The 56,818-nt window shown below is 62.4% G+C and carries 52 protein-coding genes and 1 tRNA gene (2 of these 53 running past the window's edge); 43 read left to right on the top strand and 10 right to left on the bottom strand.

Annotation, left to right across the window (positions count from 1 at the left end; genetic code table 11):
• Positions 1–1,368: the 5' end (the start) of a LapA family giant adhesin gene (locus ACM6JM_RS02805; RefSeq protein ID WP_414881301.1), read on the bottom strand. 13,965 nt of this gene lie to the left of the window's left edge; the window shows 1,368 of its 15,333 coding nt (coding positions 1–1,368); its start codon is at positions 1,366–1,368; the stop codon falls past the left edge of the window.
• Positions 1,369–1,727: 359 nt separating this feature from the next.
• Between ACM6JM_RS02805 and ACM6JM_RS02800 the strand changes: the two genes are divergently transcribed.
• The 12 genes from ACM6JM_RS02800 to ACM6JM_RS02745 all read left to right on the top strand — a co-directional run bounded on the left by ACM6JM_RS02800 (position 1,728) and on the right by ACM6JM_RS02745 (position 17,544).
• Positions 1,728–3,080, top strand: a complete 1,353-nt coding sequence (locus ACM6JM_RS02800) for a TolC family outer membrane protein (RefSeq protein WP_085667779.1) — start codon at positions 1,728–1,730, stop codon at positions 3,078–3,080.
• Positions 3,081–3,114: 34 nt separating this feature from the next.
• Complete coding sequence (locus ACM6JM_RS02795; protein WP_039773034.1) at positions 3,115–5,271, top strand: type I secretion system permease/ATPase; 2,157 nt, start codon at positions 3,115–3,117, stop codon at positions 5,269–5,271.
• Positions 5,261–6,628, top strand: coding sequence for an HlyD family type I secretion periplasmic adaptor subunit (locus ACM6JM_RS02790; RefSeq protein WP_011331851.1), 1,368 nt, complete (start codon positions 5,261–5,263; stop codon positions 6,626–6,628). Before ACM6JM_RS02795 ends, ACM6JM_RS02790 begins: the two co-directional genes overlap by 11 nt.
• A 375-nt stretch (positions 6,629–7,003) precedes the next feature.
• Positions 7,004–7,900 carry a TauD/TfdA dioxygenase family protein gene (locus tag ACM6JM_RS02785; RefSeq protein ID WP_039773033.1) on the top strand — a complete coding sequence of 299 codons (897 nt, stop codon included), beginning with the start codon at positions 7,004–7,006 and terminating at the stop codon, positions 7,898–7,900.
• A gap of 18 nt (positions 7,901–7,918) precedes the next feature.
• The gene (locus ACM6JM_RS02780) at positions 7,919–8,944 is read left to right on the top strand and encodes an ABC transporter substrate-binding protein (protein ID WP_007957722.1); all 1,026 of its coding nucleotides are present in this window, start codon (positions 7,919–7,921) and stop codon (positions 8,942–8,944) included.
• A 5-nt stretch (positions 8,945–8,949) separates the two neighbouring features.
• Positions 8,950–9,810 (top strand): ABC transporter ATP-binding protein, encoded by an 861-nt coding sequence (locus ACM6JM_RS02775; RefSeq protein ID WP_007957720.1) that lies wholly within the window; start codon positions 8,950–8,952, stop codon positions 9,808–9,810.
• Positions 9,811–9,830: 20 nt separating this feature from the next.
• Entirely contained in the window at positions 9,831–10,697 is an 867-nt protein-coding gene (locus ACM6JM_RS02770; protein WP_011331855.1) for an ABC transporter permease, read from the top strand.
• A 58-nt stretch (positions 10,698–10,755) separates the two neighbouring features.
• Positions 10,756–11,673, top strand: a complete 918-nt coding sequence (locus tag ACM6JM_RS02765) for a LysR family transcriptional regulator (protein ID WP_011331856.1) — start codon at positions 10,756–10,758, stop codon at positions 11,671–11,673.
• 102 nt (positions 11,674–11,775) lie between these two features.
• Entirely contained in the window at positions 11,776–13,311 is a 1,536-nt protein-coding gene (locus ACM6JM_RS02760; protein ID WP_085667622.1) for an MFS transporter, read from the top strand.
• Positions 13,312–13,329: 18 nt separating this feature from the next.
• Positions 13,330–14,400 (top strand): HlyD family secretion protein, encoded by a 1,071-nt coding sequence (locus ACM6JM_RS02755; protein ID WP_074689345.1) that lies wholly within the window; start codon positions 13,330–13,332, stop codon positions 14,398–14,400.
• A complete protein-coding gene (locus ACM6JM_RS02750) occupies positions 14,397–15,908 on the top strand; it encodes an efflux transporter outer membrane subunit (protein WP_256578183.1) in 1,512 nt (503 codons plus the stop codon). The genes ACM6JM_RS02755 and ACM6JM_RS02750 overlap by 4 nt, the downstream gene beginning before the upstream one ends.
• A 55-nt stretch (positions 15,909–15,963) precedes the next feature.
• Positions 15,964–17,544: a glycosyltransferase family 39 protein gene (locus ACM6JM_RS02745; protein ID WP_414881298.1), complete on the top strand. Its 1,581-nt coding sequence runs from the start codon at positions 15,964–15,966 to the stop codon at positions 17,542–17,544.
• Between the two features lie 43 nt (positions 17,545–17,587).
• Here the strand turns inward: ACM6JM_RS02745 and ACM6JM_RS02740 are convergent, their stop codons facing one another.
• The gene (locus ACM6JM_RS02740) at positions 17,588–18,346 is read right to left on the bottom strand and encodes a slipin family protein (protein ID WP_039773021.1); all 759 of its coding nucleotides are present in this window, start codon (positions 18,344–18,346) and stop codon (positions 17,588–17,590) included.
• A 2-nt stretch (positions 18,347–18,348) separates the two neighbouring features.
• Positions 18,349–18,876 carry an NfeD family protein gene (locus ACM6JM_RS02735; protein ID WP_085667624.1) on the bottom strand — a complete coding sequence of 176 codons (528 nt, stop codon included), beginning with the start codon at positions 18,874–18,876 and terminating at the stop codon, positions 18,349–18,351.
• Positions 18,877–19,073: 197 nt separating this feature from the next.
• On the opposite strand from ACM6JM_RS02735, the gene ACM6JM_RS02730 reads away from it, so the two are divergent.
• The 14 genes from ACM6JM_RS02730 to pgaD all read left to right on the top strand — a co-directional run bounded on the left by ACM6JM_RS02730 (position 19,074) and on the right by pgaD (position 34,449).
• Positions 19,074–19,535 carry an aminoacyl-tRNA deacylase gene (locus tag ACM6JM_RS02730; protein ID WP_007957669.1) on the top strand — a complete coding sequence of 154 codons (462 nt, stop codon included), beginning with the start codon at positions 19,074–19,076 and terminating at the stop codon, positions 19,533–19,535.
• 127 nt (positions 19,536–19,662) lie between these two features.
• On the top strand, positions 19,663–19,908 hold the full coding sequence (locus ACM6JM_RS02725; RefSeq protein WP_085613325.1) for a DUF2789 domain-containing protein: 246 nt from the start codon (positions 19,663–19,665) through the stop codon (positions 19,906–19,908).
• An 88-nt stretch (positions 19,909–19,996) separates the two neighbouring features.
• On the top strand, positions 19,997–20,242 hold the full coding sequence (locus tag ACM6JM_RS02720; protein WP_081353107.1) for a type II toxin-antitoxin system Phd/YefM family antitoxin: 246 nt from the start codon (positions 19,997–19,999) through the stop codon (positions 20,240–20,242).
• A gap of 121 nt (positions 20,243–20,363) precedes the next feature.
• Entirely contained in the window at positions 20,364–20,792 is a 429-nt protein-coding gene (locus ACM6JM_RS02715) for a MarR family winged helix-turn-helix transcriptional regulator (protein WP_039773010.1), read from the top strand.
• Positions 20,789–22,852 (top strand): FUSC family protein, encoded by a 2,064-nt coding sequence (locus ACM6JM_RS02710; RefSeq protein ID WP_414881295.1) that lies wholly within the window; start codon positions 20,789–20,791, stop codon positions 22,850–22,852. The genes ACM6JM_RS02715 and ACM6JM_RS02710 overlap by 4 nt, the downstream gene beginning before the upstream one ends.
• The gene (locus ACM6JM_RS02705; RefSeq protein WP_007957657.1) at positions 22,849–23,058 is read left to right on the top strand and encodes a DUF1656 domain-containing protein; all 210 of its coding nucleotides are present in this window, start codon (positions 22,849–22,851) and stop codon (positions 23,056–23,058) included. The genes ACM6JM_RS02710 and ACM6JM_RS02705 overlap by 4 nt, the downstream gene beginning before the upstream one ends.
• Positions 23,055–23,942 (top strand): HlyD family secretion protein, encoded by an 888-nt coding sequence (locus ACM6JM_RS02700; RefSeq protein WP_085667626.1) that lies wholly within the window; start codon positions 23,055–23,057, stop codon positions 23,940–23,942. Before ACM6JM_RS02705 ends, ACM6JM_RS02700 begins: the two co-directional genes overlap by 4 nt.
• Positions 23,939–25,381 (top strand): efflux transporter outer membrane subunit, encoded by a 1,443-nt coding sequence (locus ACM6JM_RS02695; RefSeq protein ID WP_085613322.1) that lies wholly within the window; start codon positions 23,939–23,941, stop codon positions 25,379–25,381. The genes ACM6JM_RS02700 and ACM6JM_RS02695 overlap by 4 nt, the downstream gene beginning before the upstream one ends.
• 93 nt (positions 25,382–25,474) lie before the next feature.
• Positions 25,475–26,110: a hypothetical protein gene (locus tag ACM6JM_RS02690; RefSeq protein ID WP_011331886.1), complete on the top strand. Its 636-nt coding sequence runs from the start codon at positions 25,475–25,477 to the stop codon at positions 26,108–26,110.
• A gap of 199 nt (positions 26,111–26,309) precedes the next feature.
• Entirely contained in the window at positions 26,310–27,815 is a 1,506-nt protein-coding gene (locus ACM6JM_RS02685; RefSeq protein ID WP_414881292.1) for a YdgA family protein, read from the top strand.
• Between the two features lie 256 nt (positions 27,816–28,071).
• A complete protein-coding gene (pgaA, locus tag ACM6JM_RS02680; protein ID WP_414881290.1) occupies positions 28,072–30,552 on the top strand; it encodes a poly-beta-1,6 N-acetyl-D-glucosamine export porin PgaA in 2,481 nt (826 codons plus the stop codon).
• A gap of 12 nt (positions 30,553–30,564) precedes the next feature.
• Positions 30,565–32,562 carry a poly-beta-1,6-N-acetyl-D-glucosamine N-deacetylase PgaB gene (pgaB, locus tag ACM6JM_RS02675; RefSeq protein ID WP_414881288.1) on the top strand — a complete coding sequence of 666 codons (1,998 nt, stop codon included), beginning with the start codon at positions 30,565–30,567 and terminating at the stop codon, positions 32,560–32,562.
• A gap of 1 nt (position 32,563) precedes the next feature.
• A complete protein-coding gene (gene pgaC / locus ACM6JM_RS02670; protein ID WP_039772995.1) occupies positions 32,564–33,919 on the top strand; it encodes a poly-beta-1,6-N-acetyl-D-glucosamine synthase in 1,356 nt (451 codons plus the stop codon).
• Positions 33,916–34,449 (top strand): poly-beta-1,6-N-acetyl-D-glucosamine biosynthesis protein PgaD, encoded by a 534-nt coding sequence (pgaD, locus tag ACM6JM_RS02665; RefSeq protein WP_074689361.1) that lies wholly within the window; start codon positions 33,916–33,918, stop codon positions 34,447–34,449. Before pgaC ends, pgaD begins: the two co-directional genes overlap by 4 nt.
• Here the strand turns inward: pgaD and ACM6JM_RS02660 are convergent.
• A complete protein-coding gene (locus ACM6JM_RS02660) occupies positions 34,442–35,971 on the bottom strand; it encodes an FAD-dependent oxidoreductase (RefSeq protein ID WP_414881286.1) in 1,530 nt (509 codons plus the stop codon). The two genes, pgaD and ACM6JM_RS02660, sit on opposite strands and share 8 nt — an antisense overlap.
• Before the next feature lie 139 nt (positions 35,972–36,110).
• Here ACM6JM_RS02660 and ACM6JM_RS02655 point away from each other — a divergent pair, with 139 nt between their 5' ends.
• The 5 genes from ACM6JM_RS02655 to ACM6JM_RS02635 all read left to right on the top strand — a co-directional run bounded on the left by ACM6JM_RS02655 (position 36,111) and on the right by ACM6JM_RS02635 (position 39,960).
• Positions 36,111–36,671: a YbhB/YbcL family Raf kinase inhibitor-like protein gene (locus tag ACM6JM_RS02655; protein WP_414881285.1), complete on the top strand. Its 561-nt coding sequence runs from the start codon at positions 36,111–36,113 to the stop codon at positions 36,669–36,671.
• 88 nt (positions 36,672–36,759) lie between these two features.
• Positions 36,760–38,448 (top strand): vWA domain-containing protein, encoded by a 1,689-nt coding sequence (locus tag ACM6JM_RS02650; RefSeq protein WP_414881284.1) that lies wholly within the window; start codon positions 36,760–36,762, stop codon positions 38,446–38,448.
• A 29-nt stretch (positions 38,449–38,477) separates the two neighbouring features.
• On the top strand, positions 38,478–39,059 hold the full coding sequence (locus ACM6JM_RS02645; RefSeq protein ID WP_219736875.1) for an RNA polymerase sigma factor: 582 nt from the start codon (positions 38,478–38,480) through the stop codon (positions 39,057–39,059).
• Complete coding sequence (locus ACM6JM_RS02640; protein WP_085746292.1) at positions 39,056–39,670, top strand: hypothetical protein; 615 nt, start codon at positions 39,056–39,058, stop codon at positions 39,668–39,670. Before ACM6JM_RS02645 ends, ACM6JM_RS02640 begins: the two co-directional genes overlap by 4 nt.
• Positions 39,671–39,690: 20 nt before the next feature.
• The gene (locus tag ACM6JM_RS02635) at positions 39,691–39,960 is read left to right on the top strand and encodes a hypothetical protein (RefSeq protein ID WP_219736870.1); all 270 of its coding nucleotides are present in this window, start codon (positions 39,691–39,693) and stop codon (positions 39,958–39,960) included.
• 65 nt (positions 39,961–40,025) lie between these two features.
• On the opposite strand, the gene ACM6JM_RS02630 is transcribed toward ACM6JM_RS02635, so the two are convergent.
• Positions 40,026–40,102, bottom strand: a tRNA-Arg gene (locus ACM6JM_RS02630).
• A 443-nt stretch (positions 40,103–40,545) separates the two neighbouring features.
• Between ACM6JM_RS02630 and gabD the strand changes: the two genes are divergently transcribed.
• From gabD to ACM6JM_RS02615, 3 genes are all read left to right on the top strand, one after another.
• Positions 40,546–41,988, top strand: coding sequence for an NADP-dependent succinate-semialdehyde dehydrogenase (gene gabD / locus ACM6JM_RS02625; RefSeq protein WP_011331898.1), 1,443 nt, complete (start codon positions 40,546–40,548; stop codon positions 41,986–41,988).
• Positions 41,989–42,174: 186 nt separating this feature from the next.
• On the top strand, positions 42,175–43,452 hold the full coding sequence (gene gabT, locus ACM6JM_RS02620; RefSeq protein WP_007957613.1) for a 4-aminobutyrate--2-oxoglutarate transaminase: 1,278 nt from the start codon (positions 42,175–42,177) through the stop codon (positions 43,450–43,452).
• A 141-nt stretch (positions 43,453–43,593) separates the two neighbouring features.
• The gene (locus ACM6JM_RS02615; protein ID WP_414881283.1) at positions 43,594–44,805 is read left to right on the top strand and encodes an HDOD domain-containing protein; all 1,212 of its coding nucleotides are present in this window, start codon (positions 43,594–43,596) and stop codon (positions 44,803–44,805) included.
• Positions 44,806–44,832: 27 nt separating this feature from the next.
• Here ACM6JM_RS02615 and ACM6JM_RS02610 read toward each other — a convergent pair whose 3' ends face one another.
• Both ACM6JM_RS02610 and desA read right to left on the bottom strand, forming a co-directional pair.
• Complete coding sequence (locus ACM6JM_RS02610; RefSeq protein WP_064592624.1) at positions 44,833–45,822, bottom strand: GGDEF domain-containing protein; 990 nt, start codon at positions 45,820–45,822, stop codon at positions 44,833–44,835.
• A gap of 146 nt (positions 45,823–45,968) precedes the next feature.
• A complete protein-coding gene (gene desA, locus ACM6JM_RS02605) occupies positions 45,969–47,153 on the bottom strand; it encodes a delta-9 fatty acid desaturase DesA (RefSeq protein ID WP_039772978.1) in 1,185 nt (394 codons plus the stop codon).
• Positions 47,154–47,300: 147 nt separating this feature from the next.
• On the opposite strand from desA, the gene dibA reads away from it, so the two are divergent.
• The 6 genes from dibA to ACM6JM_RS02575 all read left to right on the top strand — a co-directional run bounded on the left by dibA (position 47,301) and on the right by ACM6JM_RS02575 (position 53,515).
• Positions 47,301–49,220 carry a phosphodiesterase DibA gene (gene dibA, locus ACM6JM_RS02600; RefSeq protein ID WP_039772976.1) on the top strand — a complete coding sequence of 640 codons (1,920 nt, stop codon included), beginning with the start codon at positions 47,301–47,303 and terminating at the stop codon, positions 49,218–49,220.
• 190 nt (positions 49,221–49,410) lie between these two features.
• The gene (oscA, locus tag ACM6JM_RS02595) at positions 49,411–49,593 is read left to right on the top strand and encodes a sulfur starvation response protein OscA (protein ID WP_039772974.1); all 183 of its coding nucleotides are present in this window, start codon (positions 49,411–49,413) and stop codon (positions 49,591–49,593) included.
• 139 nt (positions 49,594–49,732) lie between these two features.
• Complete coding sequence (locus ACM6JM_RS02590; RefSeq protein WP_011331904.1) at positions 49,733–50,746, top strand: sulfate ABC transporter substrate-binding protein; 1,014 nt, start codon at positions 49,733–49,735, stop codon at positions 50,744–50,746.
• 71 nt (positions 50,747–50,817) lie between these two features.
• Positions 50,818–51,636, top strand: a complete 819-nt coding sequence (gene cysT, locus ACM6JM_RS02585; protein ID WP_007952818.1) for a sulfate ABC transporter permease subunit CysT — start codon at positions 50,818–50,820, stop codon at positions 51,634–51,636.
• 13 nt (positions 51,637–51,649) lie between these two features.
• Complete coding sequence (gene cysW, locus ACM6JM_RS02580) at positions 51,650–52,522, top strand: sulfate ABC transporter permease subunit CysW (RefSeq protein ID WP_011331905.1); 873 nt, start codon at positions 51,650–51,652, stop codon at positions 52,520–52,522.
• A gap of 3 nt (positions 52,523–52,525) precedes the next feature.
• Positions 52,526–53,515 carry a sulfate/molybdate ABC transporter ATP-binding protein gene (locus ACM6JM_RS02575; RefSeq protein WP_074689378.1) on the top strand — a complete coding sequence of 330 codons (990 nt, stop codon included), beginning with the start codon at positions 52,526–52,528 and terminating at the stop codon, positions 53,513–53,515.
• Between the two features lie 123 nt (positions 53,516–53,638).
• On the opposite strand, the gene ACM6JM_RS02570 is transcribed toward ACM6JM_RS02575, so the two are convergent.
• The gene (locus ACM6JM_RS02570; RefSeq protein ID WP_085667635.1) at positions 53,639–54,163 is read right to left on the bottom strand and encodes a DUF962 domain-containing protein; all 525 of its coding nucleotides are present in this window, start codon (positions 54,161–54,163) and stop codon (positions 53,639–53,641) included.
• A gap of 85 nt (positions 54,164–54,248) precedes the next feature.
• On the opposite strand from ACM6JM_RS02570, the gene ACM6JM_RS02565 reads away from it, so the two are divergent.
• Complete coding sequence (locus ACM6JM_RS02565) at positions 54,249–54,932, top strand: Crp/Fnr family transcriptional regulator (RefSeq protein WP_414881281.1); 684 nt, start codon at positions 54,249–54,251, stop codon at positions 54,930–54,932.
• A gap of 61 nt (positions 54,933–54,993) precedes the next feature.
• Here ACM6JM_RS02565 and uraH read toward each other — a convergent pair whose 3' ends face one another.
• Positions 54,994–55,404, bottom strand: a complete 411-nt coding sequence (gene uraH / locus ACM6JM_RS02560; RefSeq protein WP_007952813.1) for a hydroxyisourate hydrolase — start codon at positions 55,402–55,404, stop codon at positions 54,994–54,996.
• Between the two features lie 16 nt (positions 55,405–55,420).
• Positions 55,421–55,903, bottom strand: a complete 483-nt coding sequence (locus ACM6JM_RS02555; protein WP_414881279.1) for a GlcG/HbpS family heme-binding protein — start codon at positions 55,901–55,903, stop codon at positions 55,421–55,423.
• A gap of 136 nt (positions 55,904–56,039) precedes the next feature.
• On the opposite strand from ACM6JM_RS02555, the gene ACM6JM_RS02550 reads away from it, so the two are divergent.
• Together ACM6JM_RS02550 and ACM6JM_RS02545 are read left to right on the top strand one after the other, a co-directional pair.
• Positions 56,040–56,720: a heavy metal response regulator transcription factor gene (locus tag ACM6JM_RS02550; protein ID WP_039772967.1), complete on the top strand. Its 681-nt coding sequence runs from the start codon at positions 56,040–56,042 to the stop codon at positions 56,718–56,720.
• A protein-coding gene (locus ACM6JM_RS02545) for a heavy metal sensor histidine kinase (RefSeq protein WP_414881277.1) crosses the window boundary here: on the top strand, positions 56,710–56,818 show its start. It continues 1,304 nt past the right edge of the window; 109 of the gene's 1,413 nt are visible here — the first part of the coding sequence; its start codon is at positions 56,710–56,712; the stop codon falls past the right edge of the window. The genes ACM6JM_RS02550 and ACM6JM_RS02545 overlap by 11 nt, the downstream gene beginning before the upstream one ends.

Below are 56,818 nucleotides of genomic sequence, written 5' to 3'. Positions count from 1 at the left end.
ATTCTCGAAATTGCCGCCGGTAGCGCCGGTAATCGTGGTGCTGACGGTGCCGCCGTTGTTGTAGACGTCATTCGGTGCGGTCGGCACGTTGACGCTGCCGGTGGTCTGGCCGGCGCCGATGGTGATGGTCGAACCGTTCGACAGGGTGACGGTCACCGGCGTCTGCGCCGGGTTGGTCAGGGTCGCGGTGTAGGTGATCTGGCCACCTTCGACCACAGTGCCGGTAGCGGTCAGGGTCAGGCCGGTATTGTCGATCGAGTCGGTGATGGTGGTCACCACCGGTGTCGGGTTCGGCACCAGGTTTTCGAAGTTGCCGCCCGTGGCACCGGTGATGGTGGTGGTGACGGTGCTGCCGTTGTTATAGACGTCATTCGGTGCGGTCGGCACGTTGACGGTGCCGGTGGTCTGGCCGGCGCCGATGGTGATGGTCGAGCCGTTGGACAACGTGACGGTCACCGGCGTCTGCGCCGGGTTGGTCAGGGTCGCGGTGTAGGTGATCTGACCGCCTTCGGTCACGCTTGGGCCGGCCGTCAGGGTGACGGTGGTGGTGTCGATGGTGTCGGTGACCTGGGTCGTGGCCGGGGTGGTCGGCGGGGTCACGGTGATGCCGTTGCCGCCGGTGGTACCGGTGACGGTCACGTCGATCTGGGTCGGGTCGTTATAAACAGTGTCGTTCGGCGCCAGGGGCACGTTGACGGTGCCGGTGGTGGAACCGGCCGGAATCACGATCACCGCACCGTTGGACAGGGTGATGGTCAGGTCGGTCAGCGGCGCCTGGGTCAGCGTTGCGGTGTACACCAGCACGCCGCCGGCTTCGGTGATGCTCGGCGTGGCGCTGAGGTTCAGGGTCGATTCGCGCAGGGCATTGGCGTTGGTGTCGGTGGTCTGGCCGCCGGGGATGTTCTGCGCGGCCTGGCCTGCAGCGTTGATGCCCGCAGTCGGGAAACCGATGGTTGGGTCGACGCGGCCGGCGGTCGCATCGAGCATCACGAAGCTGTGACCACCGCCGGCGGCACCGCCAGTCCCCGCGGCACTCGGGCCGGCAGCGGTGGCATCAAGAGCGGTGGTCGGGTCGACACCGGCGGCGATGGCTTGTTGCAGCTCTTCTACCGACGGCGCGGCTTGCGCGGTGGCTTCGGCCAGGTCGGTGCTGGAATCCGGGGTATCGGCGCTCCACTGAGTGTCACGGCCCAGATCGATCGTGCGGCCATCGGCCAGTTCCAGGGACACGGCGCCGGAAACGCCGGTGTCGACCTGATCGCCGGCAAACAGCCGGTCGCCTTCAACGAGTACGCGACGGACGCCCTCTGGGGACACCACGAAAACCTGACCGACAATGCTTTTGACGATGGCAACAACACTGCTCATTGAAGACTCTCCGGGTGTCACGTTCAGTTGACTTCCATAGACCTGATGGCTGTCTGCGCCGATTCAGTCTGGACGTACTTTTAAAAAAAGAGGAAACAAAGTTGACGCTGCTGTTCGTCAATATTTTGGCTAGATTCTTTCGCTATTAACTTTATGCCAAACTATTGACCTTCTGGGTGCCATCCTAAACAATCGTCCCAGTAATGTCACATTGATATTTATGCGGCGACCTGCCCTTCAGCGTGTGATCCAGTTCCGGTTTTAAACTTTCCGACATACGGTCATTCCGGTTGCCATCTTCCGACGCAGCTCACCAATTTGCTGTGATTCAAGACAAGAAGTTCTGGGAAATCTTTACCATGCGTTCGCACCTGCTCAAGGCTCTACCCTTCGCTCTCGCCGCCTCTTTCGTACAAGCACAATCCTTACCAGAAGCCATGCAGCAGGCGCTGGATGTCCATCCGGAAATCCAGGCAGGGGTCAACAGTCGGCTGGCCGCGGATTATCAATTAAAGGCTGCAAAAGGTGGATACCTGCCCAAGGTCGATCTGCTGGGCGGTTATGGTCGTGAAGGCACCGACAGCGTGACCACCCGCGCCAATGGTGGCGGCAATCACTGGGAAACCCTGAACCGCAGCGAGTCAAGTTTACGTCTGTCGCAAATGGTTTTTGACGGTTTTGCGACGTCCAGCGAAGTCGGGCGTCAACAAGCCACCGTCAACTCCCGCGCGTATTCCCTGCTCGGCACTTCCGAGCGCACCGCGCTGACCGTGGCCCAGGTTTATCTGGATGTGCTGACCCGTCGCGAATTCGTGCGTCTGGCCGAAGAAAACCTCAAAAGCCACCAACGTATCTACGACCAGATCCAGCTGCGCACCCAGCGCGGCGTCGGCAGCGGTGCCGACCTCGATCAGGCCGAAGCGCGGATGGCCCAGGCCCGCAACAACCTGATCACCGAGCAGACCAACCTCGCCGACTCGGAAACCAATTTCCTCAGCGCCGTCGGCCAGATGCCCGATCAGTTGGAGCGTCCGGCGCCGTTCATGGCGATGATGCCGGCCAACCTGAATGAAGCGCGCCAGCAGATGCTGGAAAACAGCCCGATCCTGCGTTCGGCCGAGTCCGATATCGCCGCGGCCGAGAAGCAATACGAGACTGCCAAGTCGACCTTCTACCCGCGCTTCGACGCCGAGCTGGGCCGCACTGCCGACAACGACCTCGACGGCCAGAACGGTCACAACAACGAATGGCAGGCCATGTTGCGCATGCGCTTCAACCTGTATTCGGGCGGCAGCAACAAGGCGGATCTGGAATCCAAGTCCTACCTGTCGAACCAGGCGCTGGACATCCGCAACAACGCCTTGCGCCAATTGAATGAAGAGCTGGGCCTGGCCTGGAACGCCCTGAACAACGCCAACGCCCAGGTGCCGATCGCTCAGCAGTACGTTGATCACAGCACCTCGGTGCGCACTGCTTACCAGCGCCAGTTCAGCCTCGGCGAACGGACCCTGCTGGATTTGCTCGACAGCGAAAACGAGCTGTTCACCGCTTCGCGGCGTCTGGCTGAAATCAAAAACATTCAGTTATTTACTCAGTATCGAATCAAGGCGACCATGGGCGAATTGCTCAAGAGCCAGGGAGTGGTCGCACCCTTGGCATCCGTTGTGCAGAACGACGTGAAGCCCAAGGTTCAGCTGCCTGGGATGAATTGAGTTGTCCCTTTTCAACTGCTAAAGAGTGTCGAGCGTGGAATCAGAAGTCAGTCGAGTTCATCTCAGTCATGATCCACGCGCGTTGCACGACGATCCTTTACTGGATGGTCTGCTCGCTCTTTGCATGCTCCACCAGAAACCTGCCAGCGCGGCGATGCTGACCACCGGCCTGCCGCTGCCCAAACAACGCCTGAGTGTCGAGCTGCTGCCCCGTGCAGCGGCGCGCGCCGGGCTGCAAGGGCGGGTGCTGCAGCGCAAGCTCGAAGAAATTCCGGCGATTGCCATGCCGGCGCTTTTGCTCCTCAAGGATGGCCGCAGTGCCGTCCTGCTCGGCTGGCAGGGCGAGAACGAAGCACGGGTGCTGCTCAGCGAAAGCGACGGCGGCGAATCCCTGGTCAGCCGCGAGCTGCTGGCCGACGACTACACCGGCAAGGTGTTCTTCGCCCAGCCCCAGCACAAATTCGACGTCAACCACGGCACGCTGATCCCGCGTGCGCGCTCGTGGTTTCGCGACACCCTCAAGCGTTCGCGCTGGCTGTATGCCGACGCCATCGCCGCCAGTTTCCTGATCAACATCATCGCCATGGCCGCGCCGCTGTTCGTGATGAACGTCTACGACCGCGTGGTGCCGAACCAGGCCGAAGCGACCCTGTGGGTGCTCGCGCTGGGCATCACCGGCGCCTATCTGTTCGACCTGATCCTCAAGAGTCTGCGCAGCCTGTGCCTGGATCTGGCCGGCAAGAAAACCGACCTGATCATCTCCGCCACGCTGTTCGAACGCATCGTCGGCATGGCCATGAAATACCGCCCGGCGCGGGTCGGGAGCTTTGCCCAGAACATTCATGAGTTCCAGAGTCTGCGCGACTTCCTCGCCTCGCTGACCCTGACCAGCCTGATCGACCTGCCGTTCACCATCCTGATCTTCATTGTCATCGCGATTCTCGGCGGGCATCTGGTGTGGATTCCGGTGCTGGCCTTCCCGATTGCGCTGCTGATCGGCTATGCCTTGCAGAAACCGCTGGTGGCAACCATGGAACGCACCATGGCCCTCGGCGCCGAGCGTCAGTCGAGCCTGATCGAAACCCTCGCCGGCCTCGACGCGGTGAAGGTCAACAACGCCGAAAGCGAACGCCAGTACCAGTGGGAACAGACCATCGGCACCCTCAGCCGTCTCGAGCTGCGGGTGAAAATGCTCTCCGGTCTGGCGATGAACATCACCCTGCTGATCCAGCAACTGGCCGGGGTGATCATGATCGTCTTCGGCGTGTACCAGATCATCGCCGGCAACCTGAGCATGGGCGGCCTGATCGCCTGCTACATGCTCAGTGGCCGCGCCCTCAGCCCGCTGGCGTCGCTGTCCGGTCTGCTGACCCGCTACCAGCAGGCGCGGGTGACCATGACCTCGGTCGACCAGATGATGGAGTTGCCGCAAGAGCGCAATTTCGAAGAACGCCCACTGAGCCGCAAGGTGCTGCAAGGCGCGATCGAATGCCGCCAGCTCAGCTTCACCTACCCGGAACAACAGAACCCGGCGCTGAAGAACATCAACCTGGTGATCCGTCCCGGCGAGAAGATCGGCATCATCGGCCGCAGCGGTTCCGGCAAGAGCTCACTGGCGAAACTGCTGGTCGGCCTCTATCAGCCGGACGACGGTGCGTTGCTGGTGGACGGCGTCGACATCCGCCAGATCGACGTCAGCGAGCTGCGCTACAACATCGGCTACGTGCCCCAGGACATCCAGCTGCTGGCCGGCACCCTGCGCGACAACCTGATTTCCGGCGCTCGTTACGTCGAAGACGAACTTGTCCTGCAGGCCGCTGAACTGGCCGGCGTCCACGAATTCGCCCGACTGCACCCGCAGGGTTATGAGCTGCAAGTCGGCGAGCGCGGGCAGAACCTGTCCGGTGGTCAGCGCCAGAACGTCGCCCTGGCCCGGGCGCTGTTGCTCAATCCGCCGATTCTGTTGCTCGACGAACCGACCAGCGCGATGGACAACACCGGCGAAGAACGCCTCAAGCAACGCCTCGCGGCGGTGGTGGAAAACAAGACCGTGGTGCTGGTGACGCACCGGGCATCGCTGCTGTCGCTGGTCGATCGCCTGCTGGTGGTCGACCGTGGGCAGATTCTCGCCGATGGCCCGAAAGCGGCCGTGATGGAAGCGTTGAAGAAGGGGCAGATCAGTGTTGCTTAAGTCGGGTTTCAAGGATTCGATCCGCCGCTACTTCAAGGGCTCGGCATCGCTGCAGGGCCAGCCGCTGCCAGAGGTCAACAAGGCCTTGATCGAGGACGCGCCGCGCGTGGTGCGGCTGACGATCTGGGCGATCATCGGTTTCTTCGTGTTCCTGATGCTGTGGGCCAACTTCGCCGTCATCGACGAAGTGACCAAGGGCGACGGCAAGGCGATTCCCTCGTCGAAGATCCAGAAAATCCAGAACCTCGAGGGCGGTATCGTCTCCGAGCTGTTCGTCAAGGAAGGCCAGATCGTCGAGGCCGGCGCACCGCTGGTACGCCTGGATGACACGCGATTCGCCTCCAACGTCGGTGAAACCGAGGCTGATCGGCTGTCGATGCTGCTGCGGGTCGAGCGCCTGAGCGCCGAGGTCGATGACCGGCCGCTGAATTTCCCCGAGGACGTGCTCAAAGCCGTGCCGGGTCAGGCGAAAAGTGAAGAATCGCTGTACATCAGCCGTCGTCAGCAATTGCACGACGAGGTCGGTGGCCTGCAGGAACAGTTGATTCAGCGCCAGCAAGAGCTGCGCGAGTTCACCTCGAAGCAGGCGCAGTACCGTCAGCAACTGGGTCTGCAACGCCAGGAAATCAACATGTCCGAGCCGCTGGTGGCTCAGGGCGCGGTATCGCCGGTGGAAGTGCTGCGACTCAAGCGTGCCGAAGTGGAAACCCGTGGTCAGCTCGACGCCACCACCCTGGCGATCCCGCGCGCCGAATCGGCGATCAAGGAAGTACAGCGCAAGATCGACGAGACCCGCGGCAAATTCCGCAGCGAAGCCCTGACTCAGTTGAACGAGGCGCGCACCGACCTGAACAAGGCCCAGGCCACCGGCAAGGCGCTGGAAGACCGGGTCAGCCGTACGCTCGTCACCTCGCCGGTGCGGGGTATCGTTAACAAGATGCTGGTCAACACCATCGGCGGCGTGATCCAGCCGGGCAGCGACCTGCTGGAAATCGTGCCGCTGGACGACACCCTGCTGGTCGAAGCGAAGATCCGCCCGCAGGACATCGCGTTCCTGCATCCGGGCCAGGAGGCCACGGTGAAATTCACCGCGTACGACTACACCATCTACGGTGGTCTCAAGGCCAAGCTGGAACAGATCGGCGCCGACACCATCACCGACGAAGACAAGAAAACCACCTACTACGTCATCAAGCTGCGCACCGAGCGCAGCCATCTCGGCACTGACGAGAAGCCGTTGCTGATCATCCCCGGGATGGTGGCGTCGGTGGACATCATCACCGGCAAGAAGACCGTGCTGAGCTATCTGCTCAAGCCGATCATCCGGGCGCGGGCCGAGGCGTTGCACGAACGCTAGATCTTTATTGGCCTTTCCGGCCTCTTCGCGAGCAAGCCCGCTCCCACACTCGACTGCGTTTTTCCAGAGACACGCGATCGAGTGCGGGAGCGGGCTTGCTCCGGGCGGCGATCCGACGAAGGCGTCTGTCGGAACAACACATTCCGTCCAGAAGTGACACAAATGGTCACTCACCATCCAGTCCATTCCTAAGCATTCGCCATATCGTTATTCGTTAACAGTATTTAAATTCCGCTTCTTATAGCTATAAAGTCAGCCTCCTGCGTACCTGCCGACCAATCGGCGCGCCGCACGACACGAACCAACACGCAATCCAGCGTGAGTTTCTGATCGACGCGCGCGCCATCGAGCGCGCCGTGCGTGGGAGATTGATTGATGTCCGCAGCTACTGCTACCCCAAGCGCCGCGACTGCCGCGCCGCAAACCTTCGAAGTCCGCCCGTTCAGCGGTGCCGTCGGCGCCGAGATCATCGGCCTCGACCTGACCCGTCCGGTCAACGACGAAGACTTCGCCCGCATCCACCGCGCGCACCTCGATCACCACGTCGTGGTGTTCCGCGACCAGCGCATCACCCCGCAACAGCAGATCGACTTCAGCCGCCGCTTCGGCGTGTTGCAGATCCACGTGCTCAAGCAGTTCCTGCTGGCCAATCACCCGGAAATCCTCATCGTTTCCAACATCGTCGAAAACGGCCAGAACATCGGCCTCGGCGATGCCGGCAAGTTCTGGCACTCGGACCTTTCCTATAAAGAGCTGCCGAGCCTTGGCTCGATGCTGCACGCCCAGGAGCTGCCGTCTGAAGGCGGCGACACCCTGTTCGCCGACATGCACAAAGCCTGGGACAGCCTGCCCGACGCGCTGCGCAAAGCGGTCGAAGGCCGCTCGGCTGCGCATTCCTACACCGCGCGTTACAGCGAAACCAAATTCGAAGGCAACTGGCGCCCCACTCTGACCCCGGAGCAACTGGCCCAGGTCGCCGAGGTCGTGCACCCGGTGGTCCGCACCCATCCGGAAAACGGCCGCAAGGCGTTGTTCGTCAGCGAAGGCTTTACCACCCGCATCGTCGGCCTGCCGGAAGACGAGAGCAAACAACTGCTCGACGAGCTCTACGCCCACAGCGTGCTGCCGCAGAACATCTACCGCCATCAATGGCAGCCCCACGATCTGGTGTTCTGGGACAACCGCTCGCTGATCCACCTTGCCGCCGGTTGCCCTGCGCACCTGCGCCGCAAGCTGTATCGCACCACCATTCAGGGCGACGCGCCTTTCTGATTTGCCGGAGATCCGATCATGTCCAAACGTCTTCCATTCGCGCCGCTGGCGGCGGCCATCGGCCTCGGGTTCAGCCTGATCGCCGGCAGCCTGGTGGCGCCGACTGTGGCCCACGCCGAAGGTGAAATCCGCATCGCCGAGCAGTTCGGCATTGTCTATTTATTGCTCAATGTGGTGCGCGATCAGGGTCTGATCGAGAAGTACGGCAAGCAGGAAGGCCTCGACATCAAGGTCGACTGGACCCAGTTGTCCGGCGGCGCGGCGGTCAACGATGCACTGCTCTCCGGCTCCATCGACATTGCCGGCGCCGGTGTCGGGCCGCTGCTGACCATCTGGGATCGCACCCACGGCAAGCAGAACGTCAAAGCCGTGGCCTCGCTGGGCAACTTCCCGTACTACCTCGTCAGCAACAATCCCAAGGTCAAAACCATCGCCGACTTCACCGAGAAGGACCGCATTGCGGTGCCGGCAGTGGGCGTTTCCGTGCAGTCGCGCTTCCTGCAATACGCGGCGGCCAAGCAGTGGGGCGACAAGGAATTCAATCGCCTCGACAAGTACACCATCGCCGTTCCGCACCCGGACGCCACCGCTGCGCTGATTGCCGGCGGCACCGAGCTGACCGGGCACTTCTCCAACCCGCCGTTCCAGGATCAGGCGCTGGAAAATCCGAATGTGCACGTGGTGCTCAACTCCTATGACGTGCTCGGCCCGAACTCGCCGACCGTGCTGTTCGCCACCGAGAAATTCCGCAACGAGAACCCGAAAACCTACAAGGCGTTCGTCGAAGCGCTGACCGAAGCCGCGCAATTTGCGCAGAACGATAAAGGCGCGGCGGCGGACACTTATATCCGCGTGACCAAGGCCAAGATCGACCGCGCCGCGTTGCTGAAAATCATCGACAACCCGCAGTTTGAATTCAGCGTTACGCCGAAAAACACCTACCCGCTCGCCGAATTCCTCTACCGCGTCGGCGCGATCAAGAACAAACCGGAATCGTGGAAGGACTACTTCTTCCAGGACGCCAAACCGTTGCAGGGGAGCTGATCGACATGAACGCCCCTTTGCAAGGCCACGCGGCCAGCAACCCGATCGCCACCGCGCAAGCGCTGTTGGCGGTCGATCAGGTCAGCCTCGAATACCGCACGCCGCAGCGCGTCGTGCGCGCCACCCACCAGGTCAGTTTCGAAGTCGATCAACAGGATCGCTTCGTGCTGCTCGGCCCGTCCGGCTGCGGTAAATCCACCTTGCTCAAAGCTGTCGCGGGGTTCATTGCGCCGTGTGAGGGCGAGATCCGTCTGCAGGGCCAGCGCGTCGACGCGCCGGGACCGGACCGGATCGTGGTGTTTCAGGAGTTCGATCAACTGCCACCGTGGAAAACCGTCAAACAGAACGTGATGTTTCCGCTGCTGGCTTCGCGCACGCTGAAGAAAAAGGAAGCTGAAGAGCGTGCGCTGCATTACCTGGAGAAAGTCGGTCTGGCGGCGTTCGCCGATGCCTACCCGCACACCTTGTCCGGCGGCATGAAAGCGCGGGTGGCGATTGCCCGGGCGCTGGCGATGCAGCCGAAAATCCTGCTGATGGACGAGCCGTTCGCCGCGCTGGATGCCCTGACCCGGCGCAAGATGCAGGAGGAATTGCTGCTGCTCTGGGAGGAGGTGCGGTTCACCTTGCTGTTCGTCACCCACTCGATTGAAGAAGCGCTGGTGGTCGGCAATCGGATCCTGCTGTTGTCGCCGCATCCGGGGCGGGTGAGGGCGGAAGTGCACAGTCATCAATACGATTTGCACAGCCTCGGCGGTGTAGCGTTTCAGGAATCGGCGCGGCGCATTCACCGGTTGCTGTTCGATGAAGGACAGTCGCCGGAAACCGAGCGCGAACTGGATTTCACTGATATCCGCATCGCTTATTGAGCCGCCTGGAGGATTGCCCGATGAGCCATTCATCATCCGTACGTCAAGAATTCGAAAACGATCTGCAACCGCTGACCAGCGTTCCGGTGGAGCGCGAGCTGCCGCTGGGCCAGCGCTTGTGGCAACAGGGCTGGTTGCGCAAAAGCGTGATTCTGATTTTGCTCGCCGTGCTCTGGGAGGTTGTGGCCCGGGTGCAGAACAACGACCTGCTGCTGCCGAGCTTCTTGCAGACCAGTCACGCGCTGTATGACGGCCTGCTCAGCGGCGAACTGCTGGGCAAGGTGTGGATCTCGCTGGTGGTGCTGATCAAGGGTTACCTGATCGGCATTGTCCTGGCCTTCGCCCTGACCACGCTGGCGGTTTCGACCCAGGTTGGTCGGGACTTGCTCAGCACCCTGACCTCGATGTTCAACCCGCTGCCGGCGATTGCCCTGTTGCCGCTGGCGTTGCTGTGGTTCGGCCTGGGCCAGAACAGCCTGATTTTCGTGCTGGTGCATTCGGTGCTGTGGGCGCTGGCGCTGAACACTTACGCCGGGTTCCTCGGCGTCTCGGAAACCCTGCGCATGGCCGGGCGCAACTACGGTTTGAAGGGCATGCGCTTCGTGCTGTTCATCCTGATTCCGGCGGCGCTGCCATCAATCCTCGCCGGGCTGAAAATCGGCTGGGCTTTCGCCTGGCGTACCCTGATCGCCGCCGAGCTGGTGTTCGGTGCCACCAGCGGTAAGGGTGGTTTGGGCTGGTACATCTTCCAGAACCGCAATGAGTTGTACACCGACAAGGTGTTTGCCGGTCTGGCCGTGGTGATCCTCATCGGTCTGCTGGTGGAGAACCTGGTGTTCGACACGCTGGAGCGGGTGACGGTGAAGCGCTGGGGCATGCAGCGCTGATTTTCTGATCTGCTAGCATTGCGTGCGAATCAATCCTGATCGGCCACGAGTGCTCAGCATGCAACTCCCGGACATGAACCTGTTGGTCGCCCTCGACGCCTTGCTCGACGAGGGCAGCGTGGTCGGCGCCGCGCGGCGGATGAACCTCAGCCCGGCGGCCATGAGCCGCACGCTGACGCGGATCCGCGAAGCCATTGGCGATCCGATTCTGGTGCGCGCCGGTCGCGGTCTGGTGCCGACGCCCAAGGCACTGGAGCTGCGCGAGCAGGTGCGCGATGTGGTCGAGCAGGCGGCGTTGCTGTTTCGCTCGGCCGATGCGGTGGAGCTGGGCACGTTGCGCCGGCGCTTCAGCATTCGTGCCAACGATTTTTTCGTCGGCGTGTACGGCGGCAAGCTGTTCGACACCCTCGATCAACTGGCGCCGCACTGTGAGCTGCGCTTCGTGCCCGAAGGTGACGGTGACGATGAAGCCCTGCGCGAAGGGCGGATCGATCTGAGCGTGAGCAACACCCGCCCGGTGACGCCGGAAGTCAAAGTGCAGAACCTGTTTTCCACCCACTTTGTCGGTCTGGTGCGCGAGGATCATCCGCTGCTGGATGGCGAGATCACGGCCGAACGTTACGCCGGTTTTTCCCACATCAGCATGTCCCGCCGGGGCATCGCCCGTGGGCCCATCGACACCGCTTTGAATGCTCTGGGGCTGGAGCGGCGGGTGGCAGTGATAGCGCCGAGTTTTCACGCGGCGATGTTCGCCCTGCCAGACTCCGACCTGATTTTGCCGGTGCCCAAGGAAGCGCTGCTCAGCGTGCGGCGGCTGGGCTTGAAGCTGCGCTCGTTCGACCTGCCGATTCCGCTTCCGACCCTGATGCTGACCCAGGCCTGGCACCCGCGTTTCGACAAGGACCCGGCCCACCGCTGGCTGCGGGAAACCCTCAAGACCTGCTGCGACGAAACCTGGCTGGCGGCACAGCCCTGACAATTGCGTCTGGTGCACTTATAAACTGCCAATAAGTCAATTTTCGTCAGCACTAAGCCCTACTAACATGCTCCGGTATTTTTCCCTCCGGAGTTTGCTTGCATGACATCCCTGACGGTCACGGCGCCGATCGCCGCAACCGCTCCGATGGCAGCCGCGCCACCGGTGTTCGGGGCGCGGATCATCATCGGTCTGGTCGGCGTGCTGCTGGCGGTGCTGGTGTCGGGTCTCAACGAGATGGTGACCAAGGTCGCCCTGGCCGACATTCGCGGCGCCCTGAGCATCGGCTACGACGAAGGCACCTGGCTGGTCGCCAGCTACACCGCGACCTCGGTGGCGGCCATGGCATTCGCGCCGTGGTGCTCGGTGACCTTTTCCCTGCGTCGCTTCACCCTGTGCGCCATCGGCGTGTTCACCCTGCTTGGGGTGCTCTGTCCGTTCGCCCCGAACTACGAAAGCCTGTTGCTGATGCGCATCCTGCAAGGCCTGGCTGGCGGCGCGTTGCCGCCGATGCTGATGACCGTCGCGCTCCGATTCCTGCCGGCCAACATCAAGCTTTACGGTCTGGCCGGTTACGCCCTGACCGCGACGTTCGGCCCCGGTCTCGGCACGCCGCTGGCGGGGTTGTGGACCGAGTACGTCGGCTGGCAATGGACGTTCTGGCAAATCATCGTGCCGTGCCTGATTGCCATGGCGATGGTTGCCTGGGGCATTCCACAGGATCCGCTGCGTCTGGAGCGCCTCAAATCGTTCAACTGGAAAGGCCTGCTGCTGGGCTTTCCGGCGATCTGCATGCTGGTGATCGGCCTGTTGCAGGGCAATCGCCTGGACTGGTTCGAATCCAACCTGATCTGCGCTTTGCTCGGCGCCGGTTCGCTGTTGCTGGTGGCGTTTCTGATCAATGAATGGTCGCAGCCAATCCCGTTTTTCAAGTTGCAGATGCTCGGCATCCGCAACCTGTCGTTCGCGCTGATGACATTGGCCGGCGTGCTGGTGGTGCTGCTGGCGGTGGTGCTGATTCCATCGAGTTATCTGGCTCAGGTGCAGGGTTACCGGCCGGTACAGACTGCGCCGATCATGCTGATCGCGGCGTTGCCGCAGTTGATCGCGCTGCCGCTGGTGGCGGCGCTGTGCAACCTGCGCTGGGTCGATTGCCGCTGGGTGCTCGGCATCGGTTTGAGCATGTTGACGCTGTCATGCCTCGGTGGCTCGCAGCTGACCTCGGAATGGATTCGCGACGATTTCTACGTCCTGCAATGGCTGCAGATTTTCGGCCAGCCGATGGCGGTGCTGCCGCTGTTGATGTTGTCGACCGGCAGCATCCAGCCCCAGGACGGGCCGTTCGCCTCGGCCTGGTTCAACACCGTGAAAGGCTTGGCGGCGGTGGTCGCCACCGGCGTGATCGAAGCGCTGACCACTTCGCGCCTGCATTTTCATTCGACGATGCTGGTCGATCGCCTCGGCAACTCACCGCTGGCCGCAAGCAATGACCCCGGCCTCGCCCATCGTCTGCACGAACAGGCGGTGGTGCTGACTTCCTCGGATCTTTATCTGTGCATGGCCGGCGTCGCGGTGGCGCTGATCCTGCTGATTTTCTGGCTGCCGACGCGGATCTTTCCGCCGCGCGCGCCGACCTGACTGAAACAGAAGGTTTTTATGACGACTCAAGCAAAGCAAAAACTCGCGGTGGCCGTAGCCGCTGCGCTGGCGGTTGGTGTGCTGGTGTATCTGGCGATGCCCGGCCTGTTCGGCAAACGCACCCAGCAGAACACCAACGATGCATTCGTTTCTGCCGACTTCACCCTGGTGGTGCCGCGTGTGGCCGGATTCATCAAAGAGGTGCTGGTGGAAGACAACCAGCAGGTCAAGGCCGGGCAGTTGCTGGCGCTGATCGATGACCGCGACCTGCGCGCCGCCGCCGAAGCCGCCGATGCGCAAACCCTGGTGGCCCGCGCGCAGTTGCAGAACGCCAAGGCCACTCTGGAGCGCCAAACTTCGGTGATCGCACAGGCGCAGGCGTCGGTGGTATCGGCCAAGGCTGAAATGGCCTTCGCCCAGCAGGAATTGAATCGCTACAACCACTTGGCCGGCGTCGGTGCCGGCACCGTGCAGAACGCGCAGCAGGCGCGCACCCGGATCGATCAGGCTTCTGCGCGGCTGGACACGGCCACCGCGAAACTGGCAGCGGAACGTAAGCAGGTCGAGATTCTGACGGCGCAGCGCGATGCTGCCGAAGGCAGTTTGAAGCACGCTCAGGCCGCGCTGGAAATCGCCAGTTTCGAGCTGTCCTACACGCGCATCACCGCGCCCCAGGACGGCATGATCGGCGAGCGCGCCGTACGGGTCGGCGCCTATGTGACGCCGGGCAGCAAACTGCTGGCGGTGGTGCCGCTGAAACAGGCCTATGTGGTCGCCAACTTCCAGGAAACCCAGCTCACCGACGTGCAGCCGGGGCAGGATGTGGTCGTGCGGGTCGACAGCCTCGGCGGCGAAGCCCTCACCGGCCGTGTCGAAAGCATCGCCCCGGCTACCGGCGTGACTTTTGCGGCGGTCAAACCGGACAACGCCACCGGCAACTTCACCAAAGTCGTGCAGCGGATTCCGGTGAAGGTTTTGCTGGATCCGGGGCAGCCGCTGGCCGAACGCTTGCGGGTCGGGATGTCGGTGGAAGCGAGCATCGATACCGAAAGCTCGATGACATCGGTGCGTGAGGTGACGCAGCGATGAAGCGCTTTCAGTCCATGACGGTTGTCCTGAGTCTGTCGGCGTTGGCGGCGTGCACCGTCGGCCCGGACTTCCAGAAACCCGAAACCACCCGGATTGCCGAGTGGGCAAAACCGTCAAAAAGTGCCCCCAGCCAGGCCGTCAGCGAACCGTTGAACGAGCGCTGGTGGGAAGTCTTTCACGACGCACAGCTCTCGGCCCTGACTCAGCGCGCCTTGCGCAGCAACCTCGATCTGCAATTGGCCAGCAGCCGTCTGCAACAAAGCCGCGCTGCCCGTCAGGTGATCAGCGCCGACCGCTATCCGACGACCGCCGCCACCGGCAGCTACGCCCGCAAACGCAACAGCGGCGAAGGCTTGAACGACCCGTCCGGGCACAATGGCGATTCCGCGTTCAACCTGTGGGACGCCGGTTTCTCCGCCTCCTGGGAACTGGATTTCTGGGGCCGTGTGCGCCGGGAAACCGAAGCGGCCGATGCCAACCTCGAAGTCGCGGAAAACGACCGTCGCGGTGTGCTGCTGGCGGTGCTCGCGGACACCGCGCAGAACTACATCCAACTGCGTGGTGTGCAGAACACCCGCGCGGTCACCGAGCAGAACCTCGACGTGGCGCGGCACAGCCTGAAGCTCTCGCAACTGCGCCTCAACGATGGCGTGGCCACTGATCTCGACGTCGCCGAAGCCGCCGCGCAAGTGGCGGCCATCGAATCGCGCCTGCCGGCGCTGGAGCAACGTCAGGCGCAACTGATCAACGCCATCAGCCTGTTGATGGGCGAACCGCCACAGGCCTTGGCTCAAGAGTTATCCACAGACGCGCCGGTGCCGCAGTCGCCATTGACCGTCGCCATCGGCCTGCCGTCGCAACTGGCCGAACGCCGCCCGGACATTCGCCAGGCCGAAGCCCGTCTGCATGCCGCCACCGCCAACATCGGCGTGGCCAAGGGCGATTTCTATCCGCGCATCACCCTGTCCGGCAATCTCGGCTCGCAAGCCATGCAGCTCAGCGATTTCGGTTCCTGGGGCTCACGCGCCTTCGGCATCGGCCCGCAATTCAGCCTGCCGCTGTTCGACGGCGGCCGCTTGCGCGGCGTGCTGCAACTGCGCGAAGCCCAGCAGCAGGAAGCGGCGATCGGTTATCAACAGACCGTCCTGCGCGCCTGGCACGAAATCGACGACCAACTGACCGCCTACAACGCCAGCCAGCGCCGCCGCGACAGCCTCGCCGAAGCCGTGCGCCAGAACCAGATCGCCCTGCGCACCGCGCAACAGCAATACGTCGAAGGCGTGGTCGACTTCGTCAACGTCCTCACTGTGCAAGGCGCACTGCTCGCCACCCAGGAACAATGGGTGGAAAGCTCCACCGGCGTTTCATTGGCGATGGTCGGGCTGTACCGGGCGCTGGGTGGGGGATGGGAGTCGGTGTACCCAGACGAGAACCGGACCGCCGTGTTGCCGGATGTCGCGAAAGCGCCAGCCGGCGTCGACGATTCTGCTGTGGCTGACCTAAAGTGATGAGCAGGTTGGCGCGTCATACTCTCGTGGCGCAACGGCGCGGCAAGAGGAAGCGATGGCGGTTAACAGAGTCACGCCAATGGGCGACACGCAAGATCCCTTTGCCGCACCCGGCTCCTGGTTCGGCAGTCTGCGCTGGGTGCGCTGGGTAAAACATCATTGGCTGTGGCCGATCCTCGCGCTGGCGGCGTTCGTGCGTTTTTATGACCTGACGGCGGCGGCGATCTGGGGCGATGAAGGGTCCAGTCTGCTGTTGGCGCGCTATCCGTTGAGCGAAATCTGGAAGCACGCGGCCTTCGATGTGCATCCGCCGCTGTACTTCATACTGCTGCATGGCTGGATCGAGCTGTTCGGTGACGGCATCTTCGCGATCCGCTGCCTGAGTGCGCTGGCCGGCATCGCGGCGGTCGGGTTGGGCGTCTGGCTGGTGGATCGCCTGGCCACACGCCGGGCAGCCTTCATCGCCGGTCTGTTGCTGGCGCTGCTGCCGACAGCGGTGCGCTACAGCCAGGAAGTGCGCATGTACGCGTTGCTCGGAGGGCTGTTGCTCGCCGCGAGCCTGGCGCTGGTTTACTGGATCAGGCGCCCCCAGCGAAACCGCTATCTGGTGATTTACGCGTTGTTGATGAGCGCGGCCTTCTACACCCACTACTTCGCCGTTCTCGCGGTTTTGTGTCACTGGCTCTACCTGATCGCGATCCGCGTACAGCGCGGTTATCGATTCCGCCATATCCAGCGCTGGAACTGGTGGCTGGCGAACCTGGCCATCATCGTGCTGTACCTGCCCTGGCTGCCCAATCTGCTCGACTTGATGCAGCACATGGAACAGCTCAGGGCCGGCGGCGATGTCGGCTGGGAGCCGGCCGTCACCTTGAGTTCGCTGCCGTCGATGATCTGGTCGTGGTTGATGCAGGACGATGGCGATACGTTACCGCTGCTGACGTTCGCAGCGTTGCCCCTGGCATTGCTGGCACTGGCGGCTGTCGCGGTGATGCGCGATCGCAGCGTGTCGCGCGGCAGTATGCTGTTGGCGCTGTACACCGGACTGCCGCTGCTGCTGGTATTTGCGGTGTCGTTCATCACGCCGGTCTTCGTCGAGCGCTATTTGACGGCGTACGCCCTGGGGTTGCCGATGCTGGCGGCGTTAGCCATTGACCGTTTGTACAGCCACGCACGGTTGCTCGCTTTGGCGGTGTTGGTCTCACTGATCGGCGTGGAACTGCTCGGCGTGAACAACAACGCCAACGTCGACAGCGATGATCAGTTCGATCGCGTGGTGAATTACGTCAATCAGCATTTCCTGCCGGGCGATCGTATCGTCACCAGCGACATGCTCTGGTACTTGAGCTACGTCTATTACGACCGCAGCGGTGCGCAGGTGCGCCTCTTTACTCCGCCGACAGCGGACGGCCGTTCGACACAACCGAATGAGTACGGCTTCGGTACACTGGTGAGCCGCGACGTCTATCTGGACAGCCTCGCGCAATTGCCGGGGCATGGACGGGTCTGGCTGGTCGGGACGTTCGACGCTGCGGAAGAATTCTCACCCTTACCCGCCACCTGGCAGCCCGGCGCCGAAATCCATGCCGGCGGCGCCAAGGCACGCCTGTTCATCCCCCAGCCACCACTCGACTAAAACCGCCCCTCATAGACACCGCTGCCGACTGCGAGCTTTTGCCTCAGGATTTACCTGACAAATCTGCCATGCCTTTGAGCAGTTCAATCGGCAACGGAAACACGATGGTGGAGCTCTTGTCGCCGGCAATCGAACTCAAGGTCTGCATGTAGCGCAGTTGCATGGCGCCGGGCTGGCGACCGAGCATTTCGGCGGCCTGCATGAGTTTTTCCGAGGCCTGCAATTCGCCTTCGGCGTGGATCACCTTGGCGCGCCGTTCGCGCTCGGCTTCGGCCTGTTTGGCGATGGCGCGCACCATCGACTCGTTGAGGTCGACGTGCTTGATTTCGACGTTGGCGACCTTGATGCCCCAGGCGTCGGTCTGGGCGTCGAGCACTTGCTGGATGTCGATGTTCAGGCGTTCGCGTTCGGCCAGCAGTTCGTCCAGCTCATGTTTGCCGAGGACCGCCCGCAGGGTGGTCTGGGCCAGTTGGCTGGTGGCCATGAGGAAGTCTTCGACCTGGATGATCGCTTTCTGTGGATCGAGCACGCGGAAGTAGAGTACCGCGTTGACCTTCACCGATACGTTGTCGCGGGTGATCACGTCCTGCGGCGGCACGTCGAGGACGATGGTGCGCAGATCGACCCGGACCATTTGCTGCACCACCGGAATCAGCAGGATCAGCCCCGGCCCCTTGACCTGCCAGAAGCGTCCGAGCTGGAACACCACCCCGCGTTCGTATTCGCGCAGGATGCGGAACGTCGAGCCGGCCAGGGCGATCAGCAACAGCAGCAGCGCGACAAAACCGATTTGCAGGCCCATGATCACTCTCCGAGCGGTGCCGCGTCAGTCGCGGCCACTTGCAGCAACAGGCCCTTGCGTCCGACCACCCGCACCGGTTGCCCGGTGTGCAGCGGCGTGGCGCTCAGCACCTGCCAGCGTTCTCCTTGTAACTGCACCCAGCCGTTGCGGCTGTCTTCCGGTTGCACCACGGTAACCGCCGTGACACTGCCGAGCAGGCCGGCATCGCCGCTGACCGGTTGGCGCGGTCGGGTTTTCAGGGCGCGGACCAGCAGCGCGATCAGCAACAGGGCGCTGACCAGGCCGAGGCCGATCATCATCGGTACCGGCAGTTCGGCGTTGCTCAGGATCAGCGCGCCGATCACAAACATGACGATGCCGCCGAGGCCGATCACCCCGTAGTTGGGCAGCGCGGCTTCGGCGATCAGAAACGCGATACCCAGGGTGATCAGCCACAGACCGACCGGGCTGACAGCGGTAAACGGGGTGTCTGCCGCAACCACCGTTCCACTCAGCAGCACCAGGGCAAACGCACAGCAACGGATGTTCACGTGACCCTCCGCGAGAGTCAGGGGTTGTTCTTACAGTCTAGTTGAGGCTGTGGCTGGATGAATTTTGATCAATTCTCCCCGCCCCGCCAGTGGGCGGATTTCCCTGTGTGCGCGGTCGACGGGACTAGACTTTGAAGGACAGCCACAGCGTTTCATTACCGTCCGCCGCGCAGCGTCGGCGGGCACCGAGGTGCATCATGCGTATGGCCAAGAAAGTGCAGAGCAGCCTCAACCGGGCGCAATGCGAATATGACATCGTCACCCACCCGCACTCGTCCAGCAGCCTGGAAACGGCGCGGGTCTCCGGGATTGCCGCAGAACGGGTGGCCAAATCGGTGATCCTGGACGACCGTCACGGGCACTACCTGATGGCGGTGCTGCCCGCCAGCCGTCACCTGGACTTGAGCAAGGTGCGCAGCAGCGGCGAATGGCAAATCACCCGCGAAAGCAATCTGGCGCACATTTTCGACGACTGCGAACGCGGCGCCGTACCGCCACTGGGCGATTCCTATGGCCTGGACATGGTCATCGACCCGCTGCTGACCCGGCAGAAAGACATCTACCTGGAAGCCGGCAACCACAACAACCTGCTGCACATGAGCATGCCCGAATTCCTGAAAATGGTGCCGCATGCGCAGGTGCGGGAGTTGAGTCAGTAGCTTTTCAGCGTCTGTGCCGACGCCATCGCGAGCAAGCCCGCTCCCACAGGTTCTGCGCTAAACCTGTGGGAGCGGGCTTGCTCGCGAAAAATCTTTCCCACCCTATAAATCTCGCAGGAGTTCCGACATGGAAAACCCGACGCACAGCCTCCCATCCCTGTTCAAGCAACTCGGCCTGGACAACGACCCGGTCAGCATCGACCAGTTCATCGCCACCCATTCCCCGCTCAAACCCGAACTGCACCTGTGCGACGCGTTTTTCTGGAGCGAGAGCCAGGCGGATTTCCTGCGGGACGAAATTCTCGATGATGCGGATTGGGCGGAGGTGGTGGATCAGTTGGATGTGATGTTGAGGAAGGGGCGGGGCGCTTAGTCAGCGTAAAATTTCGTCACAGGATATCCTCAATCGCCCTCTCTATCTGGGGTAGCTTCCGATTTCAAAGAAGACTGGAAGCTGAAAAATGCAAAGATTCCCCCCGGTAAAAATGATCAGTGTCGAGGCTTTTAAAGAAAATTTTGATGCGGTAATCAAGGACGTCAAATATGAGCCAGTCGTTTTACAAAAGCACAGTCAAGTTTTAGCTGTCCTGCTTTCCGCATCATTGTATGAGGCGGTTATTGAACGGCTGGACGATCAGTATTTGGCGTTGATCATTCACTCGCGACGCAATGAAATTGGAAAACCCATCGAGCTGGATCAACTGTAAAAAACCTTCGAGGAGATTTGTTTCAAAACTTGACTGAATTTCCCCTCCAATGCGATATTGATAGTTAGCAAACTAACAGTGTGTGCATTCCCTCGTGCCGAATAACCTCGACGCTCTCCAGATGAACATCAGCAGTGCCATGGTGGTGGCCGCCAGGCATTGGCGGAAGATCTGCCAGACCACGCTGGTCAATTATGGAATTTCCGAAGCCTGCGCCGTCCCATTGTTGATGATCGGGCGTTTGGGCGAGGGTGTGCGCCAGGTGCAGGTGGCGCAGGCGGCGGGGATGGAGTCGCCGTCGCTGGTGCGCCTGCTCGATCAGTTGTGTCACGCCGGGTTTGTCTGCCGCACCGAAGATGCCCAGGACCGTCGCGCCAAATGCCTGAGCCTGACCGACGCCGGCCGTGAGCTGGTGCAAGCGGTGGAGGCGCAACTGGTGCGTCTGCGTCATGAAGTGCTCGAAGGCATCGACCAGCGCGATCTGGAGGCTACGCTTCGAGTACTGAGAGCTTTTGAGGCGGCCACTCCGCCAACGGTGATCAATCCGTGAACGGGTTCTTTTCCGGCATGCCCCCGGCGCGGGACTGGTTCTACGGGATCCGCACGTTTGCGGCTTCGATGACCGCGCTGTACATCGCCTTGCTCATGCAGATGCCCCGTCCGTACTGGGCGATGGCCACGGTGTACATCGTTTCCAGCCCGTTCCTCGGCCCGACCAGTTCCAAGGCGCTGTATCGCGCGATCGGCACGTTTCTCGGTGCAGCGGCGGCGGTGTTGTTCGTGCCGATGTTCGTGCAGAGCCCTTATGTGCTGGTGGTGGTCATCGCCTTGTGGACGGGGATTCTGCTGTTCCTGTCCCTGCATTTGCGCACCGCCAACAACTACGCGCTGATGCTGGCCGGCTACACCTTGCCGCTGATCGCCCTGCCGGTGGTGGATAACCCGTTGGCGGTGTGGGACGTGGCCGAGTCGCGGACCGAGGAAATCTTTCTCGGCATCGCCGTGGCGGCGGTGGTCGGTGCGATGTTCTGGCCACGACGCCTGGCGCCGGTGTTCAACGACGCCGTGGGCAAATGGTTCGCCGACGCCACGACTTACAGCCTGAAATTCCTCAGCCGCGACGTGCAGCCCGAAGAGGTCGCAGCCCTGCGCATGGCGATGGTCGGCAGTTTCAACAGCCTGGAATTGATGATCGGCCAGTTGCCGCACGAAGGTGCGCGGCCGCAAACCGTACGCAACACCAAGGAACTGCGCGGCCGGATGATTCACCTGCTGCCGGTGATCGATGCCCTTGAAGATTCGCTTTACGCCCTCGAACGGCGCACGCCCGAGCTGGTGGAAAAATTCGCCCCGCTGCTCACCGCGACCCGCGAATGGCTCGGCCACAACGACGCCGATCTCGGCCGCTGGCAAGCCCTGCGGGATCAGCTCGAAGCACTGCAACCGAGCGCCGAAGCCCTGGAAGATCGCAAACAGTTGCTGTTTTCCAACGCGCTGTATCGCCTCGGCGAATTCATCGATCTGTGGCAGGACTGCCGCAGCCTGCAGGACGCGATCCTGTGCGAGCGCCAGGACAGCTGGCGCGCGGTGTATCGTCACTGGCGCCTCGGTCGCCTGACGCCATTCATCGACCGCGGGCTGATGCTGTATTCGGTGGCCTCGACCATTCTGGCGATCATCGTTGCCTCGGTGTTGTGGATCCTGCTGGGCTGGACCGACGGTGGCAGCGCGGTGATTCTGGCGGCGGTGTCGTGCAGCTTCTTCGCCTCGATGGACGACCCGGCGCCGCAGATTTACCGGTTCTTTTTCTGGACCGGAATGTCGGTGCTGTTTGCCAGTCTGTACCTGTTTCTGGTGCTGCCAAACCTGCATGACTTTCCGATGCTGGTGCTGGCGTTCGCGGTGCCGTTCATCTGTGTCGGCACCCTGACGGTGCAGCCACGCTTCTACCTCGGCATGCTGCTGACGCTGGTCAACACCTCGTCGTTCATCAGCATTTCCGGTGCTTACGACGCGGACTTCTTTGCCTTCGTCAATTCCAACCTGGCGGGCCCGATTGGGTTGTTGTTCGCGTTTATCTGGACCCTGATCGCCCGGCCGTTCGGCGCCGAACTGGCGGCCAAGCGTCTGACCCGTTTCAGCTGGAAAGACATCGTCAGCATGACCGAGCCAGCGAACCTTGCCGAACATCGACAGCTGGGCGTGCAACTGCTCGACCGCCTGATGCAGCACCTGCCGCGTCTGGCGCTGACCGGCCAGGACACTGGCATCGCCATGCGCGAAGTGCGCGTGGGGCTGAACCTGCTCGACCTGCTCGCCTACACACCGCGAGTGACGGGCGCGCCGAACGCGCTGCTCAAGCAAGTGGTGGCAGAGGTCGGCGAATATTTCCGGGCCTGCCTCAAGGCTGGCGAACGCCTGCCGGCGCCAAGCGCCTTGCTGATGACCATGGATCGCACCCGCCGTGCGCTCAACGGCCACGGCGATGAAGAAACCCGGCTCAACCTGTTGCACGCCTTGAGCGGTTTGCGCCTGGCGCTGTTGCCCGGCGTGGAATTCGTTTCCAATGCAGAGCCCGAAGAACCGCTGCCCGAAGGAGCGCCCCTATGATCGGTGATCTGGATATCAGCGGCATTTTCCTGCCGACCCTGTTGGTGTTGATGGGCATCACTTATGTGCTGTTTGTGTTGGTACACGGCGTGCTCACACGCCTGCATTTCTACCGTCTGGTCTGGCACCGGGCATTGTTCAACGTGGCTCTCTACGCCGTGATGCTGTACGGCGTGGATTCACTCAGTCGATACCTGATGACATGAAAAAACCGTTTCTGACCCTCGGTCGCGTCGTCCTGACGCTGCTGATCGTGACTTTCGCCGTCGTCGTGGTCTGGCGCATGGTGATGTATTACATGTTCGCGCCCTGGACCCGCGACGGCCACATTCGCGCCGACATCGTGCAGATCGCCCCGGACGTGTCCGGGCTGATCCAGCAGGTCGAAGTGAAGGACAACCAGTTGGTGAAACGCGGCCAGGTGCTGTTCAGCATCGACCAGGACCGTTTCAAACTGGCGCTGCGCCAGGCTAAGGCCGCGGTAGCCGATCGCGAAGAAACCCTGGCTCAGGCGCAGCGTGAAGCCAAGCGTAACCGTGGTCTGGGCAATCTGGTGCCGGCCGAACAGCTGGAAGAAAGCCTGTCGAAAGTGGCCCGCGCGCAATCGGCCCTGGCCGAAGCGCTGGTGGCGGTGGACAGCGCTCAGCTCAACCTCGACCGCTCGGTGATCCGCAGTCCGGTGGACGGCTACGTCAACGACCGTGCGCCGCGTTCGCAGGAGTTCGTCACCGCCGGGCGTCCGGTGTTGTCGGTGGTCGACAGCAATTCGTTCCACATCGATGGCTATTTCGAAGAGACCAAACTCGACGGCATCCACATCGGGCAGTCGGTGGATATCCGCGTGATCGGCGACCGCGCCCGCTTGCGCGGGCACGTCGAAAGCATCGTCGCCGGTATCGAAGACCGTGACCGTTCGAGCGGCAGCAACCTGCTGCCCAACGTCAATCCGGCGTTCAGCTGGGTACGTCTGGCGCAACGGATTCCGGTGCGCATTGCCTTCGACGATGTGCCGGATGACTTCCGCATGATCGCCGGGCGTACCGCGACCGTGTCGATCATCGACGATCAACCGCAGGAGCCCGCGCAATGAACAGGGCCCTGATGGTCGCCGGGCTGGGCATGATGCTGTCGGCCTGCTCGATGGTCGGGCCGGACTATCACGTGCCCGAAGACGCGGCGATCCAGCGCAAGGATTTCCAGGGCGACCTGGCAGTGGCCGGCAAACCGGTGGTGTCGGCCCCGGTGCCGGCGGACTGGTGGCGGCTGTATCAGGATCCGCGTCTGGATCAACTGGTGCAGCAGGCCATGGCGTCCAACACCGATCTGCGGGTGGCGGCGGCGAACCTGTCGCGGGCCCGTGCGCAGGTCGATGAAGCCGAAGCGGCCGGTGGCTGGAGCGGCGGCGTGAAGATGGGCGCGCAACGCTTGCAGGAATCCGGCGAGGCGTTCCTGCTGCCGGAGAAAGTGCCGGTGGCCAACATCGGCGATATCGGCATCAGCGCGTCCTACCAGTTCGATCTGTGGGGCACCCTGCAACGCGGGATCGAAGCGGCGAAGGCCAACGCCGACGCGACCCAGGCCGCGGCCGATACCGCGCGCATCACTCTGGTCGCCGACGTGGTGCGGGCCTACACCCAGGTCTGTGCGGCGAACGAGGAACGGGAAATCGCCCAGCATTCCCTCGACCTGCAATCCCAGAGCACCACCCTGATCCAGCGCCTGCGCGATGCCGGGCGTGGCGACGAAACCCAGGTCACCCGTTCGCAGACCCAATTCAAATCCCTGCGCGCCGACATGCCGCGTTATGAGGCGGCGCGGCAGGCCGGGTTGTTCCGGCTGTCGATGCTGCTGGCCAAGCCTGTCGATCAATTGCCGGCTGGCACCGCGACCTGTGCCGAGCTGCCGAAAATCGCGCAACTGGTGCCAGTCGGTGACGGCGCCGCGCTGCTCAAGCGCCGGCCGGACATCCGCCAGGCCGAGCGGCGTCTGGCGGCCGCGACCGCCGGGATCGGCATCGCCACCGGCGAGCTGTACCCGGACATCAGTTTCGGCGCAACCATCGGCACCGTCGGCATTCTGGACAACCTTGGCAAACCGTCCACCAACCGCTGGGGCTTCGGCCCGTCGCTGAGCTGGAGCGTGCCGACCAACGGCGCCCGGGCCCGGATCCGCGAAGCCGAAGCCACCACCCAGGGTGCGCTGGCGCACTTTGACGGCGTGGTGCTCAACGCCATCCGCGAAACCCAGACCGGCCTGTCCCAGTACTCCGCGCTGCTGCAACGCCGCGATGCGCTGGCCGATGCCGAGCAGTCGGCGAAACTGGCGGCGGACCAGACGCACCGCTTCTTCCAGGCCGGCCGCGAGTCGTTTCTCGCCGATCTCCAGGCCACCCGCACCTACACCGACGTCACCGCGCAACTGGCCGCCGCCAACACCCAGGTTGCCATGAGCCAGATCGATTTGTTCCTCGCCCTGGGCGGCGGTTGGGAAAGCGGACGAACGCAAGCCTCGAGCGCCAGCAAACCCTGAGGCCGTTGCTATGCTTTGAAGTATTGAAAGGGCGCCCCGAACCAGGCGCCTTTTCAGTGCACATCGCTAGCGCAGGTCTAGGGGAAACCAATAATGAAAAACCCTTACGCTCTTGGCTTCTGGTGCGCCCTCGTAGCCCTGGTGCTGCTGTCGGCCACCTATTTCTACGGCATCATGCTGGCTCATCAGATTGACAAGGCAATGGTCTTCCTCGACAGCACCGTGGCGCTGATCGCGGTCATGGCGATCGTGGTCGTGGCGTCGGCGCTGGTGCAGACCCAGCGACTCAAAAAACGCCAGCTTGAGCAAAGCAAGACGCTGCTGCTGATCTGGGACACCAAGGTCGCGCTGCGTAAAGTCGAAACCGTATTCGACCGCTACTTCTGGGGCGGCTACTGGCAGCCGGGGCGTACCTTCGCCGAAGTCATGGGCGAGCTCACCGGCACGCCGCTGGAAAAAAGCCTCGAAGCCCTGAAAAAACAATGTCTGGCCCTCGACCGACAAGTCGCCGGCGATGGCTGGCACTGGCTCAACAACGCCCGCGAACTGTCGGACGTCGCCACGGCCATGGCCCGCGAGCGTTATCAACTGGATTTCTGCGACCCGCGCAGCGACGGGCCGGGCGGAGCAGTGATCGACCGGGATTTCGAAGTGCTGGTGTACACCTGGACCGCGCGGCTGAAAAGCTTCGACCATCAGCTCGACGAGATCGAGGTGCAATATTCCTGATCCCGAAAAGATCGCCGAACCCGGCGATCTTTTTGTTTGTCCATGTCTTGTCGACATTCTTTAACCTTTAAACATTGGGCTGCCAGGCGCGCCCGGTGCTAATCTCCACCGCTAAATTCAGCGGAGTCGCGCCACGGCCCGGTCACGGGTTCAGGGAAGACGACCACACTTTCAGCCACGGAAATCGATCAGGTCATTCATGAATAAATCAGCAGGCGTGCTTCTCGGAATTGTTGTGGCCATTGGCGCCATCAGCGTAGGCGGGGCCTGGTACACCGGCACCAAAATCGAAGGCGTGTTGAACAATGCCGTCGCCAATGCCAACAGCGAGTTGCAGACCGCCATGGCCGGCTCCAACGGCAGTGCGTCGCTGGAACTGGTGTCGCTGGAGCGCAACACCTTCAGCAGCACCGCGCACTATCGCCTCAAGGGCGAGGGTGAAATGTTCGGCGAAGCGCCGGTCGAGCTGCTGTTCGTCGACCGCATCGAACATGGCCCGCTGCCGTTCTCGCGTCTGGTTTCGCTGAAATGGCTTCCGGTCATGGCCACCAGTCACTTTGAGCTGGAAAAGACCCCGATCACCGAAAAATGGTTTGCCGCCACCAAGGGCGCGGCGCCGCTCAAAGGTGTGGTCAACATCGGCTACGACCAGTCCACCACCGGCAACCTCGAACTGCTGCCACTGGAAGCTGCGCTGGATGACAAGTCGAACCTGAAGTTTTCCGGCTTGAACATGGATATTTCCGCCAGCGCCCAGGCCCAGAAAGTCAAGGCCGACGGCTACATGGACAGCCTGCGCCTGACCACGGTCGCCGAAGACCAGACGCCGGTGCAGATCGAACTCAATGGCCTGACCCTGGCCAGCAACCTCGCCAAGAGCACCTACGGCTACTACACCGGCGAGAACACCCTGGAGCTGACCAGCAGCAAGACCACCTTCGGCGCCAAGCAGTCGGTGCTGGGCGTGAAGAACTTCGAAATGAAGAACCGTACCGAAGAGAACGGCAGCAACGCCTCCGGCCGTGCCGACTACAAGGTCGCTGAAGTGACCCTCAACGACAAGAAAATCGGTTCGGCCAACCTGGCCATGAGCCTGAAAAACCTCGACATTCCGTCGGCGATGTCGCTGATGCAGATCTACCAGACCAAGCTGCAGCCTTACGAAAAAGCCGCTGCCGAAGCCACCGCCGCCGGCCTGCCGGCACCGGAGCTGAACCTGACCGAGGCCGAGTCGACCCAGGTCAAGGCCGACCTGCAGAAACTGCTGGCGGCCGGGCCGCAACTGGCGCTGGAAGACCTGTCGCTGAAAACCGCCAACGGCGAAAGCCGGGCGAATCTGGTGCTTGATCTGACCAAGCCTGCGTCGATGGACCTGCCACCGGATCAACTGGGCAAACAGTTGATCGCGCTGCTGGACATCAATGTGTTGGTGTCCAAGCCGATGCTGGTCGACCTGCTCAGCGTGCAGGCGCAAATCGATGGCCAGACCGATGCCAAGGCCATCGTTGACCAGGCCAGCGCTGGCGCCGACATGTTCGCCGGCATGGCCGTGGGTACGCAGCTGGCGACGCTGGACGGCACCAACGTAGTCACCAAACTGCATTACGCTGCCAATCAGGTGGAATTCAACGGCCAGAAGATGACCGTCGAGCAGTTCGTCGGCTTCCTGATGAGCAAGTTCGGCAGTATCGAACAGCCTCAGTAAACGCCCCGCGCGACAACGAATCGCCCGGCCTCTGCACCCGCAGACGCCGGGCGTTTTGCTGTCTGGCATCCGGGTTAACGGTTAGCCGGGGCCAGTCATCGTCACGAATCTGAACAATTATTGTGTTCTGAATATTGATCTACGCTTGCGTGCAAGACTGCTTGGATAGCTTGGCCAGGTGATCTACTTGGCCTCCGTTACGAAATGGGCAAGGGGGGGCGTTGCTACCCGGCTGGCCATGTAAGGATGCTGACGAATGCCGCGTATTGATGTTCCCGTATTACATCGTGGTTTACGCCCTTTGTTTCGAGTCGCGCTGTGCAGCCAGTTGCTCTGGCCGGCGTTCGCGTTCGCCGATACGGCCTACGATCAAATGGTGCTCGACGCCCGGGCCGGGCATTACACGCCCGCGCTGACCGTCTTGCGTCAGGTGCCGCCGGCCCAGGCCACCACCGGCCAGGTCAGCGATCACCTGCAAATCGCCGGTTGGGCCGGGCTCGACGCCGAAGTGGTGCAGGTCTACGAGACTCAGGGTCGTGGCCGGGCACTGCCGGTTCAGGCGCTGACCGCCACTGCCCGGGCCTATCGCAACCTCAAGCGCTGGGATCAGGCGATCGAGGTCTACAACAAGGCCCTGAGGCTGGAGCCGGACAACGCCGACCTGCAACTCGGTCTGGCGCTGACCCAGGCCGACTCCGGCAAGCCTGACGAAGGGGTGATCCGCGCCCGTTCGCTGGTCGCCGCCAAACCCGATGATCCCTCCCGCCGACTGGCGCTGGGCTACGCCCTGAATCGCGCCGGCAAGCCGTACGACGCGCTGTTCGAATACGACCAGGCCTTCATGCGCGCCGGCAACAAACCTGAGGTCGCCCGCGAATACGTGGTCGCCCTGCAAAAGGCGCGTCTGCCGGAGCCGGCGCTACGTTTGGCGAAGCAGCGTCCGGGGCTGATCGATCCCGTCACCTTGCGTCGACTGGAAGGTGATCTGGCCGCCGAACGCGTGCGCCTGGCCGAACTGGCCACCCGCAGCGAAAAAGAACGCTACGTAATCGCCGACCGCGCCCTGGCCGACTACGACCAGTTGCTCGCCACCTGGACCCCGGACGCCAGCGCCCACGATGACGTGACCCGCTGGCGCATCGACCGCATGGGCGCACTCAAGGCCCGGGCGCGCACCGCCGAAGTCATCAGCGAATACCAGAAGCTGCAAGCCGAAGGCGTGAAGATCCCGACCTACGCCCTGCGCTGGGTGGCGGCGTCCTATCTGGATCAGCGCCAGCCGGAAATCGCCACCGATCTTTACCGTCAGGTGCTGGCAGCGCCGGACGCCGATGTCGGCGACCGACTCGAAGACACCACGGCGCTGTATTACTCGCTGCTGGAAAGCGACCGCGCCGAAGAGGCGCGCAAAGTCGCTGAAGATCAGGCCAAGGCGCAGAAGCCGCGCGTCGAACTCAAGGGCTTGCCGATCGGCAACCCCAACGACGAATGGATGGACGCCCAGCAACTGGCGGCGCAGGCCGGCACCTATGGCTCCGACCTGCCTCACGGCGAAGAGCGCTTGCAGACCCTGGTGGATCAGGCGCCGGGCAACATCGGCCTGCGCCTGGCCCAGGCCGATCTGTACCTGGCCCGTAACTGGCCGCGCCGCGCGGAAAACCAGCTCAAGGAAACCGAGAGCATCGCGCCGCGCGACATGGGCCTGGAAGTCGCGCAGGCCCGCACCGCCATGGACCTGCAGGAATGGCGGCAGATGGATGCGCTGACCGATGACGTGGTGGCGCGTTTCCCCGACAACCGGCAGGTCCAGCGTCTGGCCCGTGAGCGCGAAGTGCACGACATGTCCGAGCTGCGCGTCGAGGCCTATGGCGGCAAGGCCAACGGTGGCAGCGGTGGCGATGCCGGCGCGGTCTCCGGCAGCCGGGATTTCGGTATCCAGACCACCCTTTACAGCCCGCCGATCGATGAGGACTGGCGGGTGTTCGCCGGGGCCGGATACGCCACCGGCGATTTTGCCGAAGGCACCGGCCACCACCACTTCCAGCGTGTCGGCCTGGAGCGTCGCACCCGCGACATGACCCTCGAAGCCGAAGTGTCGAACCATTCCTATGGTTTCGGCGACAAGCAGGGGGCACGTCTGGCGATTGCCCGCGACATCGACGATCACTGGCAATACGGCGGCAGCCTTGAATACCTGTCGGCCGAGACCCCGTTGCGGGCACTGAACAGCGACATCAAGGCCAACGGCGGCAGCGGTTTCATCCGCTGGCGCGCCAATGAGAGCCGCGAGTGGCGGCTGGCGGTCAGCCCGTCGCACTTCAGCGACGGCAACAACCGTGTCGAAGCCTTGCTGACCGGAAAAGAGGGCGTCTACAGCGCGCCGAACCTGCAAGTCGATGCGGGCCTGGAAGTGGGCACCAGCCACAACTCCAAGTCCGATGACGTGCCGTACTTCAACCCGAAGTCGGACTTCAGCGTCATGCCGCTGCTCAACGTCAATCACGTGCTGTACCACCGCTACGAAACCGCCTGGAGCCAGCAGTTCCAGGCCGGAGCGGGCACTTACAGCCAGCGTGATCACGGCACCGGCGGCATGGCATTGCTCGGTTACGGCCAGCGCTACGCCTGGAACGACGTGTTCGAGGTGGGCGGTTTGTTCAGCGTGATCAACCGGCCCTACGACGGTGACCGGGAAACCGATCTGCGTCTGCTCGTCGACCTCACTTTCCGCTTCTAGAAGAGTTTGAAGATGCCTTTGATTTCGCGTTTCTTCCTTCTGCTGGGAGTGCTGCTGGTCAGCGCCTGCGCCCAGCAAGCCCCGGCCTTCGTGCCGCCGTCCGAGCGACCGCTGGCAGCCAATGAAAAGCCCTGGCCGAAAAACCACGTGCTGGGCATTGCCTACCATGACGTCGAAGATCGTGACCCCGATCAGGCGGTGGTGGCGGTGCGCACCGAGCGCCTGCTTGAGCAACTCGCCTGGCTGCGGGAAAACAACTACAAACCGGTGACGGTCGACCAGATCATGGCCGCGCGCAAAGGCGGGCCGGAACTGCCGCCCAAGGCGATCCTGCTCAGCTTCGACGACGGTTACTCAAGCTTCTACACCCGCGTGTTGCCGGTGTTGCGCGCCTACAACTGGCATGCGCTGCTGGCGCCGGTCGGCACCTGGATCGACACGCCGCTGAACCAGCCGGTGGATTTCGCCGGTACACCGCGTGCGCGCTCCGACTTCCTGACCTGGGCTCAGGTGCGGGAAATCTCGCAATCGGGTCTGGTGGAAATCGCCGCTCACACCGATGCCAATCACAAAGGCATTCTCGCCAACCCGCAAGGCAACCTTCAGCCGGCGGCCGCGACCCGACGCTACGATCCGGTGAGCAAACGCTACGAATCCGAAGCCGATTTCCAGGCGCGGATCCGCGCCGACGTGCAGGCGATCTCGGAGAAAATCCGCAAGAACACCGGTAAGAAACCGCGCATCTGGGTCTGGCCTTACGGCACGGCGGACGGCACGTCGCTGACCGTGGTGAGCGAGGAAGGCTATGAAATGGCCCTGACCCTCGATGACGGCCTCGATGCCCTCGACAACCTGATGAGCGGGCCGCGTTTCCTGGTGGCTTCCGACCCTGACGGCGAGCACTTCGCCAACAGCGTGGTCGGCGTGCAATCGGATTTCACCATGCGCGTGATCCACGTCGATCTGGACAACGTCTACGACCCGGATCCGGCGCAGCAGGAAATCAACCTCGGCAAACTGATCCAGCGCATGGCTGACATGGGCGCCAACACCGTGTTCCTGCAAGCCTTCGCCGATCCGAAGGGCGATGGGCTGGTGCATTCGTTGTACTTCCCCAACCGTCATCTGCCGATGCGCGCCGACCTGTTCGACCGCGTCGCCTGGCAACTGCGTACCCGGGCTCACGTGAAGGTCTTTGCGTGGATGCCGGTGCTGAGTTTCGAACTGGATTCGAAGCTGCCACGGGTGACGCGCTGGGATCCGAAGACCGGCACGACCGCGGTCGACCCGGATCAATACAAACGCTTGTCGCCGTTCGATCCCGAAGTGCGGCGGATCATCGGTGAGATCTACGAAGACGTGGCACGCCTGACCTCGGTCGACGGCATTCTCTACCACGACGACGCGGTGCTTTCGGACTTCGAAGACGCCGGCCCGCAGGCGCTGAAGGCTTATGCCGCGAACGGTTTGCCGGACTCGATCGCCGCCCTGCGTGACGATCCGGAAGCCATGCAGCGCTGGACGCGCTTCAAGAGCCGCTACCTGATCGACTTCACCAATGAGCTGACCGCCAAGGTGCGCGCGATTCGTGGCCCGCAAGTGCTCACCGCGCGCAACATCTTCGCCGAGCCAGTGCTCAATCCGCACAGCGAAGCGTGGTTCGCGCAGAACCTCGATGACTTCCTCGGGACTTACGACTGGACGGCGCCGATGGCCATGCCGCTCATGGAAAAACAGACGTATGCGCAGTCCGGCCCGTGGCTCGAAGCGCTGGTGGCGAAGATCAAACAGCGCCCCGGTGCGCTGAATCGCACGGTGTTCGAATTGCAGGCCCGGGACTGGACGAAAAAGGACCAGACCGACATCGACGGCGCGCAACTGGCCGACTGGATGAGCCGCCTCAAGCGTCAGGGCGCCACCAGTTTCGGCTACTACCCGGACAACTTTCTCGAGAACCTGCCGGACCTGAAAACCGTGCGGCCTGCGCTCTCCAACAAATGGAACCCATGACATGCTGGATAGACTGCTGGCCCTGCTTGTTCTGGCGATCGTCCTCGGCGTCCCGCTGGGGCTGATCTTCCTGGTCACCGGGCAATTCCTGATGGACTTCGTGTTCTTCTACCCGCTGTTCATGTCCGGGTTGTGGATTTCCGGTGGCCTGTATTTCTGGCTGCACTGGGAACGGCACTGGCCGTGGAAGGACGACACCCTGCCGCCACCGCTGGAAGGCGAACCGCTGATTTCGATCCTGATCCCTTGCTACAACGAGGGCGACAACGCCGCCGACACCATCCACGCGGCGCTGGCGCAGCACTACCCGAACATCGAAGTCATCGCGATCAACGACGGCTCCAAGGACAACACCGCCGAAGTGCTGGATGCGCTGGCCAAGGAAGATCCGCGACTGCGGGTGCTGCACCTGGCGGAAAACCAGGGCAAGGCCGTGGCCCTGCGCATGGGCGCCATCGCTGCGCGCAGCGAATATCTGGTGTGCATCGACGGTGACGCGCTGCTGGCGCCGAACACCGCCGCTTACCTTGTGGCGCCGATGCTCGACAACGCACGACTGGGCGCGGTGACCGGCAACCCACGAATCCGCACGCGTTCGACTCTGGTCGGGCGGGTTCAGGTCGGCGAGTTCTCGTCGATCATCGGGCTGATCAAGCGCACCCAGCGGGTGTTCGGGCGAATCTTCACCGTGTCGGGTGTGATCGTCGCGTTCCGCCGCACCGCGCTGAACCGGGTTGGCTACTGGAGCCCGGACATGATCACCGAAGACATCGACATCAGCTGGAAGCTGCAACTGGATCACTGGAGCATTTTCTACGAGCCCCGTGCCCTGTGCTGGATCCTGATGCCGGAAACCCTGCGCGGTCTGTGGAAGCAGCGTCTGCGCTGGGCCCAGGGCGGCGCCGAAGTGCTGTTCAAGAACATTCGCGGGATCTGGCAGTACCGTCACCGTTACCTGTGGCCGCTGCTGTTCGAATACTGCCTGTCGACCGGTTGGGCGTTCACCTTCCTGTTGTCGGTGATCTTCTGGGCCGTCGGCAAGTTCGTGGTCATGCCTGAAGCGATTGCGGTCGATCACCTGATGCCCCCGGCGTTCACCGGTCTGCTGCTGGCGTTTGTCTGCCTGGTGCAGTTCGCGGTCAGCATCATCATTGACCGTCGTTACGAGCCGGGCCTGGGCAAGACCATGTTCTGGGTGGTCTGGTATCCGATCGCGTTCTGGTTCGTCAGCCTGCTGACCACGCTGGTCAGTTTCCCCAAAGTCTTGTTCGGCCAACACCAGAAGCGTGCGCGCTGGGTCAGTCCCGACCGGGGTATCAAGCCGCTCGGGAACGATGAAGAGGAGGTTATCAAATGAAAATCATCCGGACCCGCCAACGGCCGTTTCTGGTGGTGGTCGATGCGTTCTTCACCGTGCTGGCCTGGATCGGCCTGCTGTATCTGCTGGCGCGCGGTTTATGGCCGCTGATCGAGACCCACGAAGGCGGGCCACGCATCGACAACTCGGCATTCGAAGCCCTCGGCACCTTGCAGATTTACCTGTGGGTGGCTTTAGTCAACGCGGTGATCCTGATCGGCTGGGCGCGCTATCAGCAACGCAAGAGCCGAAGTTTCGCCCAGCGCCGCTTGCCGTCCCCGGTGGTCGACGATGAGGGGCTGAGCCGCAGCTTCAAGCTGTGCGACGAGCGCTTTCAGAAACTGCGCGGGCCGGGCGTGATGACCATCCACAACGATCAGGACGGCGACGTCAGTCATGTGGTGCCGCATCTGTGGCCGGTTCAGCCGCAGGAGCTCCCGCCACCGCTGGCGCCACTCGAGCATCCTCGGGTGATATTTCTGCACGCCGAGGACGACGACAACCGCGAGCCGCTGAACCGGATCACCTGACGGCGCGAATCAGCCGCCAGGCTTCATCCATCGGCAGCGGTTGTTTCATGCGTTCGGCCAGCAGCGCCATCGCTCGCTCCTCTTCGCAGGCCACCGCCGCCACCACCACGCCCTTGCTCCCGAACAGCCCGATAAATGGCGGCTGTTCGGGTTCGCCGATGAATTCGACTGCGTCCCACTGCTCGGCGTGACCGAGATAGTCGTAGTTGCGGCCGAAATGCCAGGTCCAGAAATACGGCACGTCGAGATAATGCTCGTCGCCACCGAGCAGGTTGGCGGCGGCGATTCGCGCGTGCTGCTGGGCCAGGCGCCAGTGTTCGATGCGTTGTGGTTTGCCGTTCAACGGGAAGGTGGCGATATCGCCAATCGCCCATAGGCCGTCAGCCACGCGCAGGCTGGCATCGACCAACAGTGATTGATCGTCCTCGCGCGGCAAGTCGACGAACGCTTCGGTGGCCGGATGTACGCCGATTCCCGCCAACACCAGATCCGCCGACAGGCGCAGGCCGTTGTCGAGCAACACCGCCTCGACCTTGCCATCGCCGGTGATCTCCCTGGCTTCGTGATCAGTGATGAATTTCACGCCGTGTTCTTCATGCAGCGCCCGGATCGCCTTGCCGACGGCTTCACCGAATTGCGCCGCGAAGGGAATCGCGTGACGGGCCAGCACCGTCACCTCGAGACCGTGTTGGCGCAAGGCTGAAGCACATTCAAGGGCAATGAAGCTGTCACCAATGATCACCGCGCGCTGGCCCGGTTGGGCGGCGTCCATGATGGATTGCGCCTGGGTTCTTGAGCGCAGGACAAACACCTGGGGCAGGTCGGCGCCGGGTAACTCCAATGCGTTGGGCGTCGCGCCGGTGGCCAGCACCGCCGCGCTGTAATGCAGTGTGCGGCCATCGCTCAGGTGAAGGGTTTTGGTATCGGCATCGAGCCCGGTGACCTCGCCTGAAACCCGGTTGATGTGCTGTTCGCGGTAAAAATCGTCATCGCGCAGCGGCGGGGTTTCCGCTGACGGCATTTCCCCGGACAGCACGAATTTGCTCAGCACCGTGCGGTCGTAGCCGGCGTCCGGCTCGCGGTCGATCAGCACGATTCGCCCGCCGAAGCCTTTTTCCCGCAGGGCGGCGGCGCAGGCCGTTCCCCCGGCACCGGCGCCGACGATGACAAAGGTGCGCGGGTCGTCCTGCGGCGGGGTGTGCGGATCCGGCAGCGGCTGGTCATCGACCCACACCTCGTCGCCGCGCAGTTCCAGCGGATAACGCTTGAGGCTGTCCAGCGCCGGTGGCTCGCACAACGCGCCATCTTCGGCACGAAAAGCTGCCTTGTGCCACGGGCAGATCAGCCGGCCGTGGCACAACGCACCTTCCGCCAGCGGCGCGCCGGCGTGCGGGCATTGCCCCTGAAAGGCGCGCAACTGGCCGGCGGCGCGCAGCAGGACGATCTTGCAGTCGCCGATCTGCACCTCCAGCCCACGGTCTTCAGGCACATCGGCGAAACGGGCGACACGGTGCAGGGTCATGGTCGTGCTCCTCACAGGCATTTCTCTTACGAGTTTGGGCTGCATTGCGAGGTTCAGCCATTTCCCACTGCCACGGCACGAACGGTACGGCTATAGTTTGCAGGCCGACGAAGGCCCAACTGCACAAGGTGCTCCCGGAATGACCCGATTGACCTCTCTCAACCCTTGGCTGGCGGCCGTTGCCGTCGCCCTTTGCGTGCAGTTTCCGGCGCAGGCCCAGGAGCGTTTCACCCTCAGCATTCCCGGCGTGTCGGATAACCGCCTGTTCACCTCGGCGGCGGCCAGCGATGCAGCCGGTTGCGGCGGCAAGAACCAGTCGCCGGCCCTGAGCTGGAATGCTGGCCCGGCCGGAACCCTGAGCTACGCCATCGTCATGCACGATCCGGACGGCCAGAAAGGCGCAGGCGTCGATCACTGGGTTCACTACGGCATCAAGGCCACAACCCGGCAGATTGCCGCCGGCGTTGGAGCGAAATCGGCCCTTGAAGGTGTCGGTGGCACCAACAGCAAAGGCACCACCAGCTACATCGGCCCATGCCCGCCGGTGGGCGACAGCGCTCACCACTACATCATCCAGATCTACGCCCTGGATCTGGCCCCGGACGCCTTGCCTGCCGGCCTGACCCGCGCCCAGTTGATGGAAAAAATCAAAGGCCACGTGCTGCGCAACAGCAGTGCGGTGCGGCGCTATCACCGCTGAAAAAAATTTCGGCGAGGTTTAACCCGAACGCAAAGGGCTGCCCGTCTCAGGGGATGAATGGATCAATTCTTCCCCGAGGTCAGCCCCCATGTCCCTTCCTTCCACGCTTCTGCGCCCCCTTGCTGTCAGTGTGTTGCTGGTGGTTGCCGGTTGCGGCGTTTCCTCCAGCCCGGAAACCACCGTCGCGCCGCCGGCGCAGACCGAACTGAAATCCTCCGTGCAGCCTGAAGCGGTGATGGCCGACAGCGCGATGGCCAAACGCAGTGTACGGGCAGCGCCGATAGCCAGTTTTGCACCGCTGCCGGCCAGTGAAAGTTATCCACAAGGCTATCGTGACGAACAACGCGAGCAGTACGCCAAGCTGGCCGACAACCCGATCCGCAGCGTCGCCGAAACCCCGGTCTCGACCTTTAGCGCCGATGTCGACACCGGCGCCTACGCCAATGTGCGGCGCCTGCTCAACCAGGGTCGCCTGCCGCCGGAAGGCGCGGTGCGGCTGGAGGAGATGGTCAATTACTTTCCCTACGACTACGCGCTGCCGAGCGATGGCTCGCCCTTCGGCGTGACCACCGAACTGGCCGCTTCACCGTGGAACCCGCACACCCGCTTGCTGCGCATCGGCATCAAGGCCTCCGACCGCGCGGTGGCGGAATTGGCCCCGGCGAACCTGGTGTTTCTGGTGGATGTGTCCGGCTCAATGGACCGCCCCGAAGGCTTGCCGCGGGTCAAAAGCACCCTGAAGTTGCTGGTCGATCAATTGCGCGAGCAGGATCGGGTTTCGCTGGTGGTGTATGCCGGCGAATCCAGAGTGGTGCTGGAGCCGACTTCCGGACGGGAAAGGGCGAAAATTCGCACAGCCATCGAGCAATTGACCGCCGGCGGCTCGACTGCGGGCGCTTCAGGCATCGAACTGGCTTACCAGATGGCGCAGCAAGCGTTCATCCCCAACGGCATCAACCGCATCCTGTTGGCCACCGACGGCGACTTCAACGTCGGCATCAGCGACTTCGACAGCCTGAAACAAATGGCTGTGGATAAACGCAAGACCGGGATTTCCCTGACCACCTTGGGTTTTGGTGTGGATAACTACAATGAACACCTGATGGAACAACTGGCCGATGCCGGTGACGGCAACTACGCCTACATCGACAACTTGCGCGAAGCGCGCAAGGTGCTGGTGGATCAACTCGGTTCGACCCTCGCCGTGGTGGCGAAAAACGTCAAGTTGCAGGTCGAGTTCAACCCGGCGCAGGTCAGCGAATACCGGCTGCTCGGCTACGAAAACCGCGCGTTGAAGCGTGAGGATTTCAGTAATGACAAGGTCGATGCCGGTGAAATCGGTGCAGGCCATACGGTGACGGCGTTGTATGAAATTGTCCCGACAGGCGGGAAGGGCTGGCTGGAACCGCTGCGTTACGGAAAAACCGATGCAGTGGTTTCCGAGAAGAAAGGAGAATTGGCCATGCTACGCGTGCGATATCAAAAGCCTGAGGGTGGGAAAAGTCTGCTGATCGAGCGGCCGATTGCCAGTCAGGTGGCGCCGGCCAGTGAGGATCTGCGTTTCGCCGCCGCCGTCGCCGCGTTTTCCCAGCAACTCAAGGACGGTCGCTACACCGGCGATTTCAGCCTCAAGGACACCGAAGCCCTGGCCCGCGGTGCCCGTGGCGATGACCGCTTCGGCCTGCGCAACGAGTTCGTGCAGCTGGTTGAACTGGCGCAGAGCCTGCGTACGTCCACGGCCTCCAACGCAATGTCCACCGAGCGACGGATTGAATAGTGAGCCGCCTTAAAGGCTTTATCACACAGCTGTTTACCTCCGCCGACAGCCTTGAGGCCAGCAGCGACGAATCGCTGCTGGCCCGTTATCGCGAGGGTGACGGCAAGGCGTTCGAGATCCTGTACGCCCGTCATCGGCAGAGTCTTTACCGGTTTCTGCTCGGTTTGAGCGGCAAACCTGAACTGGCCGACGAGGTGTTCCAGGAGACGTGGCTGAGCCTGATCCGCAGCGCCAGTCAGCCACAAGGCCGGGCGACCTTTCGTACATGGTTGTTCCAGATTGCCCGCAATCGCCTGATCGACCACTGGCGCAAACACGGCGCCCGGCAACCGCTGCATGACAGCTATGACGAGCAATTCCACGCCGTCAGCGACGACGCCTCCGATCCCGAACAATTGCTCAACCTCAGCCGCGACAGCCAGCGCCTGGAGAGCGCCCTGCAATCCTTGCCCGCCGACCAGCGCGAAGTGTTCCTGCTGCGCGCCCATGGCGACCTCGACCTGGCGCAAATCGCCAGCCTCACCGAAACACCGCTGGAAACCGTCAAGAGCCGCTTGCGCTACGCCCAGCAAAAACTGCGTCGGCTGCTGGCCGAGGAGGTACTGACATGACGGACGCCCGCCCGACACCCGAAGAGCAAGTGCTCAAGCACGTGCGCGAACAGCACAACGCCGAGCCGCCGGCGCATCTCGATGCGCTGATCCTCAACGCCGCCCACCGTGAAACCCCGGCACCACGGCAAAACCTGTGGCAACGCTGGCTCAAGGCCTGCCAGCAACCGCGCTATCAGGTGGTTTTTGCCAGTCTGGTCGGCATCGCGCTGATGCTGTCGCTGGTGCAACGCGCGCCGGAACCCGTGGCTCAATACGATTTCGCCCCCGCCGCGAAACCGGCTGCGCCAGTGGCCCGCCAGGAGGCCCGATCATTGTCGGCGCCCGCCGGCGCGCTTTCTGCGCCTGCACCCGCAATGGCTCCCGCGCCAATGGCGGAAATGGCCGCACCGATGCAGAGCGAATCGATCAGCGCCGACACGGCGGACGAAGCCAAGGTCAGCAAGCGCGCCGCCGCCCCGGTCAACGGTCTTGACGCGCAACTGCGTGAAGTCCTGCGCCTGCGCGAGTCCGGCCAGTCGCAAGCGGCCGACAGCCTGTTCAACAACCTGCACAAGCGCTACCCGAACGTGAATCTCGACCTGCGACTGGAAAAAATCCGCAAGAACTGACCGTATCAGCCATCCGCCATTTGGCATTGACCCGCAAAAACGCGCACTATCGGGTCATTGCCGATGCGCTGGAGGATGCCGTGGCCCAAAAAATCGACCGCATCGCCCAAATGCTCAACTGCCCGGTGAAGGGTGAGGAACTGCGGCGGGCAGTGACAGAGAGTCGCAAGGAGTTTCTTCTGGCCAAACAGGCCGAAGAGGATCTGGAGGAAGACGTTCTCGATGATGACTTGATCGAGGACGATGAAGACGATGATGAATACGACGAGTTTGACTGGACGACGGAGTGAGTCGCCAGCCAGCAGGCACAAAAAAGCCCCGGACCTTGCAGTCCGGGGCTTTTTCGTTTTGTTCATGGCGCACCAGGCGGGATTCGAACCCACGACCCCTGCCTTCGGAGGGCAGTACTCTATCCAGCTGAGCTACTGGTGCAGCGGGCGACATCATACCTAGGTCGGCTCGGGGCGTCCATGCCGGGTTTTGGCGTGGATTGTCAGTGCAAGTGTCGGTTGGAAAACCCTGCATTCCATAAAGCTGTAACGTCCTGCAAAAGGCTCGCTTGGCGCTTTGGGGAGGCTGTTCTATGGTTTCCCTGCGATCGGGGCTGTTGGTACGTTGATCTGAAATGTTCAGCAATTGCGGCGTTTTTGTTCTTTTTTTCGAACGCCCTATTGTCCTCCAACCCCTTTGAACCTAGGATTCGTTTGAGATTTCAAACGCTCCTTATCCAGGTGCTGAGCCGCACGCGTTTCGAGTCGTGCGCTATTCATGTGCCAGCCCGGTGAATGATTTCCCTGACGGCAGCCTTGCGAGGCGCCTTTCTACAATCATAATTTTGCTCCGCGCCTTGCGCGGTGCTGTTAAGGAAAGCCGACATGCAGCTTAAAGACACCCAGTTGTTCCGCCAGCAAGCCTTCATCGATGGCGCATGGGTCGACGCGGACAACGGTCAGACGATCAAGGTCAACAACCCGGCCACTGGCGAGATTCTGGGCACCGTGCCGAAGATGGGCGCTGCCGAAACCCGCCGCGCCATCGAAGCCGCCGACAAGGCGCTTCCGGCCTGGCGTGCACTGACCGCCAAGGAGCGTGCAGGCAAACTGCGTCGCTGGTTCGAACTGATGATCGAGAACCAGGATGACCTCGCTCGCCTGATGACCCTCGAACAAGGCAAACCACTGGCCGAAGCCAAGGGCGAAATCGTTTACGCCGCTTCGTTCATCGAGTGGTTCGCCGAAGAAGCCAAGCGCATTTACGGCGACGTGATTCCGGGCCACCAGCCGGACAAGCGCCTGATCGTGATCAAACAACCGATCGGCGTGACCGCTGCCATCACCCCGTGGAACTTCCCGGCGGCGATGATCACTCGTAAGGCAGGTCCTGCGCTGGCCGCCGGTTGCACCATGGTGCTCAAGCCGGCTTCGCAAACGCCGTTCTCCGCATTCGCTCTGGCCGAACTGGCCCAGCGCGCCGGCATCCCTAAAGGTGTGTTCAGCGTGGTCTCCGGCAGCGCCGGCGATATCGGCAGCGAGCTGACCAGCAACCCGATCGTGCGCAAACTGTCCTTCACCGGCTCGACCGAAATCGGTCGTCAGCTGATGTCGGAATGCGCCAAGGACATCAAGAAAGTCTCCCTGGAACTGGGCGGCAACGCGCCATTCATCGTGTTCGACGACGCGGACCTGGATAAGGCCGTCGAAGGCGCGATCATTTCCAAGTACCGCAACAACGGCCAGACCTGCGTCTGCGCCAACCGTCTGTACATTCAGGATTCGGTCTACGACGCGTTCGCCGAGAAGCTGAAAGTGGCAGTCGCCAAGCTGAAGATCGGCAACGGTCTGGAAGAAGGCACCACCACCGGCCCGCTGATCGACGAGAAAGCCGTGGCCAAGGTGCAAGAGCACATCGCTGACGCCGTGAGCAAAGGCGCGACCGTTCTGGCCGGTGGCAAGCCGATGGAAGGCAACTTCTTCGAGCCGACCATCCTGACCAACGTGCCGAAAGACGCGGCGGTGGCCAAGGAAGAAACCTTCGGTCCGCTGGCGCCGCTGTTCCGCTTCAAAGACGAAGCCGACGTGATCGCAATGTCGAACGACACCGAGTTCGGTCTGGCTTCGTACTTCTACGCTCGCGACCTGGGCCGTGTGTTCCGTGTGGCTGAAGCCCTGGAATACGGCATGGTCGGCGTCAACACCGGGCTGATCTCCAACGAAGTCGCGCCGTTCGGCGGCATCAAGGCCTCGGGCCTGGGCCGTGAAGGCTCCAAGTACGGCATCGAAGATTACCTGGAAATCAAATACCTCTGCCTGGGCATCTAAGCCTCGGTAGAAGATCGCTGTAAACGCAAAGGGCACGAGAGCGCTGTCCCTTTGCGTCGTTTCAAACCGGAATTTTCTCTGCGGCCGGGAACGCCGTGGCAGTCGATCATCGCATGCTGCCACCGCCGATTCCTCCCGCTTTATCCTTGAACCACGCCGCCCGATGAGCGGCGAATGAGGACTGTAATGAGCAAGACTAACGCTGAACTGATGGCCCGTCGTACCGCAGCTGTTCCACGTGGTGTTGGCCAGATTCACCCGATCTTCGCCGAGTCCGCGAAGAACGCGACAGTGACCGACGTTGAAGGTCGTGAATTCATCGACTTCGCCGGCGGTATCGCCGTACTGAACACCGGCCACGTGCACCCGAAAATCATCGCCGCCGTGACCGAGCAGCTCAACAAGCTGACCCACACCTGCTTCCAGGTGCTGGCCTATGAGCCGTACGTCGAACTGTGCGAGAAAATCAACGCTCGCGTACCGGGCGACTTCGCCAAGAAAACCCTGCTGGTGACCACCGGTTCCGAAGCCGTTGAAAACGCCGTCAAGATCGCCCGTGCCGCCACTGGCCGCGCTGGCGTGATCGCCTTCACCGGCGCTTACCACGGTCGCACCATGATGACCCTGGGCCTGACCGGTAAAGTCGTGCCTTACTCGGCCGGCATGGGCCTGATGCCAGGCGGCATCTTCCGCGCGCTGTACCCGAACGAACTGCACGGCGTGAGCATCGACGACTCGATCGCTTCCATCGAGCGCATCTTCAAGAACGACGCCGAGCCGAAAGACATCGCCGCGATCATCATCGAGCCTGTGCAGGGTGAAGGTGGTTTCTACGTCGCACCGAAAGAGTTCATGAAGCGTCTGCGTGCCCTGTGTGACCAGCACGGCATCCTGCTGATCGCTGACGAAGTGCAGACCGGCGCTGGCCGTACCGGCACCTTCTTCGCCATGGAACAGATGGGCGTTGCTGCCGACCTGACCACCTTCGCCAAATCCATCGCTGGCGGCTTCCCGCTGGCCGGTGTGTGCGGCAAGGCCGAATACATGGACGCCATCGCACCAGGCGGCCTGGGCGGCACCTACGCCGGTAGCCCGATCGCTTGCGCCGCGGCCCTGGCCGTGATGGAAGTGTTCGAAGAAGAAAAACTGCTGGACCGCTGCAAGGCTGTCGGCGAGCGTCTGGTCACCGGCCTGAAAGCCATCCAGGCCAAGTACCCGGTGATCGGCGAAGTCCGTGCCCTGGGCGCCATGATCGCGGTCGAGCTGTTCGAAAACGGCGACAGCCACAAGCCAAACCCGACCGCCGTTGCTGCTGTCGTGGCCAAGGCGCGTGACAAGGGCCTGATCCTGCTGTCCTGCGGCACCTACGGCAACGTGCTGCGCGTCCTGGTACCGCTGACCTCGCCGGACGAGCAACTGGACAAAGGCCTGGCGATCATCGAAGAGTGCTTCTCGGAGCTGTAATCCGCAGCACCGTGTGATCGGATCGACAAAAAACCCGCTTCGGCGGGTTTTTTCATGCCGGGAGAAACACCTGCGCGGTTTTCGGGTTGTACCGAAACGCCAGCATTGGCTAAGGTTCAAGCATTGCAAGGGAGGGCGAGCATGACGGCCGTCGATTTACCCGCTGTACCAAGAGTCCTGATTGCCGAGGCCGACCCGTGGTCTCGTGACCTGCTCAAACAAGTGTTGCTGAATGTGCGTTGCGACGCGCGGCTGGATCTGTGCGCCGATGGCCAGGAGGCAATGACGCTGCTCAGCGAAGTGCCCTATGACCTGGCGATCGTCGACTGGGAGTTGCCCGGCGTCGATGGCTTGAACGTGTTGCGCAGCGTGCGCCAGCGCAAACGCAACCCGCCGCTGCCGTTCATTCTGATGAGCAGTCGCAACGACAGCGCCAGCGTGCGCGAAGCCTTGCCGCTGGCGCCGACCGCCTACCTGGCCAAACCCCTGAACATGGAAAGCCTGACCGAGCGTTTGCAGGGGCTGCTGCTGAACGCCGGTGAGGAAGTGTTCTGCGAAGTACCGGCGCTGGCGCCGGGCATGACCCTCTCGGTATTCCTCGAACGTCGCCGCGAACAGGCCGACGGCGCGCCGCTGATGACCGACGTGCAAGTGGCGGTCAAGCGCAGCCTCAATCCCAACGGGCTGGATCTGAAGCTGCTGGAAGAGGAAATCCGCACCGATCCGCAGATCACCGCCGTGTTGATTGCCGCCGCCAACAGCGCCGCCCAGCATCATGGCGCGCCGGTGCAGACCCTGGCGCAGGCGCTGCATCGTCTGGGCACCGGGCAAAGCATGAACCTGATCCTTGGCCTGGCACTCAAGCGCAGCGCCCGGCTCAGCGACCCGTGTCTGGCCGACTACGCCGAGCGCTATTGGGGCCTGTCGTTGCACACCGCCGAATACGCCCGCACCTTGGCGCGTCTGCTCGATCTGGATCAGGAACGCTGCTACTGCGCCGGGATGCTCCATCGCCTCGGCGATCTGGCGTTGCTGCGTTGTCTTCAAGAGTGGAAGCAGGCCGGCGGCGAGCTGGATGAACTGGAAGAAGTCGGCGATGCGCTGGCCGAATTCGGTGCGGCGTATGGCTCGGCGCTGCGCACTCGCTGGCGTTTGCCGTTGGAACTGCGCGAGCTGATTGCCTCGGTCTACCAGCTCGGTGGCGGGGTGTATTCCCGCGAGGCACTGGTGATGAACATGGCGGCGCAGATGGCGCGGCTGACCGAGCATGAAGGCGTCGAGGATCTGGCGAAGAGCCGCACGGCGCGCTTGCTCAAAATCGGCTTGCCGGAGCTGATGCGGATGCGCAAATAGCGGCTTGATTGCGCATCCGCTCTTGAATCAGGCGGAAATGATCCGGTTCTTGCCCTGCCGTTTGGCCTCGTACATCGCCGCGTCTGCGCGGGCGAACAGGGTGTCGAGGCTTTCATCTTCCGGGGTGAGGCTGGTCAGGCCCTGGCTGACGGTGATACCGAACGTCTGTTCACCGTGATTGAAACTCAGCCGCTGGATTTCCCGTTGCAGCCGTTCGGCCACCTGCATCGCCATGTCCGGCGCACAGCCCGGGAAAACCGCAGCGAATTCCTCACCGCCAATCCGCCCGAACAGGTCTCCCCGGCGTAACGAGGCACGACCGCATTCGGCGATTCGTTGCAGCACGTTGTCGCCTTCCGGGTGGCCGTAGGTGTCGTTGATCACTTTGAAGTCATCGATGTCCAGCAGCAGGAATGCCATTTGCGCGCCTTGCAGGCGGGCTTGTTCAAATTCCCGGTGGGCGCATTCGAAGAAGTGCCGGCGATTGCTGCTCTGGGTCAGCACGTCGGTGGTGGCCAGGCGTTGCAGTTCGGTTTCCATCTGCTTCTTGTCGGTGATGTCTTCGGCGATGCCGACGATGATCACCGGTTGCCCCGGTTCGTCCTGACGATTGATGAAGCACTTGTCGCTGACCCAGCGAACCTGGCCGTCGGCGGCGATGATCCGGTATTCGCGGTCTTCCACGGCGCCTTTGTGCAGCACTTCGGCGAGGCTGCGTTCGGCGTATTCCAGATCATCCGGGTAGATGCTGTCGCGCCACTGGTTGTAGTCGGCCAGCAACAGGCCCGCGGAACGACCGAAGATCCGCTCGTAAGCGGGGCTGACGTACAACACCTGACGGGTTTCCCAGTTGAAGGCCCAAAGCACGGCGTTGACGCTGACCAGCAGCGAACTGAACAGCTGCTCGCGCTCGCTGAGCCGGGCGACTTCGCCCTGGGCGTGCATCAATGCCATCAGGGTTTGCGCGGCCTCGGGCCACTGGGGAGGGGATGAGTCTTTTTGATTGTTGTTGACCATCGACACGAATCTCAAAGGGCGTGCCGATCAATCGACAACGGCCACGGGAAAACCCGCCGGGGGTGGCGAAGTGTCTTTGAGATAGGGGATCGAGGGTGAAGTTCCGAAGGGTGCGCACGGGAACCGGGCGCACCGATCAACGGCACTCAGGCGGCGACAGGGCGCAGCGAGTAGGTTTTCAACTGGTCAGCGAATTCGCGCAGGGACTGGATGCCGCTGGCCTCGGCCTCGTGTACCCATTCCTTGATGGCGGCGAGCATGTCGTGGCCATTTGCGCTGGTCTTGACCCAGATCTGCTGCAGGGCCAGGCGTTTCTCGTAGATTACCTTCAGCGCCTGGCTGTGCTCGAGCATGTTCTGGATGCGCGCGTGGTGGCGATCTTCCAGCAGACTGGTTTCCCGCGAGAGCAGGCGTTTGGCCCGGTGGAACTGGTGGCGTACCGAATGATCGACCTTGGCCAGTTCCTGCTTGACCAGCGGGCCGATCACCAGCTTGCGGTACTGGGCCATGATCTGGAAGCGGTTGTTGAGGATCGCCATGGCGGTGTCCATGTCCAGGCTGCCCTTGCCTTCGACGCGGTGGGCGATCGGCGCGACCCGCTGGACCTTGGCCAGACGCAGGAAGCTGAAGACCTGGATCCACGCCCAGCCGAGGTCGAACTCCCACTTCTTGACCGACAGCTTGGCCGAATTGGGGTAGGTGTGATGGTTGTTGTGCAGTTCTTCGCCGCCGATCAGGATGCCCCACGGCACCAGATTGGTCGCCGCGTCGCGGCATTCGAAGTTGCGGTAGCCGACGGCATGGCCGAGGCCGTTGACCACACCGGCCGCCCAGACCGGGATCCACATCATCTGGATCGCCCAGATGGTGATGCCGATGGTGCCGAACAGCAGCAGGTCGACGACGGCCATGATCGCCACGCCCAGCAGCCGGTAGCGGCTGTAGAGGTTGCGCTCGATCCAGTCTTCGGGGCAGTTCTTGCCGTAGATGCGCAGGGTTTCCGGGTTCTGCGCTTCTTCGCGGTACAGCTCGGCACCTTTGCGCAGGACGGTGGAAAGACCTTTGACGACCGGGCTGTGCGGGTCGTCTTCGGTTTCGCATTTGGCGTGGTGTTTGCGGTGGATGGCAGTCCACTCGCGGGTGTTCTGCGCCGTGGTCAGCCACAGCCAGAAACGGAAGAAATGCTTCAGCCCGGCATTCAGCTCCAGGGAGCGATGGGCCGAGTAGCGGTGCAAGTAGACCGTGACGGCAACGATCGTCACGTGGGTCATCACCAGGGTGACGGCGACCAGCGACCAGGCCGACAAGCCAAGAAAACCTTCGTACCACATAGGCTATAGGGCCCTCGATAAAGAAAAAAACAGCCGTTGCATTATCACCAAGCACACAGATAAAACCAGTCGCCCTTTCAGATAAGAGATGGCTGGATGTTTCTTGACCTATAATCCCGACATTTTTGTAGGGACATGGACGGCCGAATGTCTGCCACTTACCGCGATGCCTTGCGTGCAGCGCTGCTTTACCTGGTCCTTGCCGTGGTCTGGCTGCAAGGTACTGGTTATTTATTGAACAGTTTCTTCGATAGCTCTGACGAGTTGCTGCGCTGGCAACTGATCAACGGCTACTTGTTCGTGGCGCTCAGCGCCGGGTTGATCTTCCTGGCCCGGGCGCGGCTGTTCGAATGCCTGGGCATCGGCGCCCGATTGCGTGAACGCCAGGCGGATCGCGAACGCCTGCGTCAGGCCGCTGCGGTATTCGATTGCACACGCGAAGGCGTGCTGGTCACGGACCGGCAGGGGCTGATCGTGCACGTCAATCGCGCGTTCATGGAAATCACCGGTTATCAGCGCGATGAAGTCATCGGCCAGCAGCCCAGCCTGTTCAAGTCCGGGCACCATCCGCCGGGGTTCTATCAGGCGATGTTCGCTTCTTTACAGGCGCGGGACGAATGGAGCGGCGAGATCTGGAACCGGCGCAAGAGCGGTGAAATCTACCCGCAATGGCAGACGATCCGGGTCATTCGTGACGATGACAACCGGCTCAGCCATTACGTCGCGGTGTTTTCCGACATCAGCGCGATCAAGGATTCCGAGCACGAACTCAAGCACCTGGCCCACCACGATCCGCTGACCGACCTGCCCAACCGCCTGCTGTTCAGCGACCGCGCCGAACAGGCGCTGGCATCGGCGCAGACCCACAAGCGCGGCTGCGCATTGCTGATGATCGATCTGGACCATTTCAAACTGATCAACGACAGCCTCGGTCACACCATTGGTGACCGTTTGCTCAAGGCCGTCGCCGCGCGTTTGCAGGGGTTGTTCGGGCCGGGCATCACCCTGGCGCGGCTGGGCGGCGATGAATTCGCGGTTCTGCTGGAAAGTTGTCCACAGCCGGCGCAGGCGGCAGCGCTGGCTCAGCGTATTCTCGATGCGCTCAAGGAGCCGTTCTGCCTCGACGGCCATGAACTGTTCATCAACGCCAGCCTCGGCATCAGCCTGTTTCCCAGCGATGCACTGAGCGCCGAACAGCTGTTGCGCAACGCCGATGCGGCACTGTTCAAGGCCAAGAGCAGCGGCCGCAATGGCTACGCGCTGTACACCGAAGAACTCACGGCTCACGCCCAGCAGCGGGTCGAAATCGCCTTCGAGTTGCGCCGCGCGCTGGAGCAGCAGGAACTGCGGGTCTACTACCAACCGGTGCACGACCTGCAAACCAGTCGCCTGATCGGCGTCGAGGCGCTGGTGCGCTGGGAGCATCCGCAGCGGGGCCTGGTGTCGCCGGCGGAGTTCATCCCGATTGCCGAGCGTACCGGGCTGATCTCGGAAATCGACGCCTGGGTCATGCAGCAGGCCTGCCGGCAGATGTGCCAATGGCAGCAGGGCGGGGTGGTGCTGTCGTTTGTCGCGGTGAACGTGTCCTCGCGGTTATTTGCTCGCCGCGAGTTGTATCAGCAGGTGGCGCAGGTGCTGCACGAGACCGGCCTGGATCCGGCCTATCTGGAGCTGGAAGTCACCGAAAGCGCGGTGATGGACGATCCGGAGGTCGCACTGGAACAGATGCATCGTTTGCGCGAACTGGGCATTCGTCTGGCCATCGATGATTTTGGCACCGGTTATTCGTCGCTGTTGCGGCTCAAGCGCCTGCCGGTGCAGAAGCTCAAGATCGATCAGGGTTTCGTCGCCGGCCTGCCGTGGGACGAGGACGATGCGGCGATCGTCCGGGTGATCATCGCCCTGGCCCGCAGCATGGGCATGCAGGTGCATGCCGAGGGCATCGAGCAGGTGGAACAGGCCGCGTTCCTGCTGGAGCAGGCCTGTGATCTGGGGCAGGGCTACTGGTTTGGGCGACCGGTCCCGGAAGCGCAAATCGACTGGAACCGGGCGCCCTTGATCGGTTGATGACGGCGTACGGCGGGTTTGCCGGCGGGCAAATCCGCCGCAAACCCTTGCTGCATCACATAATGTTTTCCAGTTATATAAACATTCTTAAATAGTCTTTTTAAGAATATCCGCGCCTCTCTTATATTGCTCCCACGCCGAACGCAGTGCCGCCCACTGCCAGGCATATCCCATACAAAGGAGCAGCACCATGAGCGCATCCCTGCGTAGCGTTGACGGTCAGGACGAAAGCACCATTTTGCGCGAAATCCAGAGCGCCTTGCGCGACCTGCGTTTCGGCGCGGTGGAAATCACTGTGCATAACGCCCAGGTGGTCCAGATCGAACGCAAAGAGAAATTCCGCTTGCAGCAACCGGGCAACAAACCGAGCTGAATCCAGAAAGATTCCAGCCTGCGCCCGCTCTTGCCGGGGATCAATGCAAGAGTGGGCGCAGGCGGTGATCTTTACAGGCAACCCGATTTTCGCAATCCATAAGAAAAAGCCACCACCAAGAATTCCAGGAGCTTTCACCATGTCGTCGATTCGCCGTTACGCTTTGGCCGCCCTGGCCAGTGCTGTGTTTGCCGGTTCCGCGGTTGCCAAGGATTACGAACTGCTCAACGTGTCGTATGACCCGACGCGCGAGCTGTATCAGGATTACAACGCCGAGTTCGTTAAGTACTGGCAGTCGGAGCACGCCGGCGACACTGTGAAAATCCAGCAATCCCACGGCGGTTCGGGTAAGCAGGGCCGTGCGGTGATCGACGGTCTGCGCGCCGACGTCGTGACCCTGGCCCTGGCCGGCGACATCGACGAAATCGCCAAGCTCGGCAAGACCCTGCCGGCCGACTGGCAGAAGCGTCTGCCGGACGCCAGCACTCCTTACACCTCGACCATCGTGTTCCTGGTGCGCAAGGGCAACCCGAAAGGCATCAAGGACTGGGGCGATCTGATCAAGAATGACGTCTCGGTGATCACCCCGAACCCGAAAACCTCCGGCGGTGCACGCTGGAACTTCCTCGCGGCGTGGGCCTACGGCCTGAAAGCCAACGGCGGCAACGAAGCCAAAGCCAAGGAATACGTACAAACCCTGTTCAAACACGTACCGGTTCTGGACACCGGCGCCCGTGGCTCGACCATCACCTTCGTCAACAACGGTCAGGGTGACGTGTTGCTGGCCTGGGAAAACGAAGCCTTCCTGGCGCTGAAAGAAGACGGCGGCAAGGACAAGTTCGACATCGTCGTGCCTTCGCTGTCGATCCTCGCCGAACCACCGGTGGCTGTGGTCGACAAGAACGCCGAGAAGAAGGGCAACGAGCAGATCGCCGAAGCCTACCTCAAGCACCTGTACAGCCCGGCCGGTCAGGAAATCGCGGCGAAGAATTTCTACCGTCCGCGTGACAAGGACGTGGCGGCGAAGTACGCCCAGCAATTCCCTAAACTGGAGCTGGTGACCATCGACAAGGACTTCGGCGGCTGGAAAACCGCGCAGCCGAAATTCTTCAACGACGGAGGCGTGTTCGACCAGATCTATCAGGCGCAGTAATCTGAAATAGGTCATAAACGAGCCCCGATTTAACCGTCGGGGCTTTGTGCGTTCTCAAACCAAGGACTTTTATGTCGCGTCGTATCTCCCCCGTCATACCCGGCTTCGGGCTGACGCTGGGCTACACCTTGGTGTACCTCAGCCTGATTGTGCTAATCCCGCTGGCGGCGATGTTCGTCCACGCCGCCCAACTCACCTGGGATCAGTTCTGGACGATCATCTCCGCGCCCCGCGTGCTCGCCGCATTGAAGCTGAGCTTCGGCACCGCGCTGTGCGCCGCGATCATCAACGGCATCATCGGCACGTTGCTGGCCTGGGTGCTGGTGCGTTACACGTTCCCGGGGCGCAAGGTGATCGACGCGATGATCGATCTGCCGTTCGCCCTGCCGACCGCGGTGGCCGGTATTGCGCTGACGGCGCTGTACACCCCGACCGGACTGGTCGGGCAGTTCGCCGCCGACCTCGGTTTCAAGATCGCCTACACCCCGCTCGGGATTACTTTGGCGCTGACCTTCGTGACCTTGCCGTTCGTGGTGCGCACGGTGCAGCCGGTGCTGGCCGACATCCCGCGTGAAGTCGAAGAAGCGGCCGCATGCCTCGGTGCCAAGCCGTTGCAGGTGTTCCGCCACATTCTGCTGCCGGCGCTGTTGCCGGCCTGGCTGACCGGTTTCGCCCTGGCGTTCGCCCGTGGCGTCGGCGAGTACGGTTCGGTGATATTCATCGCCGGCAACATGCCGATGAAAACCGAGATCCTGCCGCTGCTGATCATGGTCAAGCTCGACCAGTACGATTACACCGGCGCTACCTCCATCGGCGTGTTGATGCTGGTGGTTTCCTTCGTCCTGTTGCTGCTGATCAACTTGCTGCAGCGGCGCATCGAAACCCCATAAGGAGGCGCGAACCATGTCCCAATCGTCTATTGCGGCCGCTTCCTCGGCCAACGCCGCCCGCCGTGGCAGCGCCACTTCGCGGCGGATCCTGATCGGCCTCGGCTGGCTGATTTTCTTCCTGTTTCTGCTGCTGCCGCTGTTCATCGTGGTGTCGCAGGGTTTGAAGAACGGCCTCGGTGCATTCTTCACTGCGATCTTTGAACCGGATGCCTTGTCGGCGCTGAAACTCACCGTGATCGCGGTGCTGGTGTCGGTGCCGCTGAACCTGGTGTTCGGTGTCAGCGCCGCGTGGTGCGTGAGCAAGTACTCGTTCCGCGGCAAGAGCATGCTGGTGACGCTGATCGACCTGCCGTTCTCGGTATCACCGGTGATCGCCGGTCTGGTCTACGTGCTGATGTTCGGCGCCCAGGGCCTGTTCGGGCCGTGGCTGCAGGATCACGACATCCAGATCGTCTTCGCCCTGCCGGGCATCGTGCTGGCGACGATCTTCGTCACCGTGCCGTTTGTGGCCCGTGAACTGATCCCGCTGATGCAGGAACAAGGCACTCAGGAAGAGGAAGCCGCGCGCCTGCTCGGCGCCAACGGCTGGCAGATGTTCTGGCACGTGACCGTGCCCAACATCAAATGGGGCCTGATCTATGGCGTGGTGCTGTGTACCGCGCGGGCCATGGGTGAGTTCGGTGCGGTGTCGGTGGTTTCCGGGCACATTCGCGGGGTGACCAACACCTTGCCGCTGCACGTCGAGATCCTCTACAACGAATACAACCACGTGGCCGCGTTCGCCGTGGCGAGCCTGTTGCTGATCCTGGCGCTCTTCATCCTGCTGCTCAAGCAGTGGAGCGAAAACCGTATCAACCGCCTGCGCGCCAGCGCCGCGGAGGAATAATTCATGTCGATCGAAGTGCGTAACGTCAGCAAGAATTTCAATGCGTTCAAGGCGCTGGACAACATCAGCCTGGACATCCACAGCGGTGAACTGGTGGCGCTGCTCGGCCCGTCCGGCTGCGGCAAAACCACCTTGCTGCGCATCATTGCCGGTCTGGAAACCCCGGATAACGGCAACATCGTGTTCCACGGCGAGGACGTGTCCGGCCACGACGTGCGGGATCGCAACGTCGGTTTCGTGTTCCAGCACTACGCCCTGTTCCGCCACATGACCGTGTTCGACAACGTCGCGTTCGGCCTGCGCATGAAACCGAAAAACCAGCGCCCGAACGAAAGCCAGATCGCGACCAAGGTCCACGAGCTGCTGAACATGGTGCAACTGGACTGGCTGTCGGATCGTTATCCGGAGCAACTGTCCGGCGGCCAGCGTCAGCGTATCGCCCTGGCCCGCGCCCTGGCGGTAGAGCCGAAAGTGCTGCTGCTCGATGAGCCGTTCGGCGCCCTCGACGCCAAGGTGCGTAAAGAGCTGCGCCGCTGGCTGGCGCGCCTGCACGAAGACATCAACCTGACCTCGGTGTTCGTGACCCACGACCAGGAAGAGGCGATGGAAGTGGCTGACCGCATCGTGGTGATGAACAAGGGTGTGATCGAGCAGATCGGCTCACCGGGCGACGTCTACGAAAACCCGGCCAGCGATTTCGTCTATCACTTCCTCGGCGACTCGAACCGTCTGCATCTGGGCGATGACAACCACGTGCTGTTCCGCCCGCACGAAGTGTCGCTGTCGCGGCATGAACTGGAGGATCACCACGCCGCTGAAGTCCGCGATATCCGGCCGCTGGGTGCGACCACGCGGGTGACGTTGAAGGTTGAGGGCCAGGCTGATCTGATCGAGGCGGAAGTGGTGAAAGACCACGACAGCCTGACCGGGTTGGCGAAAGGGGAGACATTGTTCTTCAAGCCGAAGGTCTGGCAGAAAGTCGCCAACGTTTGATCTCGCTCGTTCCCACGCTTTGCGTGGGAACGCCGCTATGGACGCTCCGCGTCCACTGTGACGCGGAGCGTCACGGGATGCATTCCCACGCAGAGCGTGGGAACGAGCGAGCCGGGCAGTGGTTCAGACAGCCGCGCGATGCGGATTGACCCGCACCACACCCGCCCGCGCCTCGATCTGCTCTTTCAGCTCATGCCGCATCCCGAGCATGAACGCCAGTTCGGCCACCACAAACAGCGGCCCGACAATCAGTCCGCTCACGTCATCGACGAACGCCGGTTTGCGCCCCTCGTAATGGTGTCCGACAAACTGGATCACCCAGCCGATCACGAACATCGCCAGACCGCTGCTGAGCCAGACCATGGTGCTCTGCTGCGCCAATACATGCCCGGCCCAGACCGACAGCCCCATCAACACGGTCATCAACACCCCGAGTTTCAGTTCCAGGCGCAGGTAAAACCACGCCGACGCAAGGGCAGTAATCACCGCCGGGGAAATCCACAATCCGCCCACCGCCCATTCCGGCCGCGACAACAGCACGGCCACCGCCACCACAATCAGCGGAATCCCGATAAAGTGGCTGGCGATGTTGCGCGGGTCACGGTGGTAAGCGGCGTATTGACTCAAATGATCGACGAGGCTTTTCATTGTTGTTCCTCCTGTAGGGTGATCGAATCATGCCCCGGGTTCACGGCTCGCTCTGTCAGGCAGGCGACAATCTTTCGGAGAACGCATGGATAAGGTCTGGCGTGAGCGTCTGCTGACCGGGCAATGGTTCAGTCATCTGCCCTCGTCCTTTCAGGATAGTCTGCTGGCGGCGGCCAAGGAGCGGCGGCTGACGGCGGGGCAGCGGCTGTTCCAGCGCGGCGATGCGCCGTGCGGCCTGTACGCGGTGCTCGACGGCGCGGTACGCATCGGCGCGGTCAGCGAGCAGGGCAAGGAGGCGTTGCTCAGTCTGGTGGAGGCGCCGCACTGGTTCGGCGAAATCTGTCTGTTCGACGGCCAGCCCCGCACCCACGATGCCTACGCGGTCGGGCCTTGCACCCTGCTGAACATTCCCCAGGCCACACTGCTGAAACTGCTCGACGAGCAACCTGTTTATTGGCGGCATCTCGCTCTGTTGATGAGCCACAAGCTGCGCCTGACCTTCATCAACCTCGAACAGCTGAGCCTGCTGCCGGCCCCGGCACGTCTGGCTCATCGCTTGCTGATGATCGCCGAGGGCTATGGCGAACTGGACCCGCCGCGCCGCGTGCTGCAACTGCCTCAGGAGCAGTTGGCGTCGATGCTGTCGCTGTCGCGGCAGACCACCAACCAGATCCTCAAGGAGTTGCAGGGGCAGGGGATTATCGGCTTGAGTTATGGCGAGATCGAAATCCTCGACGCTGTGCGACTGCGCGCGCTGGCGACCCTCTGAAGAACACGGGTTTCCCTGTGGGAGCGGGCTTGCCCGCTCCCACATTGGATCGATGTTGTTTTTACGAACCGCGATAAGTGGAGAAGCCATAAGGGCTCAGCAGCAGCGGAATGTGGTAGTGCTGATCCGTCTGCTTCACTTTAAAGATCACCGGAATCTCCGGGAAAAACGTCTCGTGCTTGGTCTTCTCGAAGTACTCACCGGTCTTGAACACCACCCGATACTCACCGGCCTCGAACGGTTTGTTCGCCGGGAACAGTTCGGCGATCCGTCCCTGTTCATTGGTGGTGCCCTGCGCCAGCGGCTGCCAGTCCTGGCCGACATGGCGCTCCAGCGTCACGTTGATGCCCGGCGACGGCAGGCCGTTTTCCAGATTGAGTACGTGTACGCTCAGCGGGTTGCCGGCGGCCAGCGCCAGGCTCGAAAAAGCGCTCAGGCCGAGCGCGGCAAAAGTCATGCGCAGTGGGGTCATGGTGATGTTCCTCGGTTCAAGTACGGTTGATGGACAGGCCGACGATGTCGGCAGCCTTGATTGCGCAGTTTTCGTCCTGCTCGCCGCCGCCGGAACCGGCCACGCCCATGGCGCCGACCAGTTCCTTGCCAGCGAACAGCGGGATGCCGCCGCCGAGCAAAAGCAGCTCGGCGAGGGTGTTGAGGTTGGCGGTTTCCGGGTTGCTGCGGGCGCGCTCGGCAAACAATCGGGTCGGGGATTTCGTCGATAGCGCGGTGTAGGCCTTGCGTTGGCTGGCGGCGGTGTTGTGTGGGCCGATACCGTCGCCGCGCAAGGTCACCAACAGGTTGCCGCCACGGTCGAGCACCGATACCGTGCCGGTGCAGTTTTCCAGTGCTGCGTCGGCCAGCAGCCGTGCGGTTTTCAGATCGAGGTCGGCGTGACGGGGCAGCTCAGGCGCGGCGATTGCGGCGGTGCCGAAGCTGATTGCCAGGCTGGCGATCAAGTATTTAGCGGTCATGGGCAGGCTCCAAAAGCGAAGGCCACCACCTTATCCGCCGGACCCCGTCGAAACCTCGTCAGTCGGATTACAAGTTTGTAATGGGCAACGTCGCCGAAGGGGCCTAGCCTGTGTCTCTGATCAATCGAGGTGTGCCATGCGTTTGCTGGTCGTAGAAGATGAAGCCAAAACCGCGAACTTCATCGCCAAAGGGCTGGGTGAGTCGGGTTTTGCCGTGGACGTGGCGCTGAATGGCCTCGACGGTCGCTACTTTATTGAGCAGCAGGAATATGACCTGATCATCCTCGACGTGATGCTGCCGGGCCTCAACGGCTGGCAACTGCTGCAGCTGATCCGCCAGCGCGGCGCCACGCCGGTGCTGTTCCTGACGGCGAAGGACGCCATCGAAGACCGCGTGCGCGGCCTCGAACTGGGGGCCGATGACTATTTGCTCAAGCCGTTCGCCTTCGCCGAATTGCTCGCGCGGGTGCGCACGTTGTTGCGGCGCGGGCCGATGCGCGAGGCCGAGTCGTACAGCATCGCCGACCTGGAAATCGACGTGCTGCGCCGCCGGGTCAGCCGGGGCGGCCAGCGCATCGCCCTGACCAACAAGGAATTCGCCCTGCTGCATCTGCTCGCCAGCCGTCAGGGTGAAGTGCTGTCGCGCACGCTGATCGCTTCGCAGGTGTGGAACCTGAATTTCGACAGCGATACCAACATGGTCGAAGTCGCGGTGCGTCGGCTGCGTTCGAAAGTCGATGATCCATACATGCCCAAACTGATCCACACCGTGCGCGGGGTCGGCTATCAACTCGAAGCGCCCGACGATGCGCGCTAGATCCATCGCCTGGCGCCTGGCCCTGGCGTTCGCTGCTGTCTGTGCGTTGGTACTCAGCGCGATTGGCGTGTTCCTGTATCGCTCGCTGGCCTCGGAAA

This window comes from Pseudomonas sp. IT-P2, from assembly GCF_949767575.1.
GTDB classification, from domain to species: Bacteria; Pseudomonadota; Gammaproteobacteria; order Pseudomonadales; family Pseudomonadaceae; genus Aquipseudomonas; species Aquipseudomonas pharyngis.
This window is presented reverse-complemented; position numbering and strand designations above follow the sequence as displayed.

Excerpts from the sequence above, each read along its gene's own strand:
- pgaA (WP_414881290.1), top strand. The coding sequence starts at position 28,072 with ATGCCGCGTATTGATGTTCCCGTATTACATCGTGGTTTACGCCCTTTG.
- ACM6JM_RS02615 (WP_414881283.1), top strand. The coding sequence starts at position 43,594 with ATGACGGCCGTCGATTTACCCGCTGTACCAAGAGTCCTGATTGCCGAG.
- ACM6JM_RS02780 (WP_007957722.1), top strand. The coding sequence starts at position 7,919 with ATGTCCAAACGTCTTCCATTCGCGCCGCTGGCGGCGGCCATCGGCCTC.
- pgaD (WP_074689361.1), top strand. The coding sequence starts at position 33,916 with ATGAAAATCATCCGGACCCGCCAACGGCCGTTTCTGGTGGTGGTCGAT.
- ACM6JM_RS02575 (WP_074689378.1), top strand. The coding sequence starts at position 52,526 with ATGTCGATCGAAGTGCGTAACGTCAGCAAGAATTTCAATGCGTTCAAG.
- ACM6JM_RS02655 (WP_414881285.1), top strand. The coding sequence starts at position 36,111 with ATGACCCGATTGACCTCTCTCAACCCTTGGCTGGCGGCCGTTGCCGTC.
- ACM6JM_RS02555 (WP_414881279.1), bottom strand. The coding sequence starts at position 55,903 with ATGACCGCTAAATACTTGATCGCCAGCCTGGCAATCAGCTTCGGCACC.
- cysT (WP_007952818.1), top strand. The coding sequence starts at position 50,818 with ATGTCGCGTCGTATCTCCCCCGTCATACCCGGCTTCGGGCTGACGCTG.
- ACM6JM_RS02610 (WP_064592624.1), bottom strand. The coding sequence starts at position 45,822 with ATGGTCAACAACAATCAAAAAGACTCATCCCCTCCCCAGTGGCCCGAG.
- ACM6JM_RS02690 (WP_011331886.1), top strand. The coding sequence starts at position 25,475 with ATGAAAAACCCTTACGCTCTTGGCTTCTGGTGCGCCCTCGTAGCCCTG.
- ACM6JM_RS02755 (WP_074689345.1), top strand. The coding sequence starts at position 13,330 with ATGACGACTCAAGCAAAGCAAAAACTCGCGGTGGCCGTAGCCGCTGCG.
- gabD (WP_011331898.1), top strand. The coding sequence starts at position 40,546 with ATGCAGCTTAAAGACACCCAGTTGTTCCGCCAGCAAGCCTTCATCGAT.
- oscA (WP_039772974.1), top strand. The coding sequence starts at position 49,411 with ATGAGCGCATCCCTGCGTAGCGTTGACGGTCAGGACGAAAGCACCATT.
- ACM6JM_RS02785 (WP_039773033.1), top strand. The coding sequence starts at position 7,004 with ATGTCCGCAGCTACTGCTACCCCAAGCGCCGCGACTGCCGCGCCGCAA.
- ACM6JM_RS02695 (WP_085613322.1), top strand. The coding sequence starts at position 23,939 with ATGAACAGGGCCCTGATGGTCGCCGGGCTGGGCATGATGCTGTCGGCC.
- ACM6JM_RS02700 (WP_085667626.1), top strand. The coding sequence starts at position 23,055 with ATGAAAAAACCGTTTCTGACCCTCGGTCGCGTCGTCCTGACGCTGCTG.
- dibA (WP_039772976.1), top strand. The coding sequence starts at position 47,301 with ATGTCTGCCACTTACCGCGATGCCTTGCGTGCAGCGCTGCTTTACCTG.
- ACM6JM_RS02650 (WP_414881284.1), top strand. The coding sequence starts at position 36,760 with ATGTCCCTTCCTTCCACGCTTCTGCGCCCCCTTGCTGTCAGTGTGTTG.
- ACM6JM_RS02725 (WP_085613325.1), top strand. The coding sequence starts at position 19,663 with ATGGAAAACCCGACGCACAGCCTCCCATCCCTGTTCAAGCAACTCGGC.
- ACM6JM_RS02745 (WP_414881298.1), top strand. The coding sequence starts at position 15,964 with ATGGCGGTTAACAGAGTCACGCCAATGGGCGACACGCAAGATCCCTTT.
- ACM6JM_RS02660 (WP_414881286.1), bottom strand. The coding sequence starts at position 35,971 with ATGACCCTGCACCGTGTCGCCCGTTTCGCCGATGTGCCTGAAGACCGT.
- pgaC (WP_039772995.1), top strand. The coding sequence starts at position 32,564 with ATGCTGGATAGACTGCTGGCCCTGCTTGTTCTGGCGATCGTCCTCGGC.
- uraH (WP_007952813.1), bottom strand. The coding sequence starts at position 55,404 with ATGACCCCACTGCGCATGACTTTTGCCGCGCTCGGCCTGAGCGCTTTT.
- ACM6JM_RS02685 (WP_414881292.1), top strand. The coding sequence starts at position 26,310 with ATGAATAAATCAGCAGGCGTGCTTCTCGGAATTGTTGTGGCCATTGGC.
- ACM6JM_RS02730 (WP_007957669.1), top strand. The coding sequence starts at position 19,074 with ATGCGTATGGCCAAGAAAGTGCAGAGCAGCCTCAACCGGGCGCAATGC.
- ACM6JM_RS02640 (WP_085746292.1), top strand. The coding sequence starts at position 39,056 with ATGACGGACGCCCGCCCGACACCCGAAGAGCAAGTGCTCAAGCACGTG.
- ACM6JM_RS02570 (WP_085667635.1), bottom strand. The coding sequence starts at position 54,163 with ATGAAAAGCCTCGTCGATCATTTGAGTCAATACGCCGCTTACCACCGT.
- ACM6JM_RS02740 (WP_039773021.1), bottom strand. The coding sequence starts at position 18,346 with ATGGGCCTGCAAATCGGTTTTGTCGCGCTGCTGCTGTTGCTGATCGCC.
- ACM6JM_RS02765 (WP_011331856.1), top strand. The coding sequence starts at position 10,756 with ATGCAACTCCCGGACATGAACCTGTTGGTCGCCCTCGACGCCTTGCTC.
- ACM6JM_RS02550 (WP_039772967.1), top strand. The coding sequence starts at position 56,040 with ATGCGTTTGCTGGTCGTAGAAGATGAAGCCAAAACCGCGAACTTCATC.
- ACM6JM_RS02760 (WP_085667622.1), top strand. The coding sequence starts at position 11,776 with ATGACATCCCTGACGGTCACGGCGCCGATCGCCGCAACCGCTCCGATG.
- ACM6JM_RS02750 (WP_256578183.1), top strand. The coding sequence starts at position 14,397 with ATGAAGCGCTTTCAGTCCATGACGGTTGTCCTGAGTCTGTCGGCGTTG.
- ACM6JM_RS02775 (WP_007957720.1), top strand. The coding sequence starts at position 8,950 with ATGAACGCCCCTTTGCAAGGCCACGCGGCCAGCAACCCGATCGCCACC.
- ACM6JM_RS02770 (WP_011331855.1), top strand. The coding sequence starts at position 9,831 with ATGAGCCATTCATCATCCGTACGTCAAGAATTCGAAAACGATCTGCAA.
- pgaB (WP_414881288.1), top strand. The coding sequence starts at position 30,565 with ATGCCTTTGATTTCGCGTTTCTTCCTTCTGCTGGGAGTGCTGCTGGTC.
- ACM6JM_RS02590 (WP_011331904.1), top strand. The coding sequence starts at position 49,733 with ATGTCGTCGATTCGCCGTTACGCTTTGGCCGCCCTGGCCAGTGCTGTG.
- ACM6JM_RS02715 (WP_039773010.1), top strand. The coding sequence starts at position 20,364 with ATGAACATCAGCAGTGCCATGGTGGTGGCCGCCAGGCATTGGCGGAAG.
- ACM6JM_RS02705 (WP_007957657.1), top strand. The coding sequence starts at position 22,849 with ATGATCGGTGATCTGGATATCAGCGGCATTTTCCTGCCGACCCTGTTG.
- ACM6JM_RS02565 (WP_414881281.1), top strand. The coding sequence starts at position 54,249 with ATGGATAAGGTCTGGCGTGAGCGTCTGCTGACCGGGCAATGGTTCAGT.
- desA (WP_039772978.1), bottom strand. The coding sequence starts at position 47,153 with ATGTGGTACGAAGGTTTTCTTGGCTTGTCGGCCTGGTCGCTGGTCGCC.
- ACM6JM_RS02720 (WP_081353107.1), top strand. The coding sequence starts at position 19,997 with ATGCAAAGATTCCCCCCGGTAAAAATGATCAGTGTCGAGGCTTTTAAA.
- ACM6JM_RS02800 (WP_085667779.1), top strand. The coding sequence starts at position 1,728 with ATGCGTTCGCACCTGCTCAAGGCTCTACCCTTCGCTCTCGCCGCCTCT.
- gabT (WP_007957613.1), top strand. The coding sequence starts at position 42,175 with ATGAGCAAGACTAACGCTGAACTGATGGCCCGTCGTACCGCAGCTGTT.
- cysW (WP_011331905.1), top strand. The coding sequence starts at position 51,650 with ATGTCCCAATCGTCTATTGCGGCCGCTTCCTCGGCCAACGCCGCCCGC.